Origin of the sequence: Donghicola sp. XS_ASV15, assembly GCF_041224595.1 — a bacterium.
Classification (GTDB): Bacteria; Pseudomonadota; Alphaproteobacteria; order Rhodobacterales; family Rhodobacteraceae; genus Donghicola.
The window spans coordinates 1-55487 of sequence record NZ_JBGFGN010000131.1; the positions used below are offsets into that span (position 1 = coordinate 1).

Annotated in this window: 56 protein-coding genes, 1 tRNA gene and 1 pseudogene (1 of these 58 running past the window's edge); 23 read left to right on the forward strand and 35 right to left on the reverse strand. The window is 59.0% G+C overall.

The window, feature by feature from the left end:
• From AB9K37_RS09580 to AB9K37_RS09590, 3 genes are all read right to left on the reverse strand, one after another.
• A partial coding sequence (locus AB9K37_RS09580; RefSeq protein ID WP_278423146.1) for a GTP-binding protein occupies nucleotides 1–141 on the reverse strand: 141 nt, incomplete at its 3' end.
• A 176-nt stretch (nucleotides 142–317) separates the two neighbouring features.
• Nucleotides 318–989 (reverse strand): hypothetical protein, encoded by a 672-nt coding sequence (locus AB9K37_RS09585; protein ID WP_369837718.1) that lies wholly within the window; start codon nucleotides 987–989, stop codon nucleotides 318–320.
• An 87-nt stretch (nucleotides 990–1076) separates the two neighbouring features.
• Entirely contained in the window at nucleotides 1077–1427 is a 351-nt protein-coding gene (locus AB9K37_RS09590; RefSeq protein WP_369837721.1) for a multidrug efflux SMR transporter, read from the reverse strand.
• 51 nt (nucleotides 1428–1478) lie between these two features.
• Here AB9K37_RS09590 and AB9K37_RS09595 point away from each other — a divergent pair, with 51 nt between their 5' ends.
• Nucleotides 1479–2861 carry a cytochrome P450 gene (locus tag AB9K37_RS09595; RefSeq protein ID WP_369837724.1) on the forward strand — a complete coding sequence of 461 codons (1383 nt, stop codon included), beginning with the start codon at nucleotides 1479–1481 and terminating at the stop codon, nucleotides 2859–2861.
• A gap of 435 nt (nucleotides 2862–3296) precedes the next feature.
• On the opposite strand, the gene pheT is transcribed toward AB9K37_RS09595, so the two are convergent.
• From pheT to pyk, 8 genes are all read right to left on the reverse strand, one after another.
• Complete coding sequence (gene pheT / locus AB9K37_RS09600) at nucleotides 3297–5693, reverse strand: phenylalanine--tRNA ligase subunit beta (protein ID WP_369837727.1); 2397 nt, start codon at nucleotides 5691–5693, stop codon at nucleotides 3297–3299.
• A 74-nt stretch (nucleotides 5694–5767) separates the two neighbouring features.
• Entirely contained in the window at nucleotides 5768–6148 is a 381-nt protein-coding gene (locus AB9K37_RS09605; protein WP_369837730.1) for a VOC family protein, read from the reverse strand.
• Complete coding sequence (locus AB9K37_RS09610; RefSeq protein ID WP_369837733.1) at nucleotides 6148–6432, reverse strand: YrhK family protein; 285 nt, start codon at nucleotides 6430–6432, stop codon at nucleotides 6148–6150. The genes AB9K37_RS09605 and AB9K37_RS09610 overlap by 1 nt, the downstream gene beginning before the upstream one ends.
• 63 nt (nucleotides 6433–6495) lie before the next feature.
• A complete protein-coding gene (pheS, locus tag AB9K37_RS09615) occupies nucleotides 6496–7569 on the reverse strand; it encodes a phenylalanine--tRNA ligase subunit alpha (RefSeq protein ID WP_072708163.1) in 1074 nt (357 codons plus the stop codon).
• Between the two features lie 393 nt (nucleotides 7570–7962).
• On the reverse strand, nucleotides 7963–8328 hold the full coding sequence (gene rplT, locus AB9K37_RS09620) for a 50S ribosomal protein L20 (RefSeq protein ID WP_072708165.1): 366 nt from the start codon (nucleotides 8326–8328) through the stop codon (nucleotides 7963–7965).
• A gap of 12 nt (nucleotides 8329–8340) precedes the next feature.
• On the reverse strand, nucleotides 8341–8541 hold the full coding sequence (rpmI, locus tag AB9K37_RS09625; RefSeq protein ID WP_072708167.1) for a 50S ribosomal protein L35: 201 nt from the start codon (nucleotides 8539–8541) through the stop codon (nucleotides 8341–8343).
• A 114-nt stretch (nucleotides 8542–8655) separates the two neighbouring features.
• Nucleotides 8656–8886 (reverse strand): hypothetical protein, encoded by a 231-nt coding sequence (locus AB9K37_RS09630; RefSeq protein ID WP_245780430.1) that lies wholly within the window; start codon nucleotides 8884–8886, stop codon nucleotides 8656–8658.
• A 34-nt stretch (nucleotides 8887–8920) separates the two neighbouring features.
• Nucleotides 8921–10378, reverse strand: coding sequence for a pyruvate kinase (gene pyk, locus AB9K37_RS09635; RefSeq protein WP_369837739.1), 1458 nt, complete (start codon nucleotides 10376–10378; stop codon nucleotides 8921–8923).
• Between the two features lie 206 nt (nucleotides 10379–10584).
• Between pyk and AB9K37_RS09640 the strand changes: the two genes are divergently transcribed.
• A complete protein-coding gene (locus AB9K37_RS09640) occupies nucleotides 10585–10887 on the forward strand; it encodes a DUF1244 domain-containing protein (protein WP_369837999.1) in 303 nt (100 codons plus the stop codon).
• A gap of 65 nt (nucleotides 10888–10952) precedes the next feature.
• Here the strand turns inward: AB9K37_RS09640 and AB9K37_RS09645 are convergent, their stop codons facing one another.
• The 5 genes from AB9K37_RS09645 to dgcN all read right to left on the reverse strand — a co-directional run bounded on the left by AB9K37_RS09645 (nucleotide 10953) and on the right by dgcN (nucleotide 16032).
• A complete protein-coding gene (locus AB9K37_RS09645; protein ID WP_369837742.1) occupies nucleotides 10953–11516 on the reverse strand; it encodes a hypothetical protein in 564 nt (187 codons plus the stop codon).
• A 2-nt stretch (nucleotides 11517–11518) separates the two neighbouring features.
• Complete coding sequence (locus AB9K37_RS09650; RefSeq protein ID WP_369837745.1) at nucleotides 11519–12976, reverse strand: OmpA family protein; 1458 nt, start codon at nucleotides 12974–12976, stop codon at nucleotides 11519–11521.
• Between the two features lie 127 nt (nucleotides 12977–13103).
• The gene (locus tag AB9K37_RS09655) at nucleotides 13104–13955 is read right to left on the reverse strand and encodes a D-amino-acid transaminase (protein WP_369837748.1); all 852 of its coding nucleotides are present in this window, start codon (nucleotides 13953–13955) and stop codon (nucleotides 13104–13106) included.
• Nucleotides 13956–13988: 33 nt separating this feature from the next.
• Nucleotides 13989–14954, reverse strand: coding sequence for an N-acetyl-D-Glu racemase DgcA (gene dgcA, locus AB9K37_RS09660; protein WP_369837751.1), 966 nt, complete (start codon nucleotides 14952–14954; stop codon nucleotides 13989–13991).
• Between the two features lie 76 nt (nucleotides 14955–15030).
• Nucleotides 15031–16032, reverse strand: coding sequence for an N-acetyltransferase DgcN (gene dgcN, locus AB9K37_RS09665; RefSeq protein ID WP_369837754.1), 1002 nt, complete (start codon nucleotides 16030–16032; stop codon nucleotides 15031–15033).
• A gap of 272 nt (nucleotides 16033–16304) precedes the next feature.
• Between dgcN and AB9K37_RS09670 the strand changes: the two genes are divergently transcribed.
• Nucleotides 16305–17264 (forward strand): L-malyl-CoA/beta-methylmalyl-CoA lyase, encoded by a 960-nt coding sequence (locus tag AB9K37_RS09670; protein ID WP_369837757.1) that lies wholly within the window; start codon nucleotides 16305–16307, stop codon nucleotides 17262–17264.
• Between the two features lie 82 nt (nucleotides 17265–17346).
• Here the strand turns inward: AB9K37_RS09670 and AB9K37_RS09675 are convergent, their stop codons facing one another.
• Entirely contained in the window at nucleotides 17347–17814 is a 468-nt protein-coding gene (locus AB9K37_RS09675) for a GyrI-like domain-containing protein (RefSeq protein WP_369837760.1), read from the reverse strand.
• Nucleotides 17815–17970: 156 nt separating this feature from the next.
• Between AB9K37_RS09675 and AB9K37_RS09680 the strand changes: the two genes are divergently transcribed.
• Entirely contained in the window at nucleotides 17971–18933 is a 963-nt protein-coding gene (locus AB9K37_RS09680; RefSeq protein WP_369837763.1) for an acetyl-CoA carboxylase carboxyltransferase subunit alpha, read from the forward strand.
• Between the two features lie 59 nt (nucleotides 18934–18992).
• Here the strand turns inward: AB9K37_RS09680 and AB9K37_RS09685 are convergent, their stop codons facing one another.
• Both AB9K37_RS09685 and AB9K37_RS09690 read right to left on the reverse strand, forming a co-directional pair.
• Complete coding sequence (locus AB9K37_RS09685) at nucleotides 18993–19646, reverse strand: GntR family transcriptional regulator (RefSeq protein ID WP_369837766.1); 654 nt, start codon at nucleotides 19644–19646, stop codon at nucleotides 18993–18995.
• 38 nt (nucleotides 19647–19684) lie between these two features.
• The gene (locus AB9K37_RS09690; RefSeq protein WP_369837769.1) at nucleotides 19685–20377 is read right to left on the reverse strand and encodes a M48 family metallopeptidase; all 693 of its coding nucleotides are present in this window, start codon (nucleotides 20375–20377) and stop codon (nucleotides 19685–19687) included.
• A gap of 104 nt (nucleotides 20378–20481) precedes the next feature.
• On the opposite strand from AB9K37_RS09690, the gene AB9K37_RS09695 reads away from it, so the two are divergent.
• The 3 genes from AB9K37_RS09695 (at nucleotide 20482) to AB9K37_RS09705 (ending at nucleotide 21723) form a co-directional block, all read left to right on the forward strand.
• Entirely contained in the window at nucleotides 20482–20802 is a 321-nt protein-coding gene (locus AB9K37_RS09695) for a TIGR02300 family protein (protein ID WP_369837771.1), read from the forward strand.
• A gap of 88 nt (nucleotides 20803–20890) precedes the next feature.
• Nucleotides 20891–20966: transfer RNA gene (locus AB9K37_RS09700), tRNA-Ala, on the forward strand.
• 442 nt (nucleotides 20967–21408) lie between these two features.
• Nucleotides 21409–21723, forward strand: coding sequence for an H-NS family nucleoid-associated regulatory protein (locus AB9K37_RS09705; protein WP_369837774.1), 315 nt, complete (start codon nucleotides 21409–21411; stop codon nucleotides 21721–21723).
• Nucleotides 21724–23019: 1296 nt separating this feature from the next.
• Here the strand turns inward: AB9K37_RS09705 and AB9K37_RS09710 are convergent.
• Both AB9K37_RS09710 and AB9K37_RS09715 read right to left on the reverse strand, forming a co-directional pair.
• Nucleotides 23020–23511: a Fur family transcriptional regulator gene (locus tag AB9K37_RS09710; protein ID WP_369837777.1), complete on the reverse strand. Its 492-nt coding sequence runs from the start codon at nucleotides 23509–23511 to the stop codon at nucleotides 23020–23022.
• Nucleotides 23512–23879: 368 nt separating this feature from the next.
• Nucleotides 23880–25106 (reverse strand): urate hydroxylase PuuD, encoded by a 1227-nt coding sequence (locus AB9K37_RS09715; protein WP_369837780.1) that lies wholly within the window; start codon nucleotides 25104–25106, stop codon nucleotides 23880–23882.
• A gap of 111 nt (nucleotides 25107–25217) precedes the next feature.
• On the opposite strand from AB9K37_RS09715, the gene AB9K37_RS09720 reads away from it, so the two are divergent.
• Nucleotides 25218–26135, forward strand: a complete 918-nt coding sequence (locus AB9K37_RS09720) for a LysR substrate-binding domain-containing protein (RefSeq protein ID WP_369837783.1) — start codon at nucleotides 25218–25220, stop codon at nucleotides 26133–26135.
• Here the strand turns inward: AB9K37_RS09720 and uraH are convergent.
• A complete protein-coding gene (uraH, locus tag AB9K37_RS09725; RefSeq protein WP_369837786.1) occupies nucleotides 26120–26479 on the reverse strand; it encodes a hydroxyisourate hydrolase in 360 nt (119 codons plus the stop codon). The genes AB9K37_RS09720 and uraH overlap by 16 nt on opposite strands.
• 158 nt (nucleotides 26480–26637) lie before the next feature.
• Here uraH and puuE point away from each other — a divergent pair, with 158 nt between their 5' ends.
• From puuE to AB9K37_RS09760, 7 genes are all read left to right on the forward strand, one after another.
• Nucleotides 26638–28050, forward strand: coding sequence for an allantoinase PuuE (gene puuE / locus AB9K37_RS09730; protein ID WP_369837789.1), 1413 nt, complete (start codon nucleotides 26638–26640; stop codon nucleotides 28048–28050).
• On the forward strand, nucleotides 28047–28862 hold the full coding sequence (locus tag AB9K37_RS09735; protein WP_369837793.1) for a bifunctional allantoicase/(S)-ureidoglycine aminohydrolase: 816 nt from the start codon (nucleotides 28047–28049) through the stop codon (nucleotides 28860–28862). The genes puuE and AB9K37_RS09735 overlap by 4 nt, the downstream gene beginning before the upstream one ends.
• 87 nt (nucleotides 28863–28949) lie before the next feature.
• Nucleotides 28950–29438 carry an ureidoglycolate lyase gene (locus tag AB9K37_RS09740; RefSeq protein ID WP_369837796.1) on the forward strand — a complete coding sequence of 163 codons (489 nt, stop codon included), beginning with the start codon at nucleotides 28950–28952 and terminating at the stop codon, nucleotides 29436–29438.
• A gap of 67 nt (nucleotides 29439–29505) precedes the next feature.
• Complete coding sequence (locus tag AB9K37_RS09745; protein WP_369837798.1) at nucleotides 29506–30900, forward strand: uracil-xanthine permease family protein; 1395 nt, start codon at nucleotides 29506–29508, stop codon at nucleotides 30898–30900.
• Nucleotides 30901–31073: 173 nt separating this feature from the next.
• Complete coding sequence (locus tag AB9K37_RS09750; protein ID WP_369837801.1) at nucleotides 31074–32747, forward strand: TIGR01244 family sulfur transferase; 1674 nt, start codon at nucleotides 31074–31076, stop codon at nucleotides 32745–32747.
• A 62-nt stretch (nucleotides 32748–32809) separates the two neighbouring features.
• Nucleotides 32810–34555: a SulP family inorganic anion transporter gene (locus AB9K37_RS09755; protein ID WP_369837804.1), complete on the forward strand. Its 1746-nt coding sequence runs from the start codon at nucleotides 32810–32812 to the stop codon at nucleotides 34553–34555.
• 42 nt (nucleotides 34556–34597) lie between these two features.
• Entirely contained in the window at nucleotides 34598–35317 is a 720-nt protein-coding gene (locus tag AB9K37_RS09760; protein WP_369837807.1) for a 2-dehydro-3-deoxygalactonokinase, read from the forward strand.
• 65 nt (nucleotides 35318–35382) lie between these two features.
• On the opposite strand, the gene AB9K37_RS09765 is transcribed toward AB9K37_RS09760, so the two are convergent.
• A complete protein-coding gene (locus AB9K37_RS09765) occupies nucleotides 35383–35574 on the reverse strand; it encodes a zinc-finger domain-containing protein (RefSeq protein WP_072708224.1) in 192 nt (63 codons plus the stop codon).
• Between the two features lie 78 nt (nucleotides 35575–35652).
• Here AB9K37_RS09765 and AB9K37_RS09770 point away from each other — a divergent pair, with 78 nt between their 5' ends.
• On the forward strand, nucleotides 35653–36603 hold the full coding sequence (locus AB9K37_RS09770) for an ABC transporter ATP-binding protein (protein ID WP_369837810.1): 951 nt from the start codon (nucleotides 35653–35655) through the stop codon (nucleotides 36601–36603).
• Here AB9K37_RS09770 and AB9K37_RS09775 read toward each other — a convergent pair.
• The 3 genes from AB9K37_RS09775 to AB9K37_RS09785 form a co-directional block, all read right to left on the reverse strand.
• Entirely contained in the window at nucleotides 36586–37296 is a 711-nt protein-coding gene (locus AB9K37_RS09775) for a hypothetical protein (RefSeq protein WP_369837813.1), read from the reverse strand. The two genes, AB9K37_RS09770 and AB9K37_RS09775, sit on opposite strands and share 18 nt — an antisense overlap.
• A 69-nt stretch (nucleotides 37297–37365) precedes the next feature.
• A complete protein-coding gene (locus tag AB9K37_RS09780; protein WP_369837815.1) occupies nucleotides 37366–37737 on the reverse strand; it encodes a histidine triad nucleotide-binding protein in 372 nt (123 codons plus the stop codon).
• 8 nt (nucleotides 37738–37745) lie between these two features.
• Nucleotides 37746–39323, reverse strand: a complete 1578-nt coding sequence (locus AB9K37_RS09785; protein WP_369837818.1) for a DUF5928 domain-containing protein — start codon at nucleotides 39321–39323, stop codon at nucleotides 37746–37748.
• Between the two features lie 123 nt (nucleotides 39324–39446).
• Between AB9K37_RS09785 and AB9K37_RS09790 the strand changes: the two genes are divergently transcribed.
• Nucleotides 39447–40265 carry a sulfotransferase family protein gene (locus tag AB9K37_RS09790; RefSeq protein ID WP_369837821.1) on the forward strand — a complete coding sequence of 273 codons (819 nt, stop codon included), beginning with the start codon at nucleotides 39447–39449 and terminating at the stop codon, nucleotides 40263–40265.
• A gap of 42 nt (nucleotides 40266–40307) precedes the next feature.
• Here AB9K37_RS09790 and AB9K37_RS09795 read toward each other — a convergent pair whose 3' ends face one another.
• The 4 genes from AB9K37_RS09795 to argE all read right to left on the reverse strand — a co-directional run bounded on the left by AB9K37_RS09795 (nucleotide 40308) and on the right by argE (nucleotide 46084).
• A complete protein-coding gene (locus AB9K37_RS09795; protein WP_369837824.1) occupies nucleotides 40308–42650 on the reverse strand; it encodes an aldehyde dehydrogenase family protein in 2343 nt (780 codons plus the stop codon).
• 6 nt (nucleotides 42651–42656) lie between these two features.
• Nucleotides 42657–43634: a deoxyribose-phosphate aldolase gene (gene deoC / locus AB9K37_RS09800; protein WP_369837827.1), complete on the reverse strand. Its 978-nt coding sequence runs from the start codon at nucleotides 43632–43634 to the stop codon at nucleotides 42657–42659.
• A 77-nt stretch (nucleotides 43635–43711) separates the two neighbouring features.
• Nucleotides 43712–44836 carry a hypothetical protein gene (locus AB9K37_RS09805; protein ID WP_369837830.1) on the reverse strand — a complete coding sequence of 375 codons (1125 nt, stop codon included), beginning with the start codon at nucleotides 44834–44836 and terminating at the stop codon, nucleotides 43712–43714.
• A gap of 87 nt (nucleotides 44837–44923) precedes the next feature.
• Complete coding sequence (argE, locus tag AB9K37_RS09810) at nucleotides 44924–46084, reverse strand: acetylornithine deacetylase (RefSeq protein WP_369837833.1); 1161 nt, start codon at nucleotides 46082–46084, stop codon at nucleotides 44924–44926.
• A gap of 536 nt (nucleotides 46085–46620) precedes the next feature.
• Between argE and AB9K37_RS09815 the strand changes: the two genes are divergently transcribed.
• From AB9K37_RS09815 to AB9K37_RS09830, 4 genes and pseudogenes are all read left to right on the forward strand, one after another.
• Nucleotides 46621–47721, forward strand: coding sequence for an ABC transporter ATP-binding protein (locus tag AB9K37_RS09815; RefSeq protein WP_369837836.1), 1101 nt, complete (start codon nucleotides 46621–46623; stop codon nucleotides 47719–47721).
• A 151-nt stretch (nucleotides 47722–47872) separates the two neighbouring features.
• Nucleotides 47873–48985 carry an extracellular solute-binding protein gene (locus AB9K37_RS09820; protein WP_369837838.1) on the forward strand — a complete coding sequence of 371 codons (1113 nt, stop codon included), beginning with the start codon at nucleotides 47873–47875 and terminating at the stop codon, nucleotides 48983–48985.
• Between the two features lie 147 nt (nucleotides 48986–49132).
• Entirely contained in the window at nucleotides 49133–50407 is a 1275-nt protein-coding gene (locus tag AB9K37_RS09825; RefSeq protein ID WP_369837841.1) for an ABC transporter permease, read from the forward strand.
• A 17-nt stretch (nucleotides 50408–50424) separates the two neighbouring features.
• Nucleotides 50425–51279 (forward strand): annotated as a pseudogene (locus tag AB9K37_RS09830) (ABC transporter permease); the annotation flags it as partial.
• Nucleotides 51280–51354: 75 nt separating this feature from the next.
• Here the strand turns inward: AB9K37_RS09830 and hemP are convergent.
• From hemP to AB9K37_RS09845, 3 genes are all read right to left on the reverse strand, one after another.
• The gene (gene hemP, locus AB9K37_RS09835) at nucleotides 51355–51516 is read right to left on the reverse strand and encodes a hemin uptake protein HemP (RefSeq protein WP_072708415.1); all 162 of its coding nucleotides are present in this window, start codon (nucleotides 51514–51516) and stop codon (nucleotides 51355–51357) included.
• A 37-nt stretch (nucleotides 51517–51553) separates the two neighbouring features.
• The gene (locus AB9K37_RS09840) at nucleotides 51554–51697 is read right to left on the reverse strand and encodes a hypothetical protein (protein WP_369837844.1); all 144 of its coding nucleotides are present in this window, start codon (nucleotides 51695–51697) and stop codon (nucleotides 51554–51556) included.
• A gap of 154 nt (nucleotides 51698–51851) precedes the next feature.
• Complete coding sequence (locus tag AB9K37_RS09845) at nucleotides 51852–52340, reverse strand: peroxiredoxin (protein WP_369837846.1); 489 nt, start codon at nucleotides 52338–52340, stop codon at nucleotides 51852–51854.
• 93 nt (nucleotides 52341–52433) lie between these two features.
• On the opposite strand from AB9K37_RS09845, the gene AB9K37_RS09850 reads away from it, so the two are divergent.
• Both AB9K37_RS09850 and rsmD read left to right on the forward strand, forming a co-directional pair.
• The gene (locus AB9K37_RS09850) at nucleotides 52434–53642 is read left to right on the forward strand and encodes an NAD(P)/FAD-dependent oxidoreductase (RefSeq protein WP_369837849.1); all 1209 of its coding nucleotides are present in this window, start codon (nucleotides 52434–52436) and stop codon (nucleotides 53640–53642) included.
• Entirely contained in the window at nucleotides 53639–54199 is a 561-nt protein-coding gene (gene rsmD / locus AB9K37_RS09855) for a 16S rRNA (guanine(966)-N(2))-methyltransferase RsmD (RefSeq protein ID WP_369837851.1), read from the forward strand. Before AB9K37_RS09850 ends, rsmD begins: the two co-directional genes overlap by 4 nt.
• 81 nt (nucleotides 54200–54280) lie before the next feature.
• Here rsmD and map read toward each other — a convergent pair whose 3' ends face one another.
• Nucleotides 54281–55066: a type I methionyl aminopeptidase gene (gene map, locus AB9K37_RS09860; protein WP_369838002.1), complete on the reverse strand. Its 786-nt coding sequence runs from the start codon at nucleotides 55064–55066 to the stop codon at nucleotides 54281–54283.
• Nucleotides 55067–55169: 103 nt separating this feature from the next.
• On the reverse strand, nucleotides 55170–55487 hold the final stretch of the coding sequence (gene sfsA / locus AB9K37_RS09865) for a DNA/RNA nuclease SfsA (RefSeq protein ID WP_369838005.1). The gene runs 405 nt beyond the window's last position; only the last 318 of its 723 coding nucleotides appear in the window; the start codon falls outside the window, past its right edge; the stop codon is at nucleotides 55170–55172.

A 55487-nucleotide genomic window follows, 5' to 3' on the forward strand; every position in this document is an offset into this window, starting at 1 on the left:
GCCGTCGATCTGGTCGTACGCTTTGAAGTCACCGAAGTACTTGGTGATCGCTGCGGTCAGAGTGGTCTTACCGTGGTCAACGTGACCAATGGTGCCGATGTTGACGTGCGGTTTGCTACGCTCAAACTTTTCCTTTGCCATCGATGGCGCCTCGTAGTTGGGGGGGCAGCCTGCCCCGGTTCAGCATCGCGGGCGATGTATTGGACGCACAGAAGAAAATCAAGCGTCAGATGACATAGAGAACGCGAGAAGCGGGGTTGTGTCGTTGTCGCACCGGTCGCAGGCGGGAATTTTCGATGATCCGCTCTTGGGTTGGCCTATTCGGCGGCGATTTCGGCGGGCGCGATCTCTGGGTCTACGGTCACCGGGGTTTCAGCGGTGTCTTCGCCCTCTGCCTCTGGCGCTTCGGCGGTTTCGGCGCTCTCTTCGCGGTCATCGACATAGGGTTCGACCGGGGGGACATCGAGGCCGAACTCCTCGATGTTGTTTTTCAGCCAGTTCTCGATGCGCTTGGCCGCATTGTAAGACAGATTTGCCATCTGCTCTTCGCGGGTCTGGGTCAGGCCGGAGCCCACAACGGATTTTCCGTTCAGCGATTCGAGCGCCATGATGCGCTCCGGCTCGTCATTCACCTTTTCGCCCTTTTCGTCATCCCAGAGGGTGACGTTCAGGATCACGACCGATTTCGGCGCCAGCACCAGCGGGATGCCCGTCTGCGCGACCACGTAGCCATCGACGCTGATCCCGAGGTGGTAGAGCTTGTCGCCCTCGTAGCGGCCGAAGCGGTCAGAGATCGCAGCGCGCATGGTGTCCACCCACTCTTCGGGGGCGACATCACGGGACAGCGGCCCCTGCACAGGATGGGGCGCGACGACCACATTGTGACCCAAGCGGAAGTGACCGAGCGGCACCGGCGGCTGATCCAGATCGGATTTATTGCCACAGGCGGCGAGGATACAAAGCATGGCGATGGCAAAAAAACGGGTCATATTGGCTCCGGTCGCGGGTTCGCTGAGGGGGATAGCCTGTTTTCCGCCGGAGTAGCAACGCTAGATCCCCCGCCGTGGACCGGCAAGTCAGTGTCCCGCAGTGTTCGAAAAAACAAAGATCGTCATCACGCCTGCCAAAATCAGCCCGATTCCCAGTAAGGCGGGCAGATCCAGCCGGTCGTGGAACACCACCCAACCGACGATCGAAATCAGCACGACGCCAAGGCCGCTCCAGACGGCGTACACAATTCCAACGGGGAGGACACGCAAGGCAATGGTCAGCAGGTAAAAGGCCGCAAGATAGCTCACGATCATGACAGCCGTCGGCCCCATGCGGGTGAACTCTTCGGTCTTTTTCAAGGCGGAGGTGCCGATCACTTCGCACACGATCGCGGTCGCCAAGGCCAGATAGGGCAGCATTTGAACACCTTTCCTCATTGCCAGACCGTCTCCTTCGCCTAAGTTCTCATGGCAAGAGAGAGGTTGAACATGGTCCAGTCCGGCTTTCCTGTTCGCGTCCCCTTGGTGACAGAACCCATGGGCGTTTTGAAGAGTTTGCAAACCGCGCGGCGAAACGTGCTGGAAATTCTGCCTGAAATCGCGACACGCCAACCGATGGTGTCCGGACGCACGGGCAAGCGTTGGCACATGGTCATGGATCCTGACGCCCTGGGGCAGATCCTGCGGGACAAGCTGCCGGACTACCCGAAATCTGATGTGACCAAAGACCTGCTGCGCCCCGCCATCGGCGAGAGCCTGTTCATTGCAGAGGGGCAGGAATGGCATTGGCAAAGGCGCACCGCCGCACCGTCCTTTTCCCACCGTCATGTGATGGCCTTGGCCCCTGTGATGTCGGCGGCAGCCGAGCGTGCGGTGCAGCGGCTCGAGGCTGCGGCGGGCAAGCGCGCCATCAACATGTTCGACGAGATGGTGCAGACCACGTTCGAGGTGATCTCGGATGTGACCTTTTCAGGGGACGAAGGGTTCGACCGCGACGGCGTGCATCATGCGATCGAGGCATACATCCAGAGCACGGCCAAGATTTCGCTGGGGGATATGCTGGGGCTGCCCAGTTGGGTGCCACGCCTGAGCCGGATTCGCAGTGGCGGGGCGCTGACCGACATGCAGCGTGTGGCCGACGAGGCGATCCAGCGCCGCCGTGCCTCGGGGCAACCGAATGCCGCGCCCGATCTGCTGGACCTGCTGCTGGCTGGGGCCGACCCCGAGTCGGGACGGCAGATGTCGACCGAGGAACTGCGGGACAACCTGCTGACCTTTATCGTGGCAGGGCACGAGACCACGGCGCTGTCCCTGTCGTGGGCCCTGTATCTGGTGGCGGGCGATCCACGGGTTCAGGACTTGGCCCGTGCCGAGGCGCAGTCGGTGCTGGGGGATCGGGTCGCTGGGGCCGAGGACGTGCCCAACCTGCCCTACATCCGGCAGATCGTGGACGAGGCGCTGCGGATGTATCCGCCGGCAGCGTTGGTATCGCGCACAGCGCGCAAGGCGGATCGGCTCTGTGGGCGCGAGGTGTGGCCCGGAGATACGGTAATGATCCCGATTTACGCTTTGCACCGTAACAACCTACTCTGGGACGACCCGGATGCGTTCCGGCCCGAACGGTTTGCCGACCGCAAGGCGATTCGGCGCTACGCCTATCTGCCGTTCGGGGACGGTCCGAGGATCTGTATCGGCGCGAGCTTTGCCCTCACCGAGGCTGTGATTATTCTGGCGACACTCTTGGCGCGCTATCGCTTTGATCTGGTGCCTGGTCGCCCCCCGAAACCTGTTATGATTCTCACACTGCGGCCCGATGGGGGAGTTTGGTTAATGCTTGAGCCAAGACCAGCGAATCAACTAAAGCGTGTGTGAGCAGAAATTAGTCCGCCCCGAGCGCATTTTCGTCCAGCGCATGCAAGAAAATATGCGTCTAGAAACTACCCATTTGCGACAAACATCTGTTTCTTAATCGAAAATGATTAACTATCCTTTAATAATTTTTCTGCAATGGCGTCATTTCTTGTTGCCAATATACTTTCGATAGCTTATCGTCTGTCGTATAGTTGAAGTACTTTTTAGTATGTTTCGCTGGGGCTCCTCAGACTTCGTGAGTGGTGGTCGTAATTAGGAGCCCCGGCAATTTCCTTCAACGCGTCACTATCCCCCTTCACTTGTCAGTTGTTCTTTCAGCATCCTGAAAGTGCGTTCATCCGTGCACGCCCGAAAGATGATACTCATTACGCTTGCAACAAAAACGCCGCCCAAAACGGGGCGGCGTTCGGTGTTTTCAGACTTTGAGGGGATACGTTAGCCGCGCAGGGTGGCTCCGGTCGCCTTCTGAACCTTTTCCACGATCTTGGTGCTGATCGCCTCGAGGTCTTTTTCCTTGAGCGTTGTCTCAGTCGGCTGAATGCGCACGGTGATGGCGAGGCTCTTTTTGCCCTCACCCAGCGAGCCGCCGATGAATTCGTCGAACACGCGGACCTCTTCGATCAAGGCCTTGTCGGCACCTGCGGCGGCGTTCACCAGCGTCAGCGCCTCGACATTCGCGTCCACGACAAAGGCGAAGTCACGCTCGACCGCCTGCAGGTCACTGACCTTGAGCGCGGGGCGGGTGGTTGCGGCCTTGCGGGGCAGCGGGATTTCGGCGGGCCAGATGGTAAAGGCGACAGCGGGACCTTTGACGTCCATCGCGTCCAGCACTTTGGGGTGCAGTTCGCCGAACACCGCGAGGGTCTTTTTCGGACCAAGGCAGATGCGGCCCGAGCGGCCCGGGTGGAACCATTCGGCGGTGTCGCGCATGATCTGGACCTTGGCGGGGGCGCCGATGGCCGACAGGATCGCCTCGACGTCCGCTTTGGCGTCGTAGACATCAACGGGGCGCGAGGCGCCGTGGGTGTCCTTGGGGCCCGTCCGACCGACGAGGATACCGCTGATCTGGGTGTGCTGCTCGCCCGGTTCACCGCCGTGGAAGGCAGGACCACATTCGAACAGGGCCAGATCGTTGAAACCGCGCGCTTGGTTCCGGCTGGCAGCGGCCAAGAGGCCGGGTAGCAGGTCGGGGCGCATGTGGCTCATTTCCGAGGAGATCGGGTTTTCCAGACGGGTGGCATCAGTGCCGCCGCCGAACAGAGCCGCCTGCTTGCCGTCGATGAAGCTGTAGGTCACGCATTCGTTGTAGCCGAGGCTGGCAGCGGTGCGGCGACCGATGCTTTCGCGCTTCTGCATCGGGGTCAGGATCTGCTTGGGCACGTCGGTCGTCATGCGGGGCAACGGCTTGCCCACCAGCTTGGTGAGCGAGGCCATGCGAGCGACTTCTTCGACCAGATCCGCTTCGCCCAAGACGTCAGGACGCCAGCTGGGAACGTGGGCCATGTCGCCTTCCATGACGAAACCAAGCGCTTCGAGGGTCGCGCGCTGGGTTTCAGCGGGGATTTCCATGCCGACAAGGCTCTGGCAGCGGTCGGTGTCCAGCTTGTAGGCGCGGGAATGGTCGGGCAGTTCGCCGGCCATGACCACTTCGGACGCCTCGCCGCCACAGAGATCAAGGATCATCTGGGTCGCGGCCTCTAGGCCTTCGGGGGTCCAAGCGGGGTCGATGCCACGTTCGAAACGGTAGCGCGCGTCGGAGTTGATCTTCAGCGCGCGGCCGGTCAGCGCGGTGCGGACAGTGTCAAAGAACGCGGCCTCGAGGAAAACATTGGTCGTCTCGTCGGTACAGCCAGAGGGCAGACCGCCCATGACGCCCGCGATGGATTCGACGCCGTTGTCATCGCTGATCACGGTCATGCCGGGCTGCAGCGTGTATTCTTTTTCATCCAGCGCAACCAGTGTTTCGCCGCCCTGAGCCGCGTGAACGCGCAGGTTGCCAGCAACTTTGTCCGCGTCAAACACGTGCAGCGGGCGGTTGCGGTCATAGGTGAAGAAGTTGGTGATATCGACCAGAGCCGAGATCGGGCGCAGGCCGATGGCGCGCAGGTAGTCTTGCAGCCATGCGGGCGAGGGGCCGTTTTTCACCCCTTTGATCACGCGGCCGTAGAACACGGGGCAGCCTTCACGCGCGTCATCGTCGATGCTGACGGTGATCGGGCTGGGGAAGGTGCCAGCCACGGGGGTCACGGGTGCGGGCTTTAGCGTGCCGAGGCCGCGGGCGGCCAAATCCAGCGCGATGCCGCGCACGCCAAGGGCGTCGGGACGGTTCGGGGTGATCGCGATCTCGATCACGGGATCAACCTTGGCCGGATCGTTTTCCGCCAGCCAGTCGGTGAACTTCTGACCGACCTCGCCCGAGGGCAGTTCGATGATGCCGTTGTGTTCGTCCGACAACTCCATTTCGCGCTCGGAGCACATCATGCCATAGCTTTCGATGCCACGGATTTTGCCCACGTTGATGGTGATGTCGATGCCGGGAACATAGGTGCCGGGCTTGGCGACCACGACGGTGATGCCCGCGCGGGCGTTCGGCGCGCCGCAGATGATTTGCAGCTCGCCATCATCGGTGGCGACCGTGCAGACGTTCAGTTTGTCTGCATCGGGGTGCTTCTCGGCGGTCAGCACCTTGCCGATGGTAAAGGCACCCAGTTTCTCGGCAGGGTTTTCAACGCCTTCGACCTCTAGGCCCAGATCGGTCAGGGCATAGAGGATCTCGTCCAGAGTGGCCGAGGTATCGAGGTGTGACTTGAGCCAGGACAGGGTGAACTTCATCGCCGCGCGCCTTTATTTGTCAGGTTTCATTCGAGGCACGGCATAGCCCATAGGGCGGCAGGGGGAAAGAGGGGTTAGGCCTCGTATAGTTCGAGCGGCAGGCCATCTGGATCGGCAAAGAAGGTAAACCGCTTGCCCGTCAGGGAATCGGTGCGGATTTCTTCGACGGCGACGCCTTGGGCTTCGAGGTGCTGTTTGGTTTTGGCGACGTCCGCGACGGTGAACGCCAGATGCCGCAGGCCCTGCGCTTCGGGGTAGCTGGGGCGCGCGGGGGCACCCGGAAAGCTAAAGAGTTCGATCTGCGCACCCGCCAGCGCGATATCCAGCTTCCAGCTGTCGCGGGCTTCGCGATAGATTTCCGCGATGATCTGCCCGCCAAGGATGTCGGTGTAAAAGGTTTTGGACCGCGCGTAATCGCTGGCGATGATCGCCACGTGGTGGATGGCGTGCAGCATCAGGTCTCCGTTTCGCCGTGGGCCAGTTTTTCAAATTTGCCCATGCGATAGAGCTGGATTTCGCGGACCAACCGGATCGTCGGTTTGGCGCAAAAACAGAGCGATCCGAGGACGAACAGCCAGATCGCCGCCGTCTCCAGTGATTTCCAGAAGAACAGAACAGAGCCCACGAGAAACAGGATCGCCGCCGCGAAATCCACCAGCGTGTGCAGCAATTCATACCGCGCATACAGGCGTTCGGACTCGGGGCTTCGGGTGCGGTTCTGACTGTGAAACAGGGGCATTGGCAATCCTTTGAAACGAAAACAGGGCAGAGCTTAGCGCCCTGCCCTGCTGTTTCAATCGCCTCAGCGGCTGAGGCCGCCGTGGAGCGTCGGCACATCCAGCGCTGAGAACCCGTAGTGGCGCAGCCAGCGCAAATCCGCGTCAAAGAAGGCGCGCAGATCAGGGATGCCGTATTTCAGCATGGCCAAACGGTCGATCCCGAGGCCAAAGGCAAAGCCCTGCCACTGGGTCGAGTCGATGCCCGCGTTTTCCAGAACCTTGGGGTGAACCATGCCCGAGCCGCCAGCTTCGAGCCAATCATCGCCCTCACCCAGCTTCAGCTGGCCATCGACCCACGAACAACGGAAGTCGATCTCGGCAGAAGGTTCGGTGAAGGGGAAGTGCGAGGCGCGGAAGCGAACTTCGACCTCGTCCACCTCAAAGAAGGCGGCGGCGAACTGCTCGAGCACCCACTTGAGGTTGGCCATCGAGATGTCCTTGTCGATCGCCAGACCTTCGATCTGGTGGAACATGGGGGTGTGGGTCTGGTCATAATCCGAGCGGTACACACGTCCGGGCGCGATGATGCGGCAGGGCGCGCCATGCTTTTCCATATGACGAATCTGCACGGGGCTGGTGTGGGTGCGCAGTACGTGGGGCGGACGATCGTCGCCTTCGGCACGGTGCGTGTAGAAGGTGTCCATCTCGGCCCGCGCGGGGTGGTGGCCGGGGATGTTCAACGCATCGAAGTTGTACCAGTCGCTCTCGATCTGAGGCCCTTCGGCCACCGAGAAGCCCATGTCAGCAAAAATCGCGGTGACCTCTTCGGTGACCTGGCTGATCGGATGGATTGATCCCTGACGCTGAGGACGAACCGGCAGGGTCACGTCCAGCCACTCAGCCTTTAGGCGAGCATCCAGCGCGGCGTCGGCCAACGCGGCCTTCTTCGCGGCTAGCGCTGCGTTGATCTCGTCCTTCAAGGCATTCAAAGCGGGGCCCGCAACCTGACGCTCTTCGGGGGTCATTTTGCCAAGCTCGCGCATTTTCAGGCTGATCTCGCCCTTCTTGCCGACGGCAGCCAGACGCACCTCTTCGATGGTGGCTTCATCGCCAGCGGCCGCGATGGCCTCGATATATTTCGCGCGCAGATCGTCCATGACACCCTCCTTGGCTTTGGGCGCTTGCTACCACAAGCGGGGCGGGACGCAAGAGTTTGGAGAGGACAGTGATGGCTTCGGGGCTGTGAGACGTGAGTATTTAAAGCAAAAAGAAGCGTTAACGGAGTTTTAGGAATTTTAAGGTTTCAATATCCCTGCGGTACAGGCTGGAGAGCCGATGACCGCGCAAAGAGAAGCCACCTCGTCAGGCACCGCTCTGAGCAGCACATAGGTGTCTGATGAGGTGCACCTCTGGCTTCTTTTTGCCAAAAATACTCAAATCTCCACATCAGCGATGGGTGTAGACACCGGCATTTTGTCAGCCGCCCCACATACGAAAAACGCGGACCCATTAGGGCCCGCGTTTCAAATCTGGTGTCTCGTGGAACGAGATTAGGCTGCCAGAGCGCCTTTTGCCTGATCAACGATCGCGCCGAAGGCTGCGGGCTCGTGAACGGCCAGGTCTGCCAAGACCTTACGGTCGACTGCGATGCCAGCTTTGTTCAGGCCGTTGATGAAGGCCGAGTAGGTCAGGCTCTCATCGTGCGCACGGACGGCTGCGTTGATACGCTGGATCCACAGGGCGCGGAAATTACGCTTACGGGCCTTACGGTCACGGGTTGCGTACTGGTTCGCCTTGTCGACGGCCTGCGCTGCAACCTTGAAGGTGTTCTTGCGGCGGCCGTAGTAACCTTTGGCCTGCTTGATGATCTTCTTGTGACGGGCGTGGGTGACGGTACCACCTTTGACTCGGGACATTCCGTATTCTCCTTAGCGCGCGTAGGGCATGTATTTTTTCACGATCTTCTCGTCGGGAGCCGACAGAGTCGTGGTACCACGGGCGGTACGGATGAATTTGGTGGTACGCTTGATCATGCCGTGACGCTTGCCGGCCTGGCCAGCAATCACGCGACCATTCGCGGTCACTTTGAAGCGCTTCTTGGCGCTCGATTTTGTCTTCATCTTGGGCATTTCCGTCTCCTTCAATGCAGGTTCGGTCCGAACGCGACTCGGCATGCCACTGAGGCCGGTCGCGCGGTTAGAGCGCGCCCTATACAAGGGCATCATCTTTAGCACAAGGCTAAATCAGTGCAGGTATCGCCCGATCACAGAGGCGAACGCTGCGGGGACATCGCCGACGTCATATCCGTTTGGATGAGTCTTGAGCGCGTAGACCAAAGACACCCCCGAGAGCACGATGGCAATCATTGCCACCCGCGGGGTGCGCCCGTCGATATACGCGGAAACGATGCTCGGAACGGCGAAGGCCCCGATAACGAGGCCTACAACCAATGCCAGATCTGTATCAATTCCCATTAACCAACTCGCAACTGTAAAAGCTGCTTAAAGGTTATTCGGGATCGGTGTTGAAAATCAAACGCTCTTCGCATGGAGCGACGCGCAAGATGTTCGTGGAACCCGTCACATTAAAGGGAACGCCTGCTGTGACGACGATATGATCCTGCTCGGTCGCGTAGCCTTCGGAGCGGGCTGCGCGCACCGCCGAGACCACCGCCATTTTGAATCGATCCACTTCTTTGGTGTTGATCGGCTGAACGCCCCAAGACAGCGCCAGACGGCGTGCGGTGCGCAAGAGCGGGGTCAGTGCGATGATCGGAACCATGGGGCGCTCGCGCGAGGTGAGCAGCGCGGTGGTGCCGGTCTGGGTGAAGCACGAAATCGCTTTGATCTGAGCAGTTTCCGCGATCTCACGCGCCGCGGCCACGATGCCGTGGGCGATGCCGGTGCCGCGCATAGGGGCGGTGCCGCCACGCGATGCGGTGATGACTTCGCGCCAAGTGTCGTCGCCTTCGACTTCGCGGGCCACGTTATCCATGGTTTTGACCGCTTGCTCGGGGTACTGGCCCGCTGCCGATTCGGCCGAGAGCATGATCGCGTCGGCGCCTTCGTAGATGGCGGTCGCCACGTCCGACACTTCGGCGCGGGTGGGCATAGGGCTGTCGATCATCGATTCCAGCATCTGGGTCGCGACGATCACGGGCTTGGCAGCGGAGCGACACTTGCGGACCAGACGTTTCTGGATCGGGGGCACGTTCTGGACAGGCAGTTCAACGCCAAGGTCACCTCGGGCAACCATGATGCCGTCCGACGCGTCGAGGATTTCCTCGAAGGACGACACAGCCGAGGGCTTCTCGATCTTGGACAGAACGGCGGCGCGGCCCTGCACCAGTTCGCGGGCTTCCCACACGTCTTTGGCGCGCTGAACAAAGGACAGAGCAATCCAGTCTACACCCAGCGAACACGCGAGTTCCAGATCGCCGCGGTCTTTGTCCGACAGAGCGGCCAGCGGCAGAACCACGTCAGGGACGTTCACGCCCTTGCGGTTCGAGATGGTGCCGCCGGTGATGACTTCGCAATCTGCCGATTCGCGGTCACAGCTTTCGACCTTCAGACGGATTTTGCCGTCATTGACCAAGAGGTGTGCGCCGGGCTCAAGCGCGGCGAAAATTTCGGGGTGCGGCAGGCACACGCGGTCGATGGTGCCTTCGGTCTCGTCCAGATCGAGGCGGAACTTTGCGCCCTCTTCCAGATCTTCGGACCCGTTCGCGAACACGCCCACACGCAGCTTTGGACCCTGAAGGTCAGCAAGGATGGCGATCGGGCTGCCCATGTCCTCTTCGACCTGACGGATGATCTTGTGGCGCTCGGCGATCTCTTCGTGGCTGCCGTGGCTCATGTTCAGACGGAAAACGTCTGCACCAGCCTCGTGCAGCTTGCGGATCATGGCATAATCGTTCGAAGCCGGCCCAAGGGTGGCCACGATTTTCACATTGCGGTGGCGTCTCATAATACGGCCCTCCTCCTTCACGGTATAAACCGGCGCATCTCATGTTATCGCTAACGTCAGCCGCGTTATGCCCTAACATGGCCTCTGGGGCAACAGGTTGCTGCTTCAATATGCACAATCGCCGGCACAGATGCCCCTTGACGCTTTGGCGCAGGGGCCTCAGCTAAGACTGTAATTGCCGGAAGAGGAGCAAAGCAATGTCACAGATTGATGAACAGACGCGCACCGAACTCGAAGCTGCCGCCTTTCGCCGCCTGCTGGCGCATCTGAACGAGCGCACCGATGTGCAGAACATCGACATGATGAATCTGACAGGGTTTTGCCGCAACTGCCTGTCGCGGTGGTACCAAGAGGAAGCGGACGCGCGCGACATTCCGATGACCAAGGAGGAAGGCCGCGAGGCGGTCTACGGGATGCCCTATTCCGAATGGAAAGACAAATACCAGACCGAAGCGAATGCAGACCAACTGGCCGCATTCGAGGTGAACAAACCTGCTGACGCGGGCTAAACGTCCCCTAAGAACTCAAAAAGGCGCCGCGGGTTTCCCAGCGGCGCCCTTAATTTTGTACCGGATCAACCGTTGGCTTGCTGCGGCACATCGGACGTGCCCGTCGCCTCTTCGTAGGCGGCCAGCGTTTCGGTCAGCCGAGCAATTTCAGCCTCGCGCTCGTCAGCTTCGATGATCATCTCCTCGAAACGCGCTTCGATCTTGCTGGCATCGGTTTCCAACTCCGCGCGCAGATCTTCGAGATCCGCTTCGAGCAAGGCGATGCGTTCATCCCGCTGCAAGATGATTTGTGCGTATTCTTCGGGCATCTCGTCGGGCAGTTCGTTCAGCGTCTCTGCTCCTGCGCCCGCGCCCTCGGCCGGCCGCCCAATGCCAACAGCCGCCGCAATCTGACGCAGATCGCTGAGCTCTGCTTCTTGGGCAAAGATTTGTTGTTGGGCCGTATCAAGGTGCTTGCGCAGCCCCAAAAGCTCGGACTTCGCCGCTGCGAGGGATTGGTCGAGCGAGAAGTTATCCTCGCTCTTTCCCTTTCCCCGGAAAAAGAAGAAGCCAGCAATCAGACCGACCAAGGCCGCCAGCGCCAGAAGTACCCACATCTCGGCAATCAGAAAATTCCAGTTCTGGAACATGATCAGTTCACTCCATCATCAGAGGGGGACCAGACAACTGTTGTCCGGCGGTTCGCCGCTCGGCCCTCCTCGGTATCGTTGGTGTCAATCGGGTCACTCTCCCCGTATCCCTGCGCCGTCAAGGCCTCTGGCGCAACACCGCGCGCGATCAATGCAGCGCGCACAGCGTTGGCGCGCGCCTCGCTTAGGGCACGGTTTCCAGCGGCATCGCCGACAGAGTCCGTATGTCCGCCAATCTCTGCACGCAGTTGCCCTGTCTCGACACATAACGCCGCAACCGATGCCATTTCGTTAATCACGCGCGAAGCTTTGGCATCCAGACGCGCTGACCCGGTCAGAAAATTGATCGGGCTGTGAAAAAGCGTTGCCGTCATCGCGTTCGTGCAGGTCTGCACATCGGGCGCGAACTGGATATTCGGCAGCCAATAGCCTGCTCGCGCAACCTCTGTTTCGCCTGTAGCAGCGTTTGTTCGCAGACTGCCATCGGGCAGATGCGCTGTGCTTACGGTCAAGTTCACAGGCGTCCCCACAGCTTCTGACAGCGCAGAGGCCACGAGTTCGGTATCCACACCTGTCCGTACTGCACCCACGACCGAAACGTCGTCCTGCGTGCGCTCGATGGTCAAACGCTCAAGATCCGGCAACCACTCTGCAATGGGACCAATGATCTCTACGTGACCTTCAGCATCCCCCAGCAAACCTGTCCGCACATCGCCAGTGTAGGCAACAAAATCGAGCGCTTCGGCCACTTGTTCCGGTGTCAGTCCGGCCGGCAATTTTCCGTCGATGCGTAGCCCAGTGCTCGCATCATATGTAATGCTGTACTCCGGCGGTGTGCCATCATCGAGATACTCGATGCTCAGCTCGGACTCGTAGCCTTCGGGAAGTTGGGCAAGGAGAGCTTCGATCTGCGCCGCTTCGGCCGGTGATCGCCCGATGCCGGTCAGCGTCAGCTTGCGATCCTCTAACCGCATCTCACCTTCTTCGAGGCGGCGCGCCGCTTCGAGTCCCAGAGCAGCCGCAGCGCCCCAAGCGTCCGGGGCGCCTGCACCCAAGGGCAATGCCTCCGTCTGCCCCAAAAGAGGGGCCAATTCCGTACGAACCTCTTCGGTCGGCAGGTGACCTTCGGCAACCATGGCCTGATCCTGCCAGCGGACCGCCAGAACGAAAGGTACAATTTCGGGCAAAACAGTCCAATCGGTACGCACTTCGCGGCGACCGGGAACCTGAGAATAAGCAGCATATAGCGCGTCAGCCTCTTTGGGGCCGTCTACAGTGCCCGTCAAAACGACGTCTCGACCAGACACGGACACATCGATCCCGTGGACCGGTGTCACGTCAACGGCGCCTGCAGCTTCTGCGATCTTGTTTTCCAAGAGTTGGGCCTGGTTTGTCATGGCCCAATAGCCCAAACCGCCGATCCCTACCAATAAAATGACCGCACCTGTAATCGTGCGCATCAAAACCTCCACAAATCAATTTACGCGCGCAGTAGTGGCCCCATGCGCAGATCAAAGCAAGTCTTCATACGGCAAACGCCCGCTCCCCGAGGGGCGCGGGCGATGAACCTCTGGTGTATGCCAGCGATTATAGCGCGGCTTTGCGGCTTTCTTCGATGTAGATTTCGCGCAGGCGGCTGGCGATCGGGCCAACTTCGCCGGTACCAATCGCTGCATCGTCGATTTTCACGACAGGCATGACAAAGGTGGTCGCCGAGGTCACGAACGCCTCGTCCGCTGCTTTGGCCTCTTCAATGGTAAAGGGACGCTCTTCGACCTGCATCTGGGCTTCTTGGGCAAAGCGCAGGACGGCGGCACGGGTGATGCCGTGCAGAATGTCGTTGCTGAGGTTGCGGGTGATGATCACGCCGTCCTTGACGATATAAGCGTTGTTCGAGGTGCCCTCGGTCACGCTGCCATCCTCGACCATCCAGGCATCGTCCGCACCCGCAGCTTTCGCGGCCATCTTGCCCATCGAGGGATAGAGCAGCTGCACGGTTTTGATATCGCGGCGGCCCCAGCGGATATCGGGGATCGAGATGACACTGATGCCGCTCTTGGCTGCGGGGCTTTCCGCCAGCGATTTCTCTTGGGTGAACAGAACGAGGGTCGGCTCTGCATCGGCGGGGTAGGCAAAGTCGCGATCCGCCGCGCCGCGCGTCACCTGCAGGTATACCAGACCTTCGGTTACGTTGTTGGCCTCGACCAGCTTGCGGTGGATTTCCAGCAGCTCGTCCTGCGTGCAGGGTTCTTTCATCTCAAGCTCGCTCAGCGAACGGGACAGACGCTTGGCGTGACCGTCAAAGTCGATCAGCTTGCCATCCAGAACGGTGGTCACCTCGTACACGCCGTCCGCCATCAGGAAGCCGCGGTCAAAGATCGAAACCGTGGCTTCGGTTTCCGGCAGGTATTCGCCGTTTACATAGACGGTGCGGGTCATGTCGGGTCTTCTCCTAAAGTCAGTCGCGGGGCCTTAGCCCCAAAGTGCGGCCACAGGCGGATGCACACCATCGGCATCGTAGTGCAGCGGGTTGTCACGGTCTTCGGCCAGAAGCAGCGGCGCGTCAAGGTCCACCACCTGTGCGCCCTTGGCGACAACTGTCGCAGGGGCCATCGCCAAAGAACTGCCGATCATGCAGCCCACCATGATGCCAAAGCCCATGTCCTCGGCTGCCTTGCGCAGGGCCAAAGCCTCGGTCAGGCCGCCGGTCTTATCCAATTTGATGTTGATGATGTCGTACTTGCCCCTGAGCTTCGCGAGGCTCGCGCGGTCATGGCAGCTTTCGTCGGCGCAAAGCGGCACAGGGCGATCCATCCCGATCAACGCGTCATCCTCGCCTGCTGGCAAAGGCTGCTCGACCATCTCGACGCCCAAGCGCACCAGATGCGGCGCGAGTTCGCCATACACTTCAGCGCTCCAGCCTTCGTTGGCGTCCACGATGATCCGCGCCTCGGGGGCACCACGGCGGACAGCTTCCAGTCGTGGCATATCTTCGGGCGTTCCCAGCTTGATCTTCAAGAGCGGGCGAAACGCATTCTCGCGGGCTTGCGCTTCCATCTCCTCGGGCGACGCAAGGGACAAGGTATACGCCGTGATTTCAGCCACAGGCGCTGGGACCCCAGCCAGATCCCAAACACGGCGACGCGCCTTCTTTGCCTCCCAATCCCACAGGGCACAGTCCACGGCATTCCGCGCGGCACCTGCGGGCAAGGCATACTGCAGCGCCTTTCGGTCAATGTCCTGCGGCAGGCCGGCGATCTGCTCGGCAACGCTGTCCATACTCTCGTTATAACGGGCATAAGGGACACACTCGCCGCGGCCCGTAACACCGTCGCGTGTGATGGACACCGACAGCACATGCGCCTCGGTCCGGCTCCCGCGTGAAATCGTAAACGCTTGGGCCAACCGGAAACTCTCGCGACGAACGATCAAGGACATGCCCGCTCCTTCTTTTTGCTTAAAATACTCAAAAGACCGGACGCACCCACAGGGCGCGCCCATCGCAGGTCATCGCTTACAGGGCCGCCAGGGCGTCTGCCAGCTTGTCCGCGCTGTGGCGATAGGGGTCAACTGCGGGCAGACCCAGCTCTTCTTCGATCTTCGCCAGATAGGCATCCGCCTCGTCCGCGCCCATGTGCTGGGTGTTCACCGAAACGCCAACCACTTGGCAAGCAGGGTTCGCGATGCGCGCCAGCGGCAGCGCGGTGTCCCACAACTCTTGCAGAGTCGGGACCGAATACTCGGGCAGACCGCGCAGGTGAGTGCGGGTGGGCTCGTGACACAGGATCAGGGCGTCCGCCTGACCACCATGGACCAGCGCCATGGTCACACCGGAATAGGACACGTGGAACAGGCTCCCTTGGCCTTCGATGATGTCCCAGTGGTCGTCGTCATTGTCTGGCGTCAGCCATTCAATCGAGCCAGCCATAAAGTCCGCGACGACCGCGTCCAGCGGCACACCGTTGCCTGTGATCAGGATGCCGGTCTGGCCCGTGGCGCGGAAGGTGCTTTTCAGGCCCTTCTTTCGCATGGATTCGTCCAGCGCCAGCGCGGTGTACATCTTGCCGACCGAGCAATCTGTGCCCACAGCCAGCACGCGCTTGCCGCGGCGTTTTTTGCCGTTCGCAATAGGGTATTCGACCTCGGGGACGCGCACATCGTGCAACTCGCGGCCACAAGCTTTGGCGACAGCAACCAGATCATCCTCATCGCACAGCAGGTTGTGCAGGCCAGACGCCAGATCAAAGCCTTCTTCAAGCGCAGCGACCAGAACTTTCTTCCACGCAGGGCTGATGACCCCGCCACGGTTTGCCACGCCAACGACCAAGGTTTTGGCACCTGCGGCCTTGGCCTCTTCTAGAGTCATGTCGGTCAGGCCCAGATCGGCCTTGCAGCCTTCCATGCGGAACTGGCCAACGGCATTATCAGGGCGCCAGTCTTTGATACCTTGTGCGACTTTAGCAGCAAGCTGGTCGGGCGCGTCGCCCAAAAACAGAAGATAGGGGGTCTTAATCATCACAGGTCATCCTTTTTCTTGTGATCAGAATGCGTCGTCTGGGATGAGATTTCATACGAAATTTGCCGTAATTTCCGACCTCTTGCGAATATTCTTCGCCGCAGCACCTGTTATGCCGAATTTTTTCTCTGCATATACCTGCGGGAATGATGGAATATTTGCCGCAGCGCCGCAAGATGCCGCGACTGCGAAAAGAGTCTTGCGATTGCTTGGGTAATTTAATACCCATTCAGACGAACAAATTGTAATATCATTACCGAAAGGCAGAGCCGATGAGCTTTCGCATCCAGCCCCAAGCGCCCGCCCGCCCGAACCGCTGCCAGTTGTTCGGACCCGGCTCGCGCCCCGCGATCTTTGAAAAAATGGCCGCCAGCGCCGCGGACGTGATCAACCTTGACCTCGAGGATTCGGTCGCCCCCAGCGACAAGGACAGCGCCCGCGAGAACATCATCAAGGCGATCAGCGACGTCGATTGGGGCAACAAGACCCTGTCCGTGCGGATCAATGGCCTCGACACCCCTTACTGGTACCGCGATGTGGTCGACCTGCTGGAAAAGGCAGGAGAGCGTCTGGACCAGATCATGATCCCCAAGGTCGGCTGTGCAGGTGACATCTATGCCGTCGACGCGCTGGTCACTGCGGTCGAAACCGCGATGGGCCGTACCAAGAAGATTAACTTCGAAGTGATCATCGAATCGGCCGCGGGCATCGCCCATGTCGAAGAGATCGCTGCGGCCTCGCCCCGTCTGGTAGCCATGAGCCTTGGCGCGGCGGACTTTGCGGCATCCATGGGCATGGCGACCACCGGCATCGGCGGCACGCAGGAAAACTACTACATGCTGCGCGAAGGTGCGAAGTACTGGTCGGATCCGTGGCACTGGGCTCAGGCCGCTATCGTTGCCGCCTGCCGCACCCACGGCGTTCTGCCCGTGGACGGCCCGTTCGGCGATTTCAGCGACGACGAAGGCTTCCGCGCACAGGCGCTGCGTTCCGCGACCCTTGGCATGATTGGTAAATGGGCGATCCACCCCAAGCAGGTTGCCCTGGCGAACGAAGTCTTCACTCCCTCCGAAGCGGCTGTGACCGAAGCGCGCGAAATTTTGGCCGCGATGGAGGAGGCCAAAGCCAAAGGCGAAGGCGCGACCGTTTACAAAGGCCGTCTGGTGGACATCGCATCGATCAAGCAAGCTGAAGTGATCGTGCGTCAGGCCGAGATGATCGCGAACAACTAAGGGACAACGGGGGCTCTGCCCCCGCACCCCCGGGGTATTTGGACCAAGATGAAAGGGCTGCGGATGACGCAGCCCTTTTCGTCTATGCTGTGAGCGGTGCGCAGATCAGGGTTTTCAGGTCTGCAGGCGCAGTCGTCGTTGGGTCGTTCAGATAGACCTCGTAGGACGGACTGGGGGCATGTTGCCGGCCGGATTTTGGAAACCAGTCTCCCATTAGGTATTGATACACGGCGCGCAAGCCTTCGTAGGGACCAGTATAGAGCAGTTCGGCGTACGGTCCTGATTGTAAGTGCAGGCGTTCGAGCCCCTCTGGCGCCTCAAAATCTTCTGCGACTTGGAAACCGGCAAAGCTGCGGAGATCCGCGGGCGGAACGATGTCGGGGTTATCCCACGCAACGCCGACGACGCCTTGGATCTGCGGCCACAGGTTTTGCGCCGAGATGACCCCCACGACTTTCTGATAGACGGCACCCATCTCTTGATAGGGTCCGCGGTGATGACTGCCGATCAAAGTCAGCGCAGGTCTTTCGGTAATCTGGATGTCATACATAAAATTTCTCCGTAGAATGCTGTCCTCTCTTTGTGGACCATACGCCTGAAACGGGAACATGACGCTTAAAAATAAGGGCGAAGTCTCTGTTTGTGTCATCGCGATTGCATCTGCGGCAGACTGACGCCATATAGCGGTCAAGCAAAGGAGCGTTGGATGACCCATTATCTCGACTTCGAAAAACCGCTAGCCGAAATCGAAGGCAAAGCCGAAGAGCTGCGCGCGATTGCCCGTCAAAGCGAAGAGATGGATGTCGAAGACGAAGCAAAAGCATTGGACCGCAAGGCCGATACGCTGCTGAAAGAGCTGTATTCGAACCTGACTCCCTGGCGGAAGTGCCAAGTCGCGCGGCACCCGAACCGCCCGCATTGTCAGGACTACATCGACGCTCTGTTCACCGAATACACGCCGCTGGCGGGTGACCGGAACTTTGCCGATGATCACGCTGTCATGGGCGGCATGGCCCGTTTGAATGGCATCCCTGTGGTCGTGATTGGTCAAGAAAAGGGCCATGACACCAAGACCCGCATCGAGCGGAATTTTGGCATGGCCCGCCCCGAGGGCTACCGCAAGGCGATTCGCCTGATGGAGCTGGCGCACAAATTCAACATGCCTGTCGTGACGCTGGTGGACACCCCCGGTGCCTACCCTGGCAAGGGCGCAGAAGAGCGCGGCCAATCCGAGGCCATCGCCCGCTCGACCGAGAAATGCCTACAAATCGGTGTGCCACTGGTGTCTGTCGTGATTGGCGAAGGTGGATCAGGCGGCGCAGTGGCCTTTGCGACCGCAGATCGCGTCGCGATGCTGGAGCACTCGGTTTACTCGGTCATTTCGCCCGAAGGGTGCGCCTCGATTCTTTGGAAAGACGCTGAAAAGATGCGCGAAGCGGCCGAAGCGCTTCGCCTGACGGCACAGGACCTGCACAAGCTGGGGATCTGTGATCGTATTATTTCCGAGCCGATGGGCGGCGCACACCGTGACCGTGACCACACTCTGGCTTCGGTCGGCCGCATGATTGAACAGATGCTGGCAGATGTCTCTGACCTGAGCGCAAGCGAACTGGTCGCACAGCGGCGCAAGAAATTCCTGAACATGGGTTCCAAGGGGCTCGCAGCCTAAGCTTCTTTTTGCGAAAAATACTCAAACAAAAGCGGAGACCTCGTCTCCGCTTTTTGCGTTCAGCTGGCCAAAAGGCGCAGACCGTGCGTCACATCGGAACGAACAGCCAAACGCAGACCTGGCTCATCCCCCGCCTTGAGCGCAGCAATGATATGGCGATGATGGATTGGCGGCTCAGTGCGGTTCAAGCGCCCATAGAGCGCCCTCATGGTCGGTCCGAGTTGAAGCCAAACAGTCTCTGTCATCGCGAGCATCGCGGGGGCCTGCGCGCGCAGATATAGAGTTCTGTGGAACTCGAGATTGGTCCGAATATAGCCCACAGCATCGTGTTTTTTGACACTCATACTGATGTTGGAATGAATGCTTTCCAATCGATCAATCAGCGCCATGTGGGCACGCGGCAAAGCACGTGATGCCAGCTCTACCTCTAGCAAGGCACGGAGCGCCGCCAACTCCTCAATTCGGTCGTTGGACAGTTCCGGAGTCGCCACTCGGCCTGACGCACTAAGGATCAATGCCCCTTCGGCCACCAACCTGCGCAGCGCTTCTCGCGCAGGCGTCATGGACACACCGAATTCTTTGCCAATCCCGCGCAGGGTCAGGGCTTCGCCCGGTCCCAATTCTCCGTGCATGATTCGGCTGCGCAACTTGCGATAGGTGCGATCATGGGCCGCCATCGGCGTGCCCGACTCGGGCGCTTTTTGAGAGGACATCAACATGAATCAGGATGTGATCACAAATTCAGGGGAAATCAATCTTCAAAACGAAAAGCATGTAGCTTTGCGCCATCGCGTCGCAGCCATTCTCTCTGTTTGGCACAAGGACCATAAATTCTTTCTACTGCCCCCCAAAAGGCTGGAGAATGGTCCATATGCTGCAAATGCGCGACCTCGTGAGCGGCGACATAATCCAGCACATCCGGTGGCGCCATGATAAGACGCCAAGAAAACATGAGCTTGCCATCGTGCGTGCAGGACCCCCAACGAGAGCGCGTGTCCTTTAGCAGGATTGCGCTATAGGCCCGGTCCAGACGGCCGGCATAATGGTGGGCCGCCTCGGCGAACCGAGACCGCGCGCGCTCGCGGAAAAAGCCCTTGAGCCGTGCTCCGGCGTTCTGCCCCGCTTTGGGCAAAGCAATTTCGTTGTCGGTCAAAATCACCCGCGCACCTTCGGCAATGGTTATCCTGCGCGCACGGCCTTCGAAGGGCACAACAGAGCCTACAGCCACCCCTTGGACGGGTACGTGCTGCTCCAATTGACTGCGGATCCAGCCTTCTTTTTCTCGGACAAATGCGAGCCCCTCCCGCTCTGGTGCAGAGGACGGCAAAGTCAGGGTAACGCGTCCGTCCAAACGCGAAACGCGCAGCGTAAATCGCTTGGCCCGCGCCGATCTTCGCAGAACGACGGGCACTGGGGGGTTGCCAGAAAGGATATGTTGTCCCATATGCGCGCTCCAAGTGGTGTCTTTATTAGCCTTTGACACCCGTTCGACCTTATGGCAGGGGTCTTCGACCGCCTGCAAGCACCAGAAAGCGAAAGGGATCACCCATGCCCAAAGAAGAATGGGGCGTCAAACGCGTATGCCCGACCACCGGCAAACGCTTCTACGACCTGAACAAGAATCCGATCGTCAGCCCCTACACCGGCGAGATCGTCAACATCGACAACGGCAAGCGTAATTCCTTTGTCGCCGAAGATACCACCCGCAAGCTGAAGCCCAAAGCGGCCGAAGAAGAGGATGATGTCATCCTGGATGATGACGATTCTTCGGATGTGGAACTGGACGATGATCTGCTGGACGACGATGACGATGATAACGTCTCGCTCGACGAACTGGCTGACGTCGCAGCCGACAACGACGACAACTAAAAAATTCGAACGGGGGATGTGTTTTGCGCTTGCACTCCCCCGCTCGCCTCTCTAATTAGCGCGGCACGCACCAGACGGTGCACCTGATGGGGCCATAGCTCAGCTGGGAGAGCGCTTGCATGGCATGCAAGAGGTCAGGGGTTCGATCCCCCTTGGCTCCACCAAACTTCCACCAAACATTCCGAATATAGTTGGCGCCGAATTGTTCGAGATGCGGCTAGCGGCGCCATTTGTCAATCGCACCCCTATCCATTCGAATAGGACTCTGTGATTTGCCAATTCACTCTCAAAAGTATCCTTCTATCCTAGGCCGTTTTTGCGCGGTTTTTTTTGCAAAATTCCCGCTTTGCACACCAACGCAACTAAAACGTTTGTCATTTTATTACACCACACCCTTTACTATCACTGTTCCGTGCAAGGCGACCGCCCGTTAGTCTCCCGCGGCAAAACGCCAAGAAATCCTTTTGATACGTTTGCGACAAGTATTTCCGTCACGACTCCACTGCAAAAAATAGTTTATTTATTCTGGAAATTTGTCATGATGGTTATTATTACATATTACCACTCACAACGAAGAACTCCGATAAATAGCGGATGGGAACTGAAATGGATATCGATCTGGACACGCTCGACCTCAGCGAGCTTAAGAAGCTTCAGAAAGACGTTGATAAGGCGATCAACGAATACCAGGATCGCCGTATGAGCGAAGCGCGCGCGAAATTGGAAGCAGAGGCACGCGCGATGGGCTTCTCGCTGGCGGAACTGTTGGATGGCAAAAAGAAGCCTACCGCTGCTAAATCGCCGCCCCGATATCGTCACCCCGACGATGCGACAATTACCTGGACTGGCCGCGGCCGCAAACCTGCTTGGGTGCTAGAGCACATCGAAGCGGGGAAGCCGATGGAAGAACTGGAAATCTGATAAAAGGCGCCGCAAGGCGCCTTTTATAATTTTCGACCTACCGTGAAGCCAGTAGAACGACCAAATCGCAGAGCCGCTGTCGCGACGACTGAGGCACCAGCGGAGGTCTCAAAGCAAATGACCAGCCATCTCGGCTATCAGAGCTACAGAGCTCATCAGAGCGCCTGTGGCAGCCATATTGGTTCTAATCTAGTGGCGGCTGTTTGAACCAACACGGCTGTCAGACAAACTGTTTACACCTTTGTGAATTGCCGGCGATTACGTCCGATTCTGTATCAAGTGTTCAAGTCAGCAACAGTCGCGGCGCCTTAAACACAAAGCGAGATAAGCAAACCACAGCACAGCTGAGTGCTAATTCATAGATCGCTAAGGCCAGAATATCATCAAGCAAAAGGGCTAAAACCTCCAACCGATAGCCAAGCGTAAAACCAGTTGAGTTCACCTATGTCACTGGAGCAGAATGACAGCCCCCTATCTGGCGCAATTGAAAGCGTTATAGTCTCCTGAGGCCTTCCAAAAAGGAATGGCTAAAGCGACACTGAATACAGCCGCCTCCAACGTTGTGGCTGCCAAATAGGCCATAGCGCGCTCCAAAGAGACTGTAGCAATTGCGCTGCTCTTTAAAGGGCATTTAAAATGAGAAAATCAATCTCTGAGGAACATCTACCCACCTCAAGGGCGGTCGTTGCGGCGTGCACAAACCGCAATGCCGCAGCGTCACTTATCCCAATGGGCGCTGATTTTTTCGCGTGTTTTTGCAACTCACTATACTTCAGAAAGTGATCTTTAGAGCCAAGAACGCAGCTTGACTCTCTGAGCGACGCACAAACCAAGACCGACCGACGAAACCGCGCACAAGGGTTCTTTCTGAAACTATTCGGGTGATAGGTGAATGAAATAAAACCACTTTGACCCAATCTTTGAATAGGCTCATAGGGTCGAATTATTCTGCACCGCAGAAAGCGACCGCGCTTACTTTTTGATGCTGCACTAAGGACTGATAATAGATCCGCACGCAATATTCTTCGCATAGCTCGCAGCCTGAGTTTGTGCGAGCAGAGCCTGAAACGGTACTGCTTTCTCGGACTCAGAAGCTTCACACAGTGGATCTGCACTCGACATCTTGCTGACAGCAATAGCCGCTCTGTTGCCTTCCAACGGGCGCGCACGGATCAAGATCAGCTCGCTGGAGTCATTGGATCCGAAGATGCGACGGTTTCCAGTCGTGCGGCCGCGAACCTACGTCGCGTCGGTCGAGCGAAACGCGATCTGCCACCGCGCAACTTTCGGGCAGGCTCAGGCTTCCTTGCCATTTCCGGCGCAAGTCGGACAGGTCCCCAGAACCTCGATGTTCACCCGTTCAACAGAAAAATCGTGCTGAACAGCGGCCTTTTCGACGGCCGTTCTCACCGGATCGGCCGGTGCCTCGGCCACGGCTTCGCAAGATTGGCAAATCAGAAAAAGTGGGCTGTGGGCTTCACCGGGATGCATACAAGCTGCAAAGGCATTCAATCGGTTAATCCGATGAGCGAGCCCATGTTCAACCAGAAACTCCAGAGCCCTATAGGCCACAGGTGGCTGGTTCCCAAAGCCGTCCGCGGCAAGGCGATCCAAGACCTCATATGCCCCCATCGCCCGATGCTCGGAAACCAAGATTTCGAGAGTCCGGCGCCGCACAGGCGTCAGGCGCAAGCCCTCTTGGCGGACCAGCCCTTCGGCATGATGCAGGACATCATGCGTGCAGGTCTCATGATTGTGGTCGTGGAATGCGGGCGAGTGATCAGACATTCTCGGACACCTAACGTTATATTGTAGCAACTCAGTATATGGAAACCACGCCCGATCTCAAGGATCGCCTGAGCGTAACCGAGTCCCACTGCCGCGCTGCGCTTTACCGGAACAGCTTAGTCTAATTCATATCCGAGTATGATAGCACCCACACAGGGTACGCCAATCTGGGGATCACCCTCCGGCATGGTCAAATCCAAGCGACGCCAAGGGCGCAAAAGCCCGCTTTGCAGAACCGCAGTTCTCCGCGGCATTGGCCGAATAGAATACCGATGAGTATGGCCTATTGGTGGGCATCCGCGACCGGATGGGATCAGAAGTCGCGCTGCCGCACCAAAGGCAACCGCAATCGCCACCAGAACAGAGGGTTAACCGTTGGTCGCGGCCTCGTACCATTTCACGATGGCCGCGCGCTCTTCCTCCTCGATGTAGGACAGGTTTGCAGGCGGCATGGCGTGGCTCAGGCCCGCTTGCAAATACACGGCGCGGGCGTTGCGGATGATCTCTGCTTCGGTGTCCAGCCGCACGCCTTTGGGGGCCCAAAGGACGCCCTCGTAAAAGGGCTCTGCAGCGTGGCACATGGAACACCGCCCCATCACGATATCATGCACGTCATCCCAGCCGTCGGCCTGCGCGAACTGCACCAGTCCCGCCTGAACTTCTTGCTCGGCCTCATCGGCACGGAACATGGGCGCGGTGGACAACCACATGATGATGATGAACAGGATCGCCGTCACAGACCACGTCCAATAAGGCGTCCCTTTGCGGGCGTGCATCGTGTTGAAGAAGTGGCGGATCGTGACACCCATCAGGAACACGAGGCTGGCGATGATCCACGTATACTCGGTCGCGAATGCAAGCGGGTAGTGGTTCGACAGCATCAGGAACAACACCGGCAACGTCAGATAATTGTTATGAGTGCTGCGCTGCTTGGCGATCTTGCCGTATTTTGCATCGGGGATACGGCCTGCAATCAGGTCGGCCACCACGATCCGTTGGTTCGGCATGATGATAAAGAACACGTTCCCCGACATGATCGTCGCCGTGAACGCCCCCAGATGCAGCATGGCCGCGCGGCCGGTGAAGACCTGCGTGTAGAACCACGCCATCCCCACCAGAATGACGAACAGCAGAACCATCAGGCGAGTATTGTTGTCGCCAAACTTGGTCTTGCAGATGCGGTCGTAGGCCAGCCATCCAAAGCCCAAAGAGCCCATAGAAATCAGGATCGCCTGCCACGGCGCAAGGTCCGCGATGTTCGGGTCGATCAGGTAGAATTCCGCGCCCAGATAGTAGACCAGCGCCAGCATGGCGAAACCGGACAGCCAGGTCGCGTAGCTCTCCCACTTGAACCAGATCAGGTCGCCGGGCATCTGGTCGGGGGCCACAAGGTACTTCTGAATGTGGTAAAAACCGCCCCCGTGAACCTGCCATTCCTCGCCGTCTGCGCCGCTGGCCAGATTGCGGTCACGGTGCAAGCCAAGGTCCAGCGCGATGAAATAGAACGACGATCCGATCCACGCGATCGCGGTGATCACATGCAGCCAGCGAACGGCAAATTCCAACCACGCGCCCATAGCGGCGAGATCATACATAGGCAAACCTCCTGTTATCGAGGTGATCATAGCCAACGGGCTATTCCCTTGATAATCAGGAAAGTCGGTGCAGGACTTTCAAATCAAGCCTGATAATCGCAGGAAGGCCCCATGAGCTATGTGAACAACATCCGGATGTTCGTGCGTGTCTACGAATTGGGCAGCATGTCCGCCGCCGCGCGGGATCAACGGGTGTCGGCCGCCGTGGCCTCGGCCCGTATTGCCGAGCTGGAAAAGCATCTGGGGGTGCGCCTTTTCAACCGGACCACGCGGGCGCTGCACGCGACCGAGCACGGGCAGGTTTTCTACACTGGTGCCTGCGAGATTATCGAAGCAATCGACCGCGCCGAAGCCGCCGTGATGGAGCGCAGCCAGTCCCCGCGCGGAACTGTCTTTGTGGCCGCACCCTTGGGCTTGGGGCGCAGGCTGATTGCACCACATGTCCCTGCATTCAAACGGGATTATCCAGAGATCGACGTCCGCCTTCGCCTGTCCGACCGCGTGATCGATGTCACGACCGAGGGGCTGGATCTGGCCTTTCACATCGGGCCTCTGGCGGATAGCGACCTGAAAGTCCGCGTGATCGCAGATATCCCCCGCGTGCTATGTGCCGCGCCATCCTACATCGCCGAACGCGGGATGCCAGAGGACGGCAAAGCCCTAGTCGAAGATCGGCACGACTGCCTGAACCTGCGCTTTCCGGGGGCCAAGGAATTCCAGTGGACCCTGCAAACCGGCAAGGGCCCGCGCCGGTTCGAAGTCACAGGCCCTTTGGAATCGGACGACGGGGATGTGCTGACGAATTGGGCGCTCGATGGCTGCGGTATTATCATGAAACCGATCTACGAGATCGCCGACCACCTGAACAGCGGCGCGCTGGTCCCTGTGGCCACCAGCACGCCGCCCATGGCGACTCAATTGGCGTGCCTGTCCCCCAGTCGCCGATTCCGCGACCCCAAAGTGCAGCTCTTTCGCGACTTCATGGTCGCCCGCTGCAAAGAGGCGCTGGACACTCAACTGCCGCGATAGGTCGACATACCAAAGGGCGAGATCAGCAGCGGCACGTGATAGTGCGAATCTGCATCGCTGATGCCAAAGCGGATCGGCACAACGTCCAGAAAGCGCGGCTCTTCTTGCGGGACACCGCTGGAGTCCAGATAGGCGCCCGCCTGAAACACCAGTTCATAGACTCCGACCGCAAATTCCCCCGCGGGCAAGATTGGCCCATCGGTGCGGCCATCGTCATTGGTCACTTTGGTCGCCAGATGCACCCGCGCCTCGCCTTCGATGCGATATAGGTCAATCGTCAGCCTTTGGGCCGGAACGCCCTTTGCCGTGTCCAGAACGTGGGTGGTCAGAAATCCGTCAGCCATAGTTTGCTCCTTTTGCTGGCAGTGATCCTAGGGCGTTGCCGCGAACATGGGCACTCTTTGCACACAGACCCCCAATAAAAACTGTTTCAAATAATTTTTGATAATCAGTTTCCCATCGGCTGTCATACTGCTGTCGCAAAGAAAGGACTTCCCCGAAGATGACCCGCTACACTCGTAATATGATCGGATACGGCCCCGATGCTCCAGACCCGCAATGGCCGGGGGGCGCAAAAATCGCCGTGCAGTTCGTCCTGAACTACGAAGAAGGCGGCGAAAACTGCGTGTTGCACGGGGATCAGGCATCCGAGGCATTCCTATCCGACATCGCAGGTGCGGCCATGTGGCAGGGCAAGCGCCACTGGAACATGGAGTCAATCTACGAATATGGCGCACGGGCTGGCTTCTGGCGCCTGCATCGCTTGTTCACCAGCGCGGCCATCCCCGTAACGATCTACGGCGTGGCCACAGCGTTGGCCCGCAGCCCCGAACAGGTCGAAGCGATGAAGGACGCCGGTTGGGAGATCGCCAGCCACGGCCTGAAATGGGTCGAACACAAGGACATGCCCGAGGATGAAGAGCGCGCCGCCATCGCCGAAGCCATCCGTCTGCACACCGAAGTGGTCGGCGAGCGCCCCCTTGGCTGGTACACGGGCCGTTGCAGCGAAAATACCGTCGGTCTGGTCGCCGAAGAGGGCGGATTTGCCTATGTCAGCGACACCTATGACGACGACCTGCCCTACTGGCTCGAGGTCGGGGATCGCGACCAACTGATCATCCCCTATACCTTGGAAGCCAACGACATGCGCTTCGCCACCGCGCCGGGCTACATCACGGGCGAGCAGTTCTATCAGTACCTGAAGGATGCCTTCGATACCCTGTACGCCGAAGGGTCGGATGGCCGCCCCGCCATGATGTCGATCGGTCTGCACTGCCGTTTGATCGGTCGTCCGGGCAAAATGGCGGGCCTGAAGCGGTTCATCGACTATATCGGGGGCTTCGAAGGAGTTTGGACCCCGACCCGCCTAGACATCGCAGAGCATTGGGCGAAAACCCATCCCCACACCCGCAAACAACGCCCCAGCCAGATGGACCGCGAAACTTTCGTAGGAACCTTCGGCGGCATCTTCGAGCATTCCCCGTGGATCGCCGAGCGCGCCTTTGATCTGGAACTTGGCCCTGCCCATGATCGCGCCGCCGGTGTTCACAATGCGCTGGCCCGCATGTTCCGCAGCGCCAGCTACGACGAGCGTCTCGGCGTCCTGCGCGCCCACCCCGATCTGGCCGGCAAACTGGCAGCCGCCAAGCGTCTGACCGCCGAAAGCACCTCGGAACAGTCCAGCGCGGGCCTCGACGCCCTGACCGACGAAGAACGCACCCAGTTCACCAATCTGAACACGGCCTACACCGAAAAACACGGTTTCCCGTTCATCATCGCCGTCCGCGACCACGACAAAGCCTCGATCCTATCCGCGTTCGAACGCCGGATCGCCAACGACAGCGCCGCCGAATTCACCGAGGCCTGCAAACAGGTCGAACGCATCGCCCGCCTGCGCCTCGAGGACCTGCTATGACCCAGTATGCCTTCCCCCCCGGTGGCCTGCCCGAACAAGACGGCGATCCCGTCGGCACCGCCATCTTCACCACCGCCTATGCCGTGCTGCCCGCTTGCACCCACCGCGACATCGTCACCAGCCTGCTGCCGGACTGGACCGACACCCGCGTCTGGATTCTGGGCCGCCCCCTCTCGGGCTTTGCCGAAACCTTCGCCCAATACGCGGTCGAGGTCTCCCCCAACGGCGGCTCCACCCGCCCGGAGCCAAACCCCGACGCGCAAGCAGTGCTGTTTGTCGCCAGCGGTACCATGACCCTGACGCTGGATGGCCAGACCTACACCCTGACAGCAGGCGGCTATGCCTACATCCCGCCCCACAGCGCATGGACCGTCCACAACCCCGCCGACGCGCCGCTGCAATTCCACTGGGTGCGCAAAAAATACCAGAGCGTCCCCGGCCTCTCGCGCCCCGACGCCTTTATTACCAGCGACCTAGAGCGCACCCCGACTCCCATGCCCAACACGGACAAATGGGCCACGACGCGCTTTGCTGATCCCGATGACATACGCCACGACATGCACGTCAACATCGTGACCTTCCAACCGGGCGGCCGCATCCCGTTTGCCGAAACACACATCATGGAACACGGCCTCTACGTCCTGACCGGCGAAGCAGACTACCTCCTGAACGACCAATGGGTCCGCGTTGGCCCCGGCGATTTCATGTGGCTCCGCGCCTTCTGCCCCCAAGCCTGCATCGCACGCGGGCACACACCGTTCCGCTACCTGCTCTACAAGGACGTGAACCGCCATCCGGACCTCGCGCTCTAATGCTTCATCTTTGCCAAAATACTCTCGGGGGGAGGCGCACATGCGCCGGGGGGCAGACAGCCCCCCTCCCCGCTCAAAGGCCCCACTATGACTGAAATCACCGCGCTCCCCCTCACCGCCGAAGCGTTCGCCCCGTTCGGGGACGTCCTGACCACCGCAGGCGACCCCGACAAGATCATCAACGCAGGTTTCTGCGGACGCTACCACGACCGCGCCACCGTGGATTTCGGCCCCGAGGGACGCGCAGGCATCAGCCTGTTCAACGCTGTTCCACGTGAAATGCCATACACTTGCGACCTGATCGAACGCCATCCCGAAGGATCACAGGCGTTCATTCCGATGCATGAGAATGAATGGCTGATCATCGTCGCCGAAGGACAGGGTGATGCCCCAGGCCAAATCCACGCATTCATCGTGCCGCCCCACACCGCCGTCAACCTACACCGAGGCACGTGGCACGGGGTACTGACGCCGCTCCACGGGCCGGGCCTGTTTGCTGTGGTCGACCGCATTGGCACCACGGTGAACCTCGAAGAATTCGGGTTGGAGGAACCCGTCATTGTTCATCGCGCCTAAACGCGGCGAACCAAAACCAAAGAGCCGACAATGGCCGCTATCAACCCATCAGGAAGGGACCTGTATAATGTCTGACGCATCCATCGGCACGCCAGCCGAACTCAAAGACCCGAATCACACACCTCCGCTCGCCAAGGCCGTGCCGCTGGGTATCCAGCACGTCCTAGCGATGTTTGTTTCTAACGTGACACCTGCGATTATCATCGCTGGCGCTGCGGGTTTCGGGTTTGGCTCGAACTCGCCTGACTTTCCGCAGATGATCTACATGATCCAGATGTCGATGTTCTTTGCTGGCATCGCGACTCTGTTCCAGACGATTGGCATAGGTCCCGTGGGCGCCAAACTGCCCATCGTACAGGGCACCAGCTTTGCGTTTATCCCGATCATGATCCCGCTCGTCGCGGGCAAAGGCGTAGATGCCATGGCAGTCCTCATGGGCGGCGTATTCCTTGGCGGTATCTTCCACTTTATTCTGGGCCTCTTCATCGGCAAGATCCGCTTTGCCCTGCCGCCGCTGGTCACGGGCCTTGTGGTCACCATGATTGGTCTGGCGCTGGTCAAAGTCGGTATCCAATACGCAGCTGGCGGTGTTCCTGCCATTGGCACCGAAGAATACGGCAGCGCACAGAACTGGTTCGTCGCGTTTGTCGTGATCTTTGTGACGCTGGGGCTAAAATTCTTCACCCGCGGAATGCTATCGGTATCCGCTGTTCTTGTTGGCTTGCTGGTCGGATACGCAGTCGCCTACCTGATGGGCATGGTGAACTTTGGCAATGTTGGCAACGCAGCCACTCTGGCCCTGCCGAACCCGCTGCACTTCGGCCTAGAGTTCACAGTCGCCGGTGTTGTTGGCTTCTGCCTGATGTCGTTTGTCTCGGCTGTTGAAACCGTGGGCGACGTGTCCGGCATTACCAAAGGCGGCGCAGGCCGCGAAGCCACCGACAAAGAGATTCAAGGCGCAACCTTTGCTGACGGTCTAGGCACTGCTGTTTCGGGCCTGTTCGGCGCCCTGCCCAACACCTCGTTCAGCCAGAACGTTGGCCTGATCGCCATGACCGGCGTCATGAGCCGCCACGTGGTCACCATCGGCGCGATCTTCCTGATCGTCTGCGGCCTGATCCCCAAAGTCGGCGCGATCATTTCGACCTGCCCGATCGAAGTCCTTGGTGGCGGTGTGATTGTCATGTTCGGCATGGTCGTCGCCGCGGGTGTCTCGATGCTATCTGACGTGGACTGGAAACGCCGCAACATGGTGATCTTTGCCATTGCGCTCAGCCTTGGCCTGGGCCTTCAGCTAGAACCCGCCGCGCTGCAATACCTGCCTCCGTCGATCAAAGTTCTGGCCACGAGTGGGATCCTCCCCGCAGCGCTGATCGCGATCGTCCTGAACCTGATCCTGCCCGAAGAACTGGCGGACGAATCGACCGAAGAAATCTCGGGCGGCATGAAGGGCCACCGTTAATTTATAGGGCAGAACTGCTGTCTTAGTCAGGGCGCGGTCCATCCGGATCGCGCCCTCTTTCGTCTATGGCCACGCGTCAAACAGCACAGGTTCAGGCTTAAACACACATTCCAGTCTTGTGTTATTCACGAAATTGAATATTTAGAGGTGACAGTTTTTCGGAGGAGTGCCCCATGGATCTGCGTCAGATCGACAAGACCGTTTCAGTCAGCCCACAGATTGAGTCCGCTGATCTGGCCGCCATCAAGGCCGCCGGTTTCCGCGCCATCATCTGCAACCGTCCCGATGGCGAAGGGGCTGACCAGCCCACGTTCGAAGAAATCGAACGCGCTGCCAAAGAGGTCGGGCTAGAGGCCTGCTACATGCCCGTCACATCGGGCATGGTGACCGACGAAGACGCTGCCAAGTTTGGCGAAGCGCTGGTTGAACTGCCCGGTCCCGTACTTGCCTACTGCCGCACCGGCACCCGATCGGCCACCCTTTGGTCACTGTCGCAAGCCGACAAGAAATCCTCATCGGACATTCTAGCTGCCACCAAGGGCGCGGGCTACGACATGGCCGGTGTGGTGCGCCGCATCGTGAATGGCGGCAAAACCCCCACGAGCGAAGGCGACGCAAAGTTCGACGTGGTGATCGTGGGCGCTGGTGCTGCTGGCATCTCGGTTGCGTCAAGCCTGCGCGCCCGCCAGCCCAATCTTGAAATCGCTCTAATCGATCCTGCGGACATCCACTACTATCAGCCCGGCTGGACGATGGTGGGCGGCGGCGTTTTCGACCCTGAAACCACCTCGAAAACCATGGGATCGCTCATCCCCCACGGCGTCCACTGGATCAAATCGGCCGTCGCAGCGTTCGAGCCTCAGAACAACGCTGTCGTGCTGGATGGCTGCCGCGTCGTGAAATACGACCGCCTGATCGTCTGCCCCGGACTGAAGCTGAACTGGAACGCGATCCCCGGTCTGGTCGACACGTTGGGCCGCAATGGCGTGACCTCGAACTACCGCTACGACCTTGCTCCCTACACCTACGAATTGGTGAAGGGCATGAAGAAGGGTCGCGCGATCTTTACGCAGCCGCCGATGCCGATCAAATGCGCAGGCGCCCCGCAAAAGGCGATGTACCTGTCCGGCGACAACTGGCAGCGCAACGGTGTTCTCGGCAATATCGACATCCAGTTTATGAATGCTGGCGGCGTTTTGTTCGGTGTCAAAGACTATGTCCCCGCACTGGAAGAATACGTGAAGCGTTACGACGCAACCCTGAACTTCTTCCACAACCTCGTGTCGATCGACGGTGATGCGAAAACCGCGACCTTCAAGGTGTCGAAGCCCGACACCGAACCGACCGAAGTCACAACCGAGTTCGACATGATCCATGTTGTACCGCCCCAGTGTGCACCCGACTTCATTCGCGTGTCGCCCCTGGCAGATGCGGCGGGCTGGGTCGATGTGGACCAAGCCACCCTGCGCCACAAGACCTATGAAAACGTCTGGTCGCTGGGGGACGTGATGAACGCACCCAACGCGAAGACCGCTGCGGCGGCCCGCATCCAAGCGCCCATCGTGGCTGAAAACGTCAGCGCCGACATCGAAGGCAAGTCGCCTCGCGCCGTCTACAACGGCTACGGCTCCTGCCCGCTGACCGTCGAACGCGGCAAGATCGTTCTGGCCGAATTCGGCTACGGCGGCAGCCTGCTGCCCAGCTTCCCCAAGTGGGTTCTGGACGGCACCAAGCCGACCCGTCTGGCTTGGCTGCTCAAAGAGCAAATCCTGCCCCCCGTTTACTGGAAAGCCATGCTCCGCGGCAAAGAGTGGATGGCGACTCCTGAAAAAGTCAGCGCTAGCTGATCACGATGGGCGGGCGCTTCCTCCGGCGCCCGCCAATTCCTACCTTCCCGAGAGGCCAAGTTATGGCACGACGCACCACCTCGCTTAAACGCTACTTCCCGATCTTTGACTGGCTGACCAGCTACAACAAAGAGACCCTGACCAGCGACCTCGTGGCCGCCGTCATTGTTACGATCATGCTGATCCCCCAGTCGCTGGCCTATGCGCTGCTAGCGGGTCTGCCAGCCGAAGTTGGCCTCTATGCCTCTATCGCCCCTCTGGTGATCTATGCCGTGTTCGGCACCTCTCGTGCTCTGGCGGTGGGCCCTGTGGCTGTCGCCTCTCTGATGACGGCTGCCGCTGCGGGTCAGTTGGCCGCGAACGGCACTCCTGAATACTACACGGCTGCGATCCTGCTGGCGTTCTTGTCTGGCTTGATGCTGACTGTGATGGGCCTGTTGCGGCTCGGCTTTTTGGCGAACTTCCTCTCGCATCCCGTGATTTCGGGGTTCATCACCGCATCCGGTGTGATTATTGCGGCCAGTCAGGTGCGCCACATCCTTGGCATCCAAGGCGGCGGCGACAACCTGATAGAAATCGTCCACCGCATTTTTGAAAACATCGGCGAGGCAAACTTGCCCACGATCATCATTGGTGTGGCGACAACGGCCTTCCTGTTCTGGGTACGCGGCAATCTGAAGCCTCTGCTCGCTAAGATCGGTCTGACCGGACAGCTCGGCGCGGCTCTGGCACGTACTGGCCCTGTCGCTGCCGTTGTTGCGACCACGCTGGTCACCTACGGCCTCTCGCTGGATCAGGCAGGTGTCAAAGTTGTGGGCGACATCCCCACCGGCCTCCCGGGCCTCGCCATTCCCAGCTTCGACCTCGGTCTCTGGAGCCAGATCGCCATCCCTGCCCTGCTGATCTCGATCGTGGGCTATGTAGAGACGATTTCGGTCGCGCAAACTCTGGCCGCTAAACGCCGCCAGCGCATCGACCCTGACCAAGAGCTTATCGGTCTGGGCACTGCGAACCTCGGCTCGGCCCTGTCCGGCGGCTTCCCCGTTACAGGTGGCTTCTCGCGCTCGGTCGTGAACTTTGACGCAGGCGCGCAGACACCCGCCGCAGGTGCTTTCACCGCAGTTGGTATCGGCCTTGCGACCCTGTTCCTGACCCCTGCCCTGTTCTTCCTGCCCAAAGCAACACTGGCCGCGACCATCATCGTTGCTGTGCTCAGCCTCGTGGACTTCTCGATCCTGAAAAAGACATGGGCCTACTCGCGCGTCGATTTCGCTGCTGTCTTTGTCACTATTGTGGTTACTCTGGCCTTCGGAGTGGAAAAGGGCGTGTCGGCGGGCGTTCTGCTGTCCATTGGCCTGTTCCTCTACAAAACCTCGCGTCCGCACATTGCAGAGGTCGGCCTTGTTCCCGGCACCCAGCACTTCCGCAACATCCGTCGCCACGACGTGAAGACACATCCCAGCCTGCTGACCATCCGCATCGATGAAAGCCTGTACTTCGCGAATGCCCGCTACCTCGAGGACTACGTGATCGACCGCGTCGTCTGCGATCAGCCGATCAAGAACGTCGTCCTAATGTGCAGCGCCGTGAACGAGATCGACATGAGCGCCCTCGAAAGCCTCGAGACGATCAACACGCGCCTGTCGGAAATGGGCATCAAACTGCACCTGTCCGAGGTCAAGGGCCCCGTCATGGACCGCCTACAGCGCAGCCACTTCCTGCACGAACTGACCGGCAAGGTCTTCCTCGCGCAGTACGATGCTGTGGTGGCCCTCTGGCCCGAAGCCTCGCGCCCTGCGGTCGCCTAAAAACATTGACCCGCGCGCCTCTTTTCAGCTAGGCGCGCGGGCATGACCTCTTCCGCGAAAAACACCCCTTGGCACGGCGCCCTGATCGAAGGCGCAACAGCCACCCTCTGGACCTTTGACGCGGGCCGCACCATAGAGCCCGCCCAGACAGAGGCCCTGCCTGATAACACGATCATCGCAGGCGACAGCAGCTACACCTCAGCTGTGCCCTGCCCCGTGATCCCGGATGCCCTGCCATCCAACGGCTCCCAGCGCGTTCTGCCTACCGTGACCCAAGCCGCCCCGCGCGACCGCCTGACATGGGCGCGCGTTGCCGCCATCGGCTTCCAAAGCCTGAACCCCGAATGGGATGGCATCCTGTGCCTGCCCGGTCACGACACAACTTACTGGGTCCATCTCTCGGCCAAAGAAATCGTCAGCTTCCAAGGCTGTGCAACCCCGCAACTGGCTCGTACCCTGAACGCAGGTACGACCCCGGAAACCGAGGCGGCGGAGCAGACCATGTCTCGCCCTGCGAACCTTGCCGCGCAAATCCACACAGCGCAGGTCAGCCAGAACGCAAACGCTCTGCTCGGTCATCTCTTGGGTGCTGAAATCGCTGCGACCCGCCCCTACTGGCTGGGTCAAGAGGTAGCCCTGATCGGCACGACACCGATCACCGAGGCCTATGCCACCATCCTGAACGCGCAGCACGTTCCCCTAATCCGCGCTGACGGCACGAAAATGGTGGAAAAGGGCTTACAGATCCTGAACGCCCTCTAATCTTCAACTTGGGACAAAATACCCCCGCCGGAGGCGGAACTGCCGCCTCCAGACGCGCCGCCTGATCAGGCTTCGGTGCCGACCTTGTCCGCGTGATCCTTGTGAATGAACTTCGCGTCGCAATATCCGCATTCGACGTAGCCGTCGCTCTCTGGGATCATCAGCCACACGCGCGGATGGCCCAGAGCGCCCTCGCCGCCATCACAGGCAACACGATAGGTATCTACGATCTTGGTTTCCGGTGCTTTGGTGGTCATATCTGTCCTCACAGTTGTCGCAGGGCGCTATGCGCGTTAGGTGCGATACTATCGGCACATTGGCAAGGGGCAAGAGCGGTGAGCAACGCGATCGAAATCGAAGGCCTTCGGAAAATCTACAGCGGCAGCGGAAAATCCGCGCCCAAAGAGGCTCTGAAGGGGATCGACCTATCCATTCCCCGCGGATCTGTCTTTGGCCTCTTGGGTCCGAACGGGGCGGGCAAATCGACGCTGATCAATATTCTGGCGGGGCTCGTGGTGAAAACCGAGGGCGCCGTGCGCATCTGGGGCTGGGATCAGGACAAGAACCCACGCCAGTCCCGCGCCTCGATCGGGATCATGCCGCAGGAACTGAACCTAGATCCGTTCTTCACCCCCCGCGGCTCGCTCGAGGTTCAAGCCGGTCTCTATGGCGTTCCCCGCAGCCAACGCCGTAGCGATGAAATCCTGAAGTTCGTTGGCCTTGAAGACAAAGCCGAGGCCTATGCCCGCACGCTGTCAGGCGGGATGCGCCGCCGTCTGCTTCTCGGCAAAGCACTCGTCCACCGCCCCCATATTCTGGTTCTGGACGAACCGACCGCGGGCGTCGACATCCAGCTGCGCCAGATGCTGTGGAACAACGTCCGCAAGCTCAATCAGGAAGCGGGCATGACCATCATCCTGACCACGCACTATCTGGAAGAGGCCGAAGAGATGTGTGACGAGATCGCCATCATCAACGAGGGCTCTCTGGTTGCGCAGGACACGACCGCGAACATGCTAGGCCGTCTGGATGCCAAGGCGATGGTGATCCAGCCCGAAACCACTCCTGACCGCCTACCCGAGGGCGAAGGGCTGGACGTCTCCACCCGCCACGACGGCGCCTTGGTTATCCGCTATCATAGCAAACAAATCACGGCTGACCGTGTTCTACATGCCGTCCGCGATGCGGGAATCGTGATTCGCGATGTGAAGACCGAAGAAGCCGATCTGGAAGACGTCTTCCTGAAGCTGACCCACAGCGCCGGAGCGTCAGGAGTAGATGCCTGACCAGATGTCGGTGATCGCCTCCTGATCACCGGACAGGATGGGCTGCAAGAACTCTCCGACGGCGCCAATCGCGCCGTCCATGACCTCGCCGCCGACCTTGCCCGCGAAGCGCCCCGCCAGATCGGACAGGGCCCGCTTCATCAGCCCGCGGAAGGACGGATCATCCAGTTTGCCCGCACGATAGAGGCCGCGCTTCACCTCGGCTTGCTGATCCGCAGTCATGAATTCCTCGAGCACACTCGCCAGTCCCGAGACGGGCAGCCGCACCAGACTGGGATTGAAACTGGCATCCGTGACGACACGTGCACGGCGGCAGATCTCACCCAGATGCGCCTGAACGACAGGGTTTTCGACCTCTAGCACGAACCAGTTGGCATCTCGAAAGTAGCTGTCATTCATGATGACCGACCGCACCTGATCGTCCAGCTGACCCGACTGAGTCTGCCGAATTTCCAGATCGAACATCAGATTACGGGCCTTTGATCGGCTGACATGCAGATCAGCCATCACCTGATAGAGCGCCGCATCCTGAGCAACGACGCCTGCATCCCGCAGGGTCCGAAAGATCAAAAGATCCACTTCCCGTTTGGGCAAAACACCAAAGGCGGGCATCGTGTATTCCACCAGCAACCGCCCCAGCAACGCTTGCAGTTCTGGCTTCTCAAGTTTGTTCAGCGCGCCCGCAATATCCATAGAAAAAGGCCCTCCGTTTCCAGAGAGCCTTTGGCAAATCGCGTGAATGGGCGGTGAACCGACCGCGCGTTACTCAGCCTTGGCCAGCATTCGGCCCAGATTGCGGCCACCCAGAATATGGAAATGCAGATGTGGCACTTCCTGGATTGCGTTCTCGCCTGCGTTGGCGATGGTGCGGAAGCCACCGTCTTTGACGCCAACCATCTCGCAGACCTTGCCGAAAGTGCGGTTGAAATCGAGGATCTCTTCGTCCGAGGCCGTCTGACAGAAGTGGTCGTAGCAGACATAGGGGCCCTTGGGGATCACCAGCACGTGGATCGGCGCCTGAGGGTAAATGTCATGGAACGCCAGCGTATGCTCGGTTTCCAGCACGGTTTTATTGGGGATTTCCCCGCGCAGGATTTTCGCGAAAATGTTCTGGTCGTCGTAAGTGTAGGACATCGGCAGCCTCAGTCAGAGAACAAGTAATGGATTTGCATAATCTCTAGCGCTGTATCGCCATCGACCTCAAGGAAACGCGTCAAGGCTTCGGCATTTTCCTCTGGGCTGGCCTCTTCGTTGATGCGTTCGTAGTTCTCGTATTCCTTGTCGCGGATGCGGTCGAGCTCGTGATACAGGTCGTTCCGCAGCGTCGGCACCAGTCGCTCCAGTTGTTCATCCGTGGTGTGATCGCCCGCAAGACCCGTCCGTTTTGCGTGGCCGGCTAAATATTCATCACTAAAAGAGCAGTTGATCTCGAGAACGCGGGTCCTAGAGCGGTCAGACATGAAGTCCTGCAACAGATCAAGGTTCGATGGGTCCATACAGAGAATCATCTTATCGGTCTCGTAGACCTCGTAGAGCATCCGGACCAGCACGCGGCGGTGACGGGCCCGCTTGTCCAGACTGCTCTGGATGCCCCCCAGATCGGGCAGCGGCGTCCCCTCTTCTTCGAACAGGTATTCGACGCCAGCAACGTCCACGCGCTGTTTGATCTGGTCCAGCAAACGCTTGGCCACATGCCACTTCTTGCAGACGATGATCAGCAGTTCGCGGTGCCGGCCAAGGGTCGCCTCAGCCTCCCAGAAACGGGGGGCAAAACGCCGCCCCACACGGCCACGACCTGCAAGAAATTTGTACAAGTTGCGCCCCTCATCCGAGATGCGGAATTCCACATCCTCAGTTGCCCACAGCTCACCCAAGCGGGCGCGTAACTCTTTGGCTTCGGGGCTGATCTTGCGGGCAAAAAGGAAGTTCTGCGCCAGCAGCATGTCATAGTGGTCGTTGTAGAAATTCACCGGCATTCCGTAGTCGTTGAACATCAGGAATGTCAGCGTGCGGGTTTCGATTTCCTTGGCGGGCACCAGATGGCGGACCAGCGTCTGAAAGAACGTCTCGTCAGGAATCCACGTGGTCCTGAAAAAGCGCATGACATCCTTGCGCTTCTTGGTGAAATCGAGGATCGCCTCAATCGTTTCGCGGCGCAGACACCACCACTGACTGCCGATCTGGACGTCAATGTCATGGGGGATTTCTCGGGTCAGCCCCAACCGCTGCTGCCACTCAAGGCTCTTGTAGAACAACCACTTATTGTTTCGTTCGTTGAACCAGTGCCGGTAAATAAGGCGCTCTTCCTTGATGCCCGTCTTGATCCAGTCGCTCGAGAAGAAATCGAAACTCTCGATAAAGTCACGCTCGTTCGCATCCAGAAACTCGTGCGCATATTCCGCAGTTTTGACTGACATACAGTCGCCTGACAGCATGTAAAAATGAGTTGCACGAGGAAAGGCATCGGTCGCGGCCTCAACCGCGTACAAGGATGCCTCAACCAGGCTCCATTCACCCCAGCCGCACTTGATACGTTTGGTGGCAAAAGCGACGTTCGGGTTCGGCCCCAAAGCCTCTTTGATCATGGCGAAATGCTCGGGTTTCGCACGCGCATCAAAGTGGATCGAGATGTAGTCACCTACCGCGGTCAGCCGCTCTGCCTGATCAATAATCGCCTTGGGGTCTTTGTGGCAGAGAAGTATAAATGCAATGCGCGACATGTGCTCCACAATCCAGTAAAACGCGTCCATACCTTGTTAGGCGAGATGCGGAATTGAATAAACCGCAATTCTTTGCTTTGTATTAGTAATATTAAACGCGAGCCGCGTTTCGGAGGATTGTGTATGGGATTTCCAGGGACCTGGATGACCGAGAGCGAGAGCGTCGTGTACCGCGTCGTTCCCAAGTGTGCCTGCTCGACCATCGGGCAGATCATGTTCTATTCGGACCATGGTCGTTTCTTTGACGGAGACATTCACGACTCCAAGTTCGGCCTGCATAAGTGGTCACAAGACGACAGCCAGCTGTTGATCGAGCGCAACGTGCAGTCGCACAAAAGTTATGCGTTCACCTGCGTGCGCAACCCCTACACCCGCGTGCTGTCGTCGTTCTTTGACAAGATCTGCGGCATCCAGCGGAACGGGCGCCGGTATCGCGGCAACCTCGTCCCCCTGCTCATCCAGAAGTACGGGATCGAGGTCGGCGGCGAGGACGGCAAGCAAGAGTTTGACCAGATCAAGTCATTCCGCCGCTTTCTGCTGTTCACCCGTGACACCATCCGCTGGCGCCGCCCGATGGAGCCGGACATTCACTGGTCGGCCATGGCAGGTCACGTCAGCACGTTCATCGTGAACGGCGGGCGCTACAACAACATCTTCTGGACCGAGGCATTCAACGACGGCATGCAAAGCGTTCTGGACGCGATCGAGACACCGCATACCGTCGATTTGGCGAACATCCCGCGCTTCAACGAATCTGAAGGCCACGGCCCCAAACGCGCCCATCCGGTCGAGGATTACTTTGACGATCTGTCGATGCATCTAGTCAAAGAAATCTACCACCGCGATTTCGAGCTGTTCAAATATGACTTCGATAATCCGGGCAACAAGATGCCCATCGGCGAGATTGACCTAGATGAGGTTCACGCCAAGCTCGGTGAGTAAGTTCAGCAAACGCCCGATCCAGACCGGACCGGGCGTTTTCTTTTATTCGCCGTAGGGGACCCAAATGTTTTTGACGCGGGTCGCGGCCTCTAGGAACTCTGTTCCTTCGCCGTCCTCACCCATCCAGTCGCGGCTCAGGGCGTTGTTCACCCAAGTCCGCTTGAGGTTCGTCGTGCTTGCGGCCTCGATCTGGCCGGACAGGTCGGTGCTGCTAAAGCTCCAGACTGCGTCCAGATCCATGTGCTGCGCCATCGTCTTGGCCAAATCGCCGTGGCAGCCAGTCAGGATGTTCACCACGCCCGCAGGCACGTCAGAGGTTTCGAGCACCTGAATAAAATCCGTCGCCAGCAGCGGATAGGGTTCCGACGCCACCAAGACCGAGGTATTCCCCATCGCCATCAGCGGTGCCATCACAGACACCAGCCCCAGCAAGGGCCGCTCATCAGGACAAATCGCGCCCACAACGCCGACGGGTTCATTCATGGCCATTGCCACGCCCTTGATCGGGACACCGTGCACGCGGCCATCGTATTTGTCGGCCCACGCGGCATAGGTGAACAGGCGGTTAATGGCGGCTTTGACCTCGGCAGTGCCGTCGCCACGTCCGGTCAGGGCATCAATCCGCTCGGCGAACTCATAGGCCCGCGCCGACAGGTTTTCGCCCAGATAGAACAGGATTTGCGCCCGCAGGTGGCCGGTTGTTTTGGCCCACCCTCTGGCGCCATGCGCGGCCTCGACCGCGTTGCGAATATCCTTGCGGCTGGCGATGCTGACCTGCCCCGCCAACGCGCCATCGGCCTGCCAGATGGACTGTGAATAGCCGCCATCGGGCCGTGCCTGCTTGCCGCCAATGTACAGTTTGGCCGTCCGGTCGATGGCATCGACAGGCAGACCGTCACCCTCTTTGGGCTCGACCTTGGCCAGTTCACGGGGCTCGCGGTTCGGGCGGGTATAAGCGCTCAGACCTTCCCATCCGCCTTCGCGGCCAAAGCCGCTCTCGCGCACACCGCCGAAACCGGCAGCCGCGTCGAACAGGTTGGTCCCGTTCACCCAGACCACGCCAGCGGCCAGCTGCGGGGCCACGTCCAAAGCGCGGTTGATATTCTCGGTCCACACACTGGCGGCAAGGCCATAGCGCGTGTTGTTCGCGATCTGCACAGCCTCTGACGGCAAGCGGAAGGTGGTCGAGACCAGCACCGGCCCGAAGATTTCCTCTTGCATCAGGGTGTCGGCGGGCGACAGGCCAGTGATCAGGGTCGGCGGGTAATAGCAGCCGTCGGCGGGCATCTCGGCAGCGCTCCGATACAGTTCGCCCGAGGTGTTGCTATCAACCAGTTTCGTGATCGTCTCGACCTGCACGGGGTCAACAATCGCGCCCACGTCGATGCATTTGTCCAACGGATTCCCGATCCGCAGTCGGTCCATACGTGCCTTCAGCCGCGCGTGGAAATCATCGGCGATGCCCTCTTGCACGATCAGGCGCGAACCTGCGCAGCAGACCTGCCCTTGGTTAAACCAGATCGCATCGACGAGGCCCTCGACCGCGCTGTCCAGATCGGCATCCTCGAACACGATGTAGGCGGACTTGCCCCCCAGTTCGAGCGTCAGCCCTTTACCACCCCCAGCCGTCGCCTTGCGAATTTTGCGGCCAACAGAAGTTGAACCAGTGAACGCGACCTTATCAACGTCGGCATTCACCACCATTTCGCCGACCGCGCCGTCGCCTGTCACGATGTTCACCACACCTGCAGGCAGGCCGATCTGGCGGCAGATGTCGGCAAAGCACAGGGCGGTCAGGCTGGTGTATTCGGCGGGCTTCAGCACCACGGTGTTGCCCATGGCGATGGCTGGCGCGACCTTCCACGCCAGCATCAGCAGCGGGAAATTCCACGGGATCACTTGACCGCACACACCCACGGGGGCACGGTCTGCCATCGTTTTGTCCATCAACTGCGCGTGGCCCGCGTGGTGGTAGAAGTGGCGCTGAACCAAGGGGATGTCGATGTCGCGGGACTCTCGGATCGGCTTGCCGTTGTCCAAAGTCTCCAGCACGGCGAGCAGCCGCCCGTGCTTCTGCAGCGCACGGGCGAGCGCGTACATGTACCGCGCACGGCCCGCCCCGCCCAAAGCCTCCCATTTCGGCTGGGCCGAGCGGGCGGCATCCACAGCAGCATCCACGTCGGCTTGGGTGGCTTGGCTCAGTTCGGCCAGCACCTCGCCCGTCGCAGGATTGCGGGTTTCGAAGGTGTCGCCAACCTCGGTGAAGGCACCGTTGATAAAGTGGCCAAAGCTGCTGCCGTTATCGACAAGCCAAGCCAGCGCCTCGGCGGCGGATTCAGGGGCGGGACCGTAGTTCATGGTCTCAAAAATCTCTTTCACGGACATGTCGGATTACCCCATCGGGTGGCGGTAAGCGGCGGAATAAGCGCCGGTGATGTGGTGTTCGAGCTGGCGTTCGATGTCGCCGAGCAGGGACGACGCGCCAAAGCGGAACAGATCGGGGCGCAGCCAACAATCGCCAAGTTCCTCTTTGATCAGGGCCAGATAGTTGATCGCGTCCTTGGCCTTGCTGATGCCGCCCGCAGGTTTATAGCCGACAACATGGCCGGTCTGCGCGTAGTAGTCACGAATCGCCCGCAGCATCACCAGCGTCACAGGCAGGGTCGCGTTCATAGGCTCTTTGCCGGTCGAAGTCTTGATGAAATCAGCACCCGCCATCATGCAGATCAGGCTGGCTTTGGCGACGTTCCGCAGCGTGCCAAGCTCGCCCGTGGCGAGGATCGCTTTGACATGCGCATGACCGCAGGCATCGCGGAAGGCGCGCATTTCATCGTACAGCGCCTGCCAATTGCCACTCAGCACATGGCGGCGCGAAATCACGATATCGATCTCATGCGCACCCGATTTCACCGACTCTTCGATTTCAGCGATCCGTAGGTGCAAAGGCGACAGACCCGCAGGAAACCCCGTGGACACCGCTGCGACAGGAATGCCAGAGCCATCGAGCCCTTTGACTGCAGCCTCGATCATGTCGTGATAGACACAGACGGCGCCAACGGTCAGCCCCTCCATGCCCAATGCGCTCAGGATGTCGGCGCGGACGGGTTGGCGGGCCTTGGCCGTCAGGCGGGCAACGCGGCCCACTGTGTCATCGCCGGACAGGGTGGTCAGGTCGATGCAACTGATCGCGCGGCACAGCCAAGCGGCTTGATAGTCTTTCTTCACGCTGCGGCGACCGGGCAAAGTGGCACAGCGGCGTTGAATGGCGGCGGTGTTGGCTTGGGCGGCGTTCACCCATGCCATATCCAGCGGAACGCCCGGATTGCGGGCGAAGTCCGCGTCTGGCGCAAGATCGTAGGTCGAAGGCACGGTGCTTCCTGTGATCTGGAATTGACTCTTTGGTCAACTTGTCACGCCCGCGCCATCGGAACAAGAGCGGCGCAACGTCAGGCGGGCGGGTTAAACACCTGCGCCAACGCTTCGGCGGTTTCCCGATCCGGCGCCAGATCACTCTGTTGTTTGAGTTGGCGGTTGGATTTCCAGCCCGTGGTCGTCGACCGGCAGTGCCAAAACTTGCCCTGCTTCGACTTGAACAGGCTCGGCAAAGGCAATCTTTCCAGCAGATGGGTGTCCCACTGGAAGCCACCTAGCGGCCCCCTAGGATTAATGCACCACTTGGTGGGACAGGGCTTCTCGCTCTGTTTCATGTGCGTGTGGCTGGAATGCAGCGAGGGATCAGATGCCTCTGGGTCGGGATAACGCCAGTATCCCGGCACTCGCACGAACCCGCCCCACGACTTCAAAGCCAGATCAAAGATTGTCGTCCCCGGCGTATAAATCAGCTCGTCGACATCACAGCTTAGGACAGCGCGCGCCTGCCGCATCCAGCGCAGCCGGAGCACATTAAAGAGCGCAGTTTGAAGGTATTTTTCCGTCCGCGCATAAGGTGCACGTCCCCGAGGACCATATTTCCAAGGGACCGACACCACCATGATCCGCTTCAGATCGGTCAAGGACAGCGCATCTTCGATGTCCTGAACGCTGTAACTCGTCGAGCCGTTGTCCAGCAGCACCAGCGCCTCGAGCCCGTGCATCTCGACATGGTAGCGGGCAAAGTCAGTGATCCAGCGCAGGTCGTTATTCTTGGACAGGCACAGCGCTGTATTCAGGCCATCAAACGGCGCGGTTTCCTCTGGGTTCACGGGTGACGCAATAGTCGCCCCGAATGCCTGGAGCCGCACCTCAGTGGGACAGGTCGTAGAGGGTAGCTCAATAATATCGTGCCGGTAAAACTGCCGAATACGCAATATCTTGACCGGCAGACCATCCAGCGAAAAGACGCCTTGTTGCACGCCGGTTTTCAGGTTGTTCAACTTCGGACAAATCAGATGGACGCGGCCGTCTCGGTAGATCGCATCGAACCAAAGGGTCGTATCATCGAACCCCTGCGCGTAACCGTCGCGCTGGTGCTTTGCCGACAGCTTGGACTGTCGGAACGTTCCCTCTGGCAGAGCAGCATGGGCGAGCGTCCGCCCCCGGATAAAACGCGTATTCAAGTCGTCATGTGTCATGACCTTCGTGTTCCCCGAGAACTGCTAGAAGTCAAATACCGATCAGCACAGCGCCTGCAATTTCCAACAGAATGAAGAAAGTCCGCATCAAACCGCGAGACGTGATGCGATCCCGTCCAGCATGTCCAGACACTGAGCCATTTGCGAGACATCAACGTATTCGTCCGGCTTGTGTGCCTGTGCGATGTAGCCCGGTCCGCAGACCACCACGTCCATGCCGATTGATTGGAATAGGCCGCCTTCGGTGGCAAAAGCCACCACATCAACATCATTTTCGCCGGTCAGAGCCAGTACAAGATCGCGCGCTTCGTTGGTGTCCATGGGCTCTAGTCCCGCGACCTCACCAAGCGTTTCTGTAATGATCTCAGCGTCGGGCCAACGCTCTTGCATCTGAGGGAGCAGCGCCTCCTGCACGTAGCGTTTCACTTCACTGGTGACGTAATCATAGTCCGCGTTTTGGACGGGCCGGAATTCCCACTCAACTTGGGCCTTGCCCGGGATCACATTATGCGCGACGCCACCATGCAGGCCGCCAACATTCAAGGTCGTCCAAGGCGGATCGAAGCGACCATTTTCAGGCGCACGGGATTTCAGTCCTTCGCGTACTTCCAGCAAGTGGCTGACATACTTCACCGCATACTCCACCGCGTTGAGACCCGCATCCGGCGCGCTCCCGTGCCCCTCAAGCCCCGTAAAATGGGTGGTGTATTCGCAGCACCCTTTGTGCCCTTCGATCACCCGCATACCCGTAGGCTCACCAATTACGCAAATCTTCGGTTTTATCGGAAAACTCCGTAACTCCTTCACAAGTGCTTGCGCCCCAAGGCAGGCCGTTTCTTCGTCGTATGTGAAAGCACAATGCAGCGGTCGTTTGAGCGACTCCGCATCCAAAGTCTCGATCAGCGCGAGGCAACAGGCGATATACCCCTTCATGTCGCATGCGCCCCGGCCGTAAAGACGGTCATCCTTGAGGACCATTTCAAAGGGATCGCTGGTCCAGTCTTGATCCGCAACTGGCACCACATCCGTATGGCCGGACAGAACAATCCCGCCGTCTACTCTGGGTCCAAGCGTTGCCCAAAGATTTGCCTTGGCCCCCGTCTCATCCGAGTGAATGACGACCTCGGCCCCAGCTTTCTCAAGTATCTTTTTGATGTAGTCGATCATCTGCAGATTGCTGTCGACCGAGATCGTGGGAAAGCCAATCAGATCACCCAAGATCTCTTGCGCACGGGATAAGGTGCTCATGTCGCGTCACTTTCCGTCATAGTTTCTGCTCGCATACTGTCCGGCTCGCGTCGGGAATCAAGCTGCATTCTTCTTTCGATTGCACAGCTCTCGAACTGTCGAAACCCAAGCGAATCGATTGATTCGAGTGCCCAAGTTCGCGTCAGACGACCATGCGAGCAGCAATTCGAAAACAGTGTCGCGAAAATTTTACCTTGCCACCCTAAGGATTTGGCGCGGCATCTGACCGTTGATAATACCCGTGACAGGTTCTCTCAAATGCCCCTGCCCTTTGGTCGGGCTTCGCCATCGAAAACGGGCTCATCGCCTTGTTTGCCTAGGAAAAGTGCAGTTCCTGTGGGCACCACATTCACTGAATACGTCGCTTTCGTAGTCCATTTGGTCGGCTTCCACGCTGCGGAATTAACGTTTGTCCTGACTTGCTTGTGTAGGCCGCTGTTCACCGAAACCCACTGTTGCATGACTCGACTGCACGGGTTTTAGTCGAAGGCGAAAAAGTGCAGCACAAAAGCTGCCGCATACACAGGGAGCCAGTTTTGGCGCAAACACATTCAAACGATGCGTTCGTCGCCTTCGAACGCGTGCAAAAAAGCTATGACGGCGAAACATTAGTCGTCAAAGACCTTAACCTGTCGCTGCCGAAGGGCGAGTTCCTCACGATGCTCGGGCCGTCGGGTTCTGGCAAAACCACCTGCCTGATGATGCTGGCAGGCTTTGAGACCGCCACCTACGGCGAGATCAAGCTAGATGGGAAGCCCATCAACAACATCCCGCCCCACAAGCGCGGCATCGGGATGGTTTTTCAGAACTACGCGCTTTTCCCCCACATGACCGTCGCCGAGAACCTCGCCTTCCCTCTGGAAGTGCGCAAGCTCGGCAAGTCCGAACGCGAAGCGAAAGTAAAGCGCGCTCTGGACATGGTGCAGATGGGCGCTTTTGGTGGCCGTCGCCCTGCGCAGCTTTCGGGTGGTCAGCAGCAGCGTATCGCGCTGGCTCGTGCGCTGGTGTTCGAGCCTGAACTGGTTCTGATGGACGAACCGCTCGGTGCGCTCGACAAACAGCTGCGCGAACACATGCAGTTCGAAATCACCCGCATCGCGCATGATCTGGGCATCACGACTGTTTATGTAACCCACGACCAGACCGAAGCGTTGACCATGTCGGACCGCGTCGCTGTATTTAACGACGGCCGCATCCAGCAACTGGCGCCACCGGACGAGCTCTACGAAGCGCCCCAGAACAGCTTCGTTGCGCAGTTCATCGGCGAGAACAACACCATGGAAGGGACCGTCCAAGAGCTTCGCGATGGATACGCCAAGGTGCGTCTCGACAGCGGTGATGTCATCGATTGTAAGCCTGTGAACGTTGGCAAAGCGGGCGACCGCACGCTGGTTTCGATCCGCCCCGAGCGCGTTGAAATTGACAAATCGCGCCTACACCCCGATGCCCACACGCTCAAGGCCGAAGTGCTGGAATTCGTCTACATGGGCGACATCTTCCGCACGCGCCTGCGTGTCGCAGGCCGCGAAGACTTTGTCATCAAAACTCGTAACGCTCCGGATCAGCGTCGCCTCAAGCCCGGCGAGATGATCGAAATCGGCTGGCTGGCAGATGACTGCCGCGCGCTGGACGCCTGATAATTAAGCGTTACACTCAGAGATACCGCAGCGAACAAAGTCGCTGCGGCGCCTCGCAGACGAGGTCGGATGCGAGGGAAGGATTTCACGGCCTGTCCCGGGGCTGGGAATCATCAATATCAAAATCCGGGCGCCTATTAGGGAGTAAGAAATGAAACTCACCAAAATGATGCTGACCACCACGGCTCTGACCGTTGCCGCCGGTGCTGCATTCGCCGAAGGCCATGGCTCGATGGCTGACTCGATGACCGTTGTGTCGTGGGGCGGCGCCTATCAGAACAGCCAGGTGAAAGCATACGTCGAACCCTACGTCGAAATGAACGAAAGCCTCGAAGTTGTCACCGACGAAAGCTCGGCCGAAGCAGTGACCAAGCTGCGCGCGATGTCCGAAGCCGGCAACATCACTTGGGACGTCGTTGACGTTGTGGCTGCAGACGCGATGCGTCTTTGCGACGAAGGCCTGGCGCTGGAAATCGACCCCGACACCATGCTGGCAGACGCGCCCGACGGCACCAAAGCGTCCGAAGACTTTGGCGATCTGATCGTCAGCGAGTGCTTCATCCCGCAGATCGTGTATTCGACCACCTTCGGCTACCGCACCGACCTGTTGGACACCGCTCCGACCAGCGTTTGTGACATCTTCGACACCGACACCTTCCCCGGCAAGCGCGCACTCGAAAAGCGCCCGATCGGCAACATGGAGTGGGCTCTGATCTGTGACGGCGTCGCAATCGAAGACGTCTACGACACTCTGGAAACCGAAGAAGGCGTCCAGCGCGCATTCAACAAGCTCGACACCATCAAGGACGACGTTGTCTGGTGGTCGGCGGGTGCCGAAACGCCCCAGCTTCTGGCTGACGGCGAAGTGACCATTGGTTCGACCTACAACGGCCGTCTGTTCTCGGCGATCGCCGAGCAGGGTCAGCCCATCGGCATGCTCTGGGACTGGCAGATGTTCGACCTTGACGGCTGGATCATCCCCGCAGGTCTGCCCGAAGACCGTGAAGCACGCGCTCTGGACTTCGTGAAGTTCGCAACCGACACCCAGCGTCTGGCGGATCAGGCCAAGTACATCTCGTACGGCCCCGCACGCGCATCGTCGGCACCGCTGGTTGGTCAGCACGCCGAACTGGGCATCGAAATGGCGCCTCACATGCCGACCGATCCCAACAACGCGCAGAACACCTTCCTGTTCAACTACGACTGGTGGGCAAGCTACCGCGATGACCTGGACGCACAGTACCAGGCATGGCTGCTGCAGTAATCTGAATTCGGAAGGGGGGCACCTGCCCCCTTTCCACCCTTCGTATTCTTCAGAGCATTCGGTTCTTGCGCCAAGCCATCCGCGGCTTTGCCCAACAACCATTTAAGAGACGCCGGATAACTGGCGCTGACCTCAACAGGGATAACTATGGCTGATACCACGACCGATGGCCCGATGTTGGCCGCCGACGGCACCCCGCTAAAACAGAGTCTCGCTAGGGCTCTGCGGCGGCAAAAAATCCGAGCTTTGATGCTGACCGCACCGCTGCTGATTTTTGTTCTGGTGTCCTTCATCATGCCGATTGGCTCGATGCTGATGCGTTCGATCCAGAACACTGCAGGCACCGAATACGTGCCAGACATTCTGCCCAACGTTGTCGCCGAACTCGAAGAGTGGGATCCGACAACCGGGGAATTGCCATCTGAAGCCGCGTTCAAGGCCATGATCATCGACTTTCAGGTGGCGTTCGAGAACAAGCAGCACACCCAGTTGGGACGCCGCTTTAACTACGAAACCCCGGGCATGTCCTCGCTATTCCGTAAATCGGGCCGCAAAGTCTCTCGGATGGACGTAGAAGAGATCACCGATGCCAAGGCTGCGTTGCTCGACGTGGACGAAGACTGGGGTAATCTACAGTATTGGGCCACGATCAAAGCGAACTCGGGCTACTACACGTCCAGCTACTACATGGCGGCCTTTGACGCGGAACGCACCATTGAGGGCGTTCAAATGAAGGACCCTGATCAGCGGATCTACCAAAAGCTGATGCTGCGGACCCTATGGCTGAGCGGTTTGATTACCTTCTGCACTCTGGCGATTGGCTATCCTGTGGCTTGGCTTCTGGCAGACCTACCGCTCCGGACCTCGAACCTCTTGATGATCTTGGTACTGCTGCCCTTCTGGACCTCACTGCTTGTTCGGACCTCTGCTTGGAAAATTCTACTGCAAGAACAAGGCGTGATTAACGACATCTGGATTGCCCTTGGCTTCTCGGACCGCCTGAGTTTGATCAACAACCAGCTCGGCGTGGTAATTGCGATGACCCACATCCTGCTGCCCTTTATGATCCTACCGCTCTACTCGGTGATGAAAACGATCCCGCCCTCGTACCTGCGTGCTGCCAAATCGCTTGGCGCGACCAACACCACCGCCTTCCTGCGGGTCTACTTCCCGCAGACCACTCCGGGCATCGGTGCGGGCGCGCTGCTGGTCTTCATTCTGGCGGTTGGTTACTTTATTACCCCCGAACTCGTCGGCGGTGCTGATGGTACCTTCATCTCGAACCGGATTTACTTCCAATTCTCGACCTTGGGCAACTGGGGTCTGGCCGCGGCACTTGGCACCATTATGCTCGCCGTCGTCCTTCTTCTCTACTACGTCTACGACAAGCTCGTTGGCATCGATAACGTGAAGCTGGGGTAATCATCATGGCAACGACACTTCCTCCCTATGCGACAACGGGTCAGAAGATTTGGTACTACGGCTTCCGCGTCTTCTGCGGTCTGGTCTTCTTTTACCTGATCTTCCCAATCTTGATCGTGATCCCGCTCAGCTTCAACGCGCAGGACTTCTTTACCTTCACGCCGGAAATGCTGCGGCTTGATCCCGAAGGCTACTCGCTGAAACACTACAAGGACTTCCTTGGTGCAAATGGTGACTACAGCTGGCTGCAAGCTTTCAGCAACTCGCTGATCATCGCCCCGCTGGCGACCCTGCTCTCAGTGAGCCTTGGGACACTCGCTGCGATTGGCCTTAGCCAACCGCACGTGCCCTTCAAGCGTCAGATCATGGCTCTGCTGATTTCGCCGATGATTGTTCCGCTGATCATCACCTCGGCTGGTATGTTCTTCTTTTACTCCAGCGTCAGTCTGCAAGGCACTCTGTTCGGTGTTGTTTTGGCCCACGCAGCTCTGGGTATCCCGTTCGTCATCATCACGGTGACAGCGACCCTCAGCAGCTTTGACACCAGCTTGACCCGCGCAGCGGCGAACATGGGCGCCGATCCGGTGACCACGTTCTTCAAAATCCAGATGCCTCTGATCTTGCCCGGCGTCATCTCTGGTGGCCTCTTTGCCTTTATCACCTCGTTCGACGAAGTTGTGGTGGTGCTGCTGGTCGGCTCGGCTGGTCAGAAAACCTTGCCTTGGCAGATGTTCATTGGTCTGCGCGAACAGATCTCGCCCACAATTCTGGCCGTTGCCACAATCCTCGTGGTGATCTCGATTGCACTGCTGACAACCGTAGAACTACTCCGCCGCCGCAGCGAGCGTCTGCGTGGCATGAGCCCAGGCTAAGGTTCGGCGGCATCATCAATCACGCGAAAGGGCGCCCGTTTCGGAGCGCCCTTTTTGCTGCTGATAGGTTTGGTCTTACTTGGTCAGGATCAGCTTGCCCTGACGTGTGATGCGCAACGTGTAGATCTGATCCCCCAATTGGATCAGCGCCTGTGCGCCACCTGCGGTCAGCTCTTCGGCGATGTGCAGGGGCAGTTCGGGGGAATGCGGGCTGGCGGTGCGGAATGTCGAAGTCATGACGGTCATCGGGAAGTTCCTTGCGGTGCGCGCGGCATCAATGGTCGCGGGTTTCAATGCGGTCGAGCAAGCGCTCTGCACAGAGGTCCACAGGCCATGTCAGCTCTGCAAGGATAGCGCGCAATTCGGATGCACGCGTGGTGTTCTCTTGAATGCGGTCAGCCTTGGGCGGATATGTCATGGGATGTGTCCTATTTGACGAAAACGCTGGCTGACCCGATTCAGGTTGGCTGACTTAAACCTGACTATTTTAGTCGTCTTCGTCAATGCCCTTTCTTTGGCAAAAGAAAAGGCCCGCCAATTTGGCGGACCCCTTCGCTAAAATTCTTAACAGATCAAAGCTGATCGACCAGTGCTTCGCCGGCGGATAGTTCACAAACGCCGGGGCTTTCCTCGACACTTAGCACCTTTACGACGCCATCTTCGGCGACCAAGGAAAAGCGCTTTGAACGGCCGATCAGACCGGCGGGCGGCGCAGTGAAATCCATGCCAATCGCTTTGATCCAAGTCCCTTCGGCATCCCCTAGCATCGTCAGTCCAGCCTCCGCAGCTCCTGTGTCTTTGGCCCAGGCATCCATGACGAACGGATCGTTGACCGACACGCAGATCACTTCTTCGATCCCTTTTGCAGCCAGCGCATCTTTGGCGCGGATGAAGCTGGGAACATGCGCCGTGCTGCAGACGCCTGTGTAGGCGCCAGGCAAACCAAAGATCGCAACCTTGCGACCGCTCAACTTGTCGCTCAGCTCCACGGTCTGCGGTCCCTCTGCGCCCAGCACGAGCATAGTGCCTCCGGGCAGCGTCTCCCCAATCGAAATTGTCATTGATTTTCCCTCTGACGAATTGCGTTCGCAGTCAGCCTGCGTTTAATCAGGTCCAATGCAGACCCATTGATACACATAGGAGAGCCAGAGGAAATGTCCCACGTTGCAGTTGTTGGGGCCGGACAGGCCGCCGCGTCACTGATTGCCGAACTCCGCAAACGCGGGTTTGACGGGGACATCACCCTGTTTGGTGCAGAGCCAGCCCTGCCCTACCAGCGCCCCCCGCTGTCCAAAGCCTATCTGCTTGGCGAAATGGATCTGGAGCGTCTCTACCTACGGCCTGACCACTGGTACGAAGACAACCGCATCAGCTTGCGTCTCGGCCAGCACGTGGACGCAATAGACGTGGCCGGCAAAACCCTGACTGTCGGCGATGAGACTGTCGCATGGGACCAGCTGGTGCTGACCACAGGATCTACGCCGCGTCATTTGCCTGCTGCCATTGGCGGTGACCTGGAGAATGTCTTCGTTGTCCGTACACTGTCCGACGTCGATGCGATGGCACCCGAGGCAACTTCGGGCAAAAAGGTTCTGATCGTGGGTGGTGGTTATATCGGTCTAGAGGCCGCTGCGGTTTGTGCCAAACGCGATATGAATGTCACTCTCGTCGAAGCGGCTCCTCGGATTCTGGGCCGCGTCGCCTCGCCCGAGACTGCAGACTATTTCCGCGAGCTTCACAGCTCTAATGGCGTGAACCTGCGCGAAGGCATCGGCTTGGCACGACTGAACGGCGTGGATGGCAAGGTCACCTCAGCAGAGTTGGCAGACGGAACCACACTTGATGTAGATTTGGTGATTGTCGGCGTTGGAATTCACCCAACCACAGGATTGGCCGAATCCGCCGGTATCACGCTGGACAATGGCATCGCCGTAGACGCTCAAGGTCGCACCAGCGCCCCGAACATTTGGGCTGCCGGTGACTGCACCAGCTTCCCTCACGGCGAAGGGCGTATGCGTCTGGAAAGTGTACCCAATGCCATCGACCAAGCAGAATGCGTCGCACGCAACATCCTTGGAGCAGAAGAAGCCTATGTCGCCAAGCCTTGGTTCTGGTCTGATCAGTATGACGTCAAATTGCAAATCGCAGGGCTGAACGCCGGCTACGATCGTATCATCACCCGCGACAGCGGCGATGGCGCAAAATCTTTCTGGTACTACGCAGGCAAGACACTTCTTGCCTTGGACGCCATGAATGATGCCAAAGCATTCATGGTCGCGAAACGCCTGATCGAAGCCGGCCGGAGCCCTGCGCCAGACGCTGTGGCCAATCCTGAGACAAATCTCAAAATGCTGCTCAAATGAGGATCATAGCCGGACAGTGGCGGGGTCTCAAACTGGCTGACGTAGGCGAAGGCGATGCCGCCGCCCACCTTCGCCCGACATCTGATCGTGTGCGCGAGAGCCTGTTTAACATTATCGGCAATCAAGGGGGGCAATCGCCACTTGTTGGTGCCCGCGTTCTGGACCTTTTTGCTGGAACAGGTGCCCTTGGGCTCGAGGCACTTTCGCGCGGAGCACAGCAGATCACGTTTGTCGATGACGGCGTAAAAGCGCAGAAACTGCTCCGCCAGAACATCGACAAATGCCGCGCTAGCGACTCAGTCAAGATGCTTCGCGGGGACGCCTGCAATCTTGGGCCGAACAATGAAGCACCATTCGATATCGTTTTTCTGGATCCACCCTACGGCAAGGGTTTGGGCGACCGCGCCCTCACCTCTGCACTCAAGAACGGGTGGATTGCCGCTGGCGCCTTGATTGTGTGGGAAGAGAACAGCCCTCAACTACCGCCAACAGGGTTCTTTCTGAAAGAGCATCGCAAATTCGGGGACACGCACATCACGTTCGCAGTGCCCGCCTGATCATCGCAACGCCAGAAGGCCAGAAAAAAGGGAAGGCACTAGCCTTCCCTCACATCTTTTTCGACCCTGTGCGGATTTCCCTCAGAAGGTCGGATGGAACTTGTCCGCAGGTGACAGAGTAAAAATCTCGCAGCCTTCCGCGGTCACCCCGATCGAATGTTCAAACTGAGCGCTCAGAGATTTATCACGCGTTACCGCAGTCCAATCGTCGGCCAAAACTTTGGTCTCGGGACGGCCCAAATTCACCATCGGCTCGATGGTAAAGAACATACCCTCTTCCAAAACAGGACCCGTGCCCGCGCGACCATAGTGCAGGACGTTCGGCGGCGCGTGGAAGACAGTGCCAAGACCGTGACCACAGAAGTCGCGGACCACAGACATCCGCTGCGCTTCGACAAAGCTCTGGATTGCGTAGCCGATATCGCCAAAGGTGTTGCCCGGCTTAACCACTTCGATCCCGCGCATGAGCGCCTCGTGGGTGACGTCCAGCAGACGCTCTGCCTTACGGGGCACTTTGCCCGCGACGTACATGCGGCTTGTGTCGCCAAACCAGCCATCGACGATCACGGTCACGTCGATGTTCAGAATGTCGCCTTCCTTCAGCTTCTTGTCACCGGGGATGCCGTGGCAAACCACGTGGTTCACACTGATGCAGCTGGCATGTTTATACCCGCGATATCCGATCGTGGCCGAGGTCGCACCAGACGCATTCACCTTGTCTTCAATGATCCGGTCAATCTCGCCGGTGGTCTGACCGACAAACACATGCTCTGCGATTTCGTCCAGAATTTGCGCAGCCAGACGGCCCGCCGCATGCATTCCGGCAAAGTCGGCGGCCTCGTGTATACGGATCCCGTCTTTGGTCATCCGCCCTTGGTGTCGCTTTTCCAATGGGCTCTCCTTTGTATTCGCTGAGCCATATCTAAGAAAATTTGTGGCCATTTGCCAGAAGCTGCGCATCTTTGGCAATTCACAACGCCTGTGTATTTGGATCCACCGGCAACTCCTGACCGAAAAACACACCGTTCACAGTGATATCTGTACCATAGCAGATGGCTTCTACACCAGCCGCGCGGGCTGCGTCAAAGGCGCGTGCATAGGCCGGATCAAGGTCTGCGGCCAATTTGAACCGCCCACAATCGGTGCGCTGGATCAGGAATAGCATTACAGCGCGGTGCCCTTGGGCGACCATCTCGGTCAGTTCGGCCAGATGCTTTGCGCCGCGCGTCGTGACGCAATCGGGAAACTCCGCCCAATCGCTGTCACGGCGCAGGTGCACATTCTTGAC

What these genes read in the sequence shown, in the direction of transcription:
- AB9K37_RS09585 (WP_369837718.1), bottom strand. Translation starts at nt 989, where the DNA reads ATGACCCGTTTTTTTGCCATCGCCATGCTTTGTATCCTCGCCGCCTGT.
- AB9K37_RS09590 (WP_369837721.1), bottom strand. Translation starts at nt 1,427, where the DNA reads ATGAGGAAAGGTGTTCAAATGCTGCCCTATCTGGCCTTGGCGACCGCG.
- AB9K37_RS09595 (WP_369837724.1), top strand. Translation starts at nt 1,479, where the DNA reads ATGGTCCAGTCCGGCTTTCCTGTTCGCGTCCCCTTGGTGACAGAACCC.
- pheT (WP_369837727.1), bottom strand. Translation starts at nt 5,693, where the DNA reads ATGAAGTTCACCCTGTCCTGGCTCAAGTCACACCTCGATACCTCGGCC.
- AB9K37_RS09605 (WP_369837730.1), bottom strand. Translation starts at nt 6,148, where the DNA reads ATGCTGCACGCCATCCACCACGTGGCGATCATCGCCAGCGATTACGCG.
- AB9K37_RS09610 (WP_369837733.1), bottom strand. Translation starts at nt 6,432, where the DNA reads ATGCCCCTGTTTCACAGTCAGAACCGCACCCGAAGCCCCGAGTCCGAA.
- pheS (WP_072708163.1), bottom strand. Translation starts at nt 7,569, where the DNA reads ATGGACGATCTGCGCGCGAAATATATCGAGGCCATCGCGGCCGCTGGC.
- rplT (WP_072708165.1), bottom strand. Translation starts at nt 8,328, where the DNA reads ATGTCCCGAGTCAAAGGTGGTACCGTCACCCACGCCCGTCACAAGAAG.
- rpmI (WP_072708167.1), bottom strand. Translation starts at nt 8,541, where the DNA reads ATGCCCAAGATGAAGACAAAATCGAGCGCCAAGAAGCGCTTCAAAGTG.
- AB9K37_RS09630 (WP_245780430.1), bottom strand. Translation starts at nt 8,886, where the DNA reads ATGGGAATTGATACAGATCTGGCATTGGTTGTAGGCCTCGTTATCGGG.
- pyk (WP_369837739.1), bottom strand. Translation starts at nt 10,378, where the DNA reads ATGAGACGCCACCGCAATGTGAAAATCGTGGCCACCCTTGGGCCGGCT.
- AB9K37_RS09645 (WP_369837742.1), bottom strand. Translation starts at nt 11,516, where the DNA reads ATGTTCCAGAACTGGAATTTTCTGATTGCCGAGATGTGGGTACTTCTG.
- AB9K37_RS09650 (WP_369837745.1), bottom strand. Translation starts at nt 12,976, where the DNA reads ATGCGCACGATTACAGGTGCGGTCATTTTATTGGTAGGGATCGGCGGT.
- AB9K37_RS09655 (WP_369837748.1), bottom strand. Translation starts at nt 13,955, where the DNA reads ATGACCCGCACCGTCTATGTAAACGGCGAATACCTGCCGGAAACCGAA.
- dgcA (WP_369837751.1), bottom strand. Translation starts at nt 14,954, where the DNA reads ATGTCCTTGATCGTTCGTCGCGAGAGTTTCCGGTTGGCCCAAGCGTTT.
- dgcN (WP_369837754.1), bottom strand. Translation starts at nt 16,032, where the DNA reads ATGATTAAGACCCCCTATCTTCTGTTTTTGGGCGACGCGCCCGACCAG.
- AB9K37_RS09670 (WP_369837757.1), top strand. Translation starts at nt 16,305, where the DNA reads ATGAGCTTTCGCATCCAGCCCCAAGCGCCCGCCCGCCCGAACCGCTGC.
- AB9K37_RS09675 (WP_369837760.1), bottom strand. Translation starts at nt 17,814, where the DNA reads ATGTATGACATCCAGATTACCGAAAGACCTGCGCTGACTTTGATCGGC.
- AB9K37_RS09680 (WP_369837763.1), top strand. Translation starts at nt 17,971, where the DNA reads ATGACCCATTATCTCGACTTCGAAAAACCGCTAGCCGAAATCGAAGGC.
- AB9K37_RS09685 (WP_369837766.1), bottom strand. Translation starts at nt 19,646, where the DNA reads ATGTCCTCTCAAAAAGCGCCCGAGTCGGGCACGCCGATGGCGGCCCAT.
- AB9K37_RS09690 (WP_369837769.1), bottom strand. Translation starts at nt 20,377, where the DNA reads ATGGGACAACATATCCTTTCTGGCAACCCCCCAGTGCCCGTCGTTCTG.
- AB9K37_RS09695 (WP_369837771.1), top strand. Translation starts at nt 20,482, where the DNA reads ATGCCCAAAGAAGAATGGGGCGTCAAACGCGTATGCCCGACCACCGGC.
- AB9K37_RS09705 (WP_369837774.1), top strand. Translation starts at nt 21,409, where the DNA reads ATGGATATCGATCTGGACACGCTCGACCTCAGCGAGCTTAAGAAGCTT.
- AB9K37_RS09710 (WP_369837777.1), bottom strand. Translation starts at nt 23,511, where the DNA reads ATGTCTGATCACTCGCCCGCATTCCACGACCACAATCATGAGACCTGC.
- AB9K37_RS09715 (WP_369837780.1), bottom strand. Translation starts at nt 25,106, where the DNA reads ATGTATGATCTCGCCGCTATGGGCGCGTGGTTGGAATTTGCCGTTCGC.
- AB9K37_RS09720 (WP_369837783.1), top strand. Translation starts at nt 25,218, where the DNA reads ATGAGCTATGTGAACAACATCCGGATGTTCGTGCGTGTCTACGAATTG.
- uraH (WP_369837786.1), bottom strand. Translation starts at nt 26,479, where the DNA reads ATGGCTGACGGATTTCTGACCACCCACGTTCTGGACACGGCAAAGGGC.
- puuE (WP_369837789.1), top strand. Translation starts at nt 26,638, where the DNA reads ATGACCCGCTACACTCGTAATATGATCGGATACGGCCCCGATGCTCCA.
- AB9K37_RS09735 (WP_369837793.1), top strand. Translation starts at nt 28,047, where the DNA reads ATGACCCAGTATGCCTTCCCCCCCGGTGGCCTGCCCGAACAAGACGGC.
- AB9K37_RS09740 (WP_369837796.1), top strand. Translation starts at nt 28,950, where the DNA reads ATGACTGAAATCACCGCGCTCCCCCTCACCGCCGAAGCGTTCGCCCCG.
- AB9K37_RS09745 (WP_369837798.1), top strand. Translation starts at nt 29,506, where the DNA reads ATGTCTGACGCATCCATCGGCACGCCAGCCGAACTCAAAGACCCGAAT.
- AB9K37_RS09750 (WP_369837801.1), top strand. Translation starts at nt 31,074, where the DNA reads ATGGATCTGCGTCAGATCGACAAGACCGTTTCAGTCAGCCCACAGATT.
- AB9K37_RS09755 (WP_369837804.1), top strand. Translation starts at nt 32,810, where the DNA reads ATGGCACGACGCACCACCTCGCTTAAACGCTACTTCCCGATCTTTGAC.
- AB9K37_RS09760 (WP_369837807.1), top strand. Translation starts at nt 34,598, where the DNA reads ATGACCTCTTCCGCGAAAAACACCCCTTGGCACGGCGCCCTGATCGAA.
- AB9K37_RS09765 (WP_072708224.1), bottom strand. Translation starts at nt 35,574, where the DNA reads ATGACCACCAAAGCACCGGAAACCAAGATCGTAGATACCTATCGTGTT.
- AB9K37_RS09775 (WP_369837813.1), bottom strand. Translation starts at nt 37,296, where the DNA reads ATGGATATTGCGGGCGCGCTGAACAAACTTGAGAAGCCAGAACTGCAA.
- AB9K37_RS09780 (WP_369837815.1), bottom strand. Translation starts at nt 37,737, where the DNA reads ATGTCCTACACTTACGACGACCAGAACATTTTCGCGAAAATCCTGCGC.
- AB9K37_RS09785 (WP_369837818.1), bottom strand. Translation starts at nt 39,323, where the DNA reads ATGTCGCGCATTGCATTTATACTTCTCTGCCACAAAGACCCCAAGGCG.
- AB9K37_RS09790 (WP_369837821.1), top strand. Translation starts at nt 39,447, where the DNA reads ATGGGATTTCCAGGGACCTGGATGACCGAGAGCGAGAGCGTCGTGTAC.
- AB9K37_RS09795 (WP_369837824.1), bottom strand. Translation starts at nt 42,650, where the DNA reads ATGTCCGTGAAAGAGATTTTTGAGACCATGAACTACGGTCCCGCCCCT.
- AB9K37_RS09805 (WP_369837830.1), bottom strand. Translation starts at nt 44,836, where the DNA reads ATGACACATGACGACTTGAATACGCGTTTTATCCGGGGGCGGACGCTC.
- argE (WP_369837833.1), bottom strand. Translation starts at nt 46,084, where the DNA reads ATGAGCACCTTATCCCGTGCGCAAGAGATCTTGGGTGATCTGATTGGC.
- AB9K37_RS09820 (WP_369837838.1), top strand. Translation starts at nt 47,873, where the DNA reads ATGAAACTCACCAAAATGATGCTGACCACCACGGCTCTGACCGTTGCC.
- AB9K37_RS09825 (WP_369837841.1), top strand. Translation starts at nt 49,133, where the DNA reads ATGGCTGATACCACGACCGATGGCCCGATGTTGGCCGCCGACGGCACC.
- hemP (WP_072708415.1), bottom strand. Translation starts at nt 51,516, where the DNA reads ATGACTTCGACATTCCGCACCGCCAGCCCGCATTCCCCCGAACTGCCC.
- AB9K37_RS09840 (WP_369837844.1), bottom strand. Translation starts at nt 51,697, where the DNA reads ATGACATATCCGCCCAAGGCTGACCGCATTCAAGAGAACACCACGCGT.
- AB9K37_RS09845 (WP_369837846.1), bottom strand. Translation starts at nt 52,340, where the DNA reads ATGACAATTTCGATTGGGGAGACGCTGCCCGGAGGCACTATGCTCGTG.
- AB9K37_RS09850 (WP_369837849.1), top strand. Translation starts at nt 52,434, where the DNA reads ATGTCCCACGTTGCAGTTGTTGGGGCCGGACAGGCCGCCGCGTCACTG.
- rsmD (WP_369837851.1), top strand. Translation starts at nt 53,639, where the DNA reads ATGAGGATCATAGCCGGACAGTGGCGGGGTCTCAAACTGGCTGACGTA.
- map (WP_369838002.1), bottom strand. Translation starts at nt 55,066, where the DNA reads ATGACCAAAGACGGGATCCGTATACACGAGGCCGCCGACTTTGCCGGA.